At 73.2% G+C, this 53102-nt stretch carries 63 protein-coding genes (1 of these 63 running past the window's edge); 34 read left to right on the top strand and 29 right to left on the bottom strand.

The window, feature by feature from the left end:
- Positions 1 to 46: 46 nt before the first annotated feature.
- Positions 47 to 1255 carry an MFS transporter gene (locus tag Q5425_RS29385; protein WP_308675579.1) on the bottom strand — a complete coding sequence of 403 codons (1209 nt, stop codon included), beginning with the start codon at positions 1253 to 1255 and terminating at the stop codon, positions 47 to 49.
- 81 nt (positions 1256 to 1336) lie between these two features.
- Between Q5425_RS29385 and Q5425_RS29390 the strand changes: the two genes are divergently transcribed.
- A complete protein-coding gene (locus Q5425_RS29390; RefSeq protein ID WP_308675580.1) occupies positions 1337 to 2764 on the top strand; it encodes a PLP-dependent aminotransferase family protein in 1428 nt (475 codons plus the stop codon).
- On the opposite strand, the gene Q5425_RS29395 is transcribed toward Q5425_RS29390, so the two are convergent.
- Positions 2692 to 4125 (bottom strand): MFS transporter, encoded by a 1434-nt coding sequence (locus Q5425_RS29395; RefSeq protein ID WP_308675581.1) that lies wholly within the window; start codon positions 4123 to 4125, stop codon positions 2692 to 2694. The genes Q5425_RS29390 and Q5425_RS29395 overlap by 73 nt on opposite strands.
- A gap of 81 nt (positions 4126 to 4206) precedes the next feature.
- A complete protein-coding gene (locus Q5425_RS29400) occupies positions 4207 to 4680 on the bottom strand; it encodes an SRPBCC family protein (RefSeq protein WP_308675582.1) in 474 nt (157 codons plus the stop codon).
- Between the two features lie 161 nt (positions 4681 to 4841).
- On the opposite strand from Q5425_RS29400, the gene Q5425_RS29405 reads away from it, so the two are divergent.
- Together Q5425_RS29405 and Q5425_RS29410 are read left to right on the top strand one after the other, a co-directional pair.
- Positions 4842 to 5357: a bifunctional nuclease family protein gene (locus Q5425_RS29405; RefSeq protein WP_308675583.1), complete on the top strand. Its 516-nt coding sequence runs from the start codon at positions 4842 to 4844 to the stop codon at positions 5355 to 5357.
- Between the two features lie 92 nt (positions 5358 to 5449).
- Positions 5450 to 6418: a sigma-70 family RNA polymerase sigma factor gene (locus tag Q5425_RS29410; protein ID WP_308675584.1), complete on the top strand. Its 969-nt coding sequence runs from the start codon at positions 5450 to 5452 to the stop codon at positions 6416 to 6418.
- Here Q5425_RS29410 and Q5425_RS29415 read toward each other — a convergent pair.
- Positions 6382 to 6861: a DUF2087 domain-containing protein gene (locus Q5425_RS29415; RefSeq protein ID WP_308675585.1), complete on the bottom strand. Its 480-nt coding sequence runs from the start codon at positions 6859 to 6861 to the stop codon at positions 6382 to 6384. The genes Q5425_RS29410 and Q5425_RS29415 overlap by 37 nt on opposite strands.
- 69 nt (positions 6862 to 6930) lie before the next feature.
- Between Q5425_RS29415 and Q5425_RS29420 the strand changes: the two genes are divergently transcribed.
- From Q5425_RS29420 to Q5425_RS29440, 5 genes are read left to right on the top strand one after another with little or no spacing between them, the layout of a single operon-like run.
- Entirely contained in the window at positions 6931 to 8571 is a 1641-nt protein-coding gene (locus Q5425_RS29420; RefSeq protein WP_308675586.1) for a fatty acyl-AMP ligase, read from the top strand.
- Complete coding sequence (locus Q5425_RS29425; RefSeq protein ID WP_308675587.1) at positions 8564 to 8821, top strand: acyl carrier protein; 258 nt, start codon at positions 8564 to 8566, stop codon at positions 8819 to 8821. The genes Q5425_RS29420 and Q5425_RS29425 overlap by 8 nt, the downstream gene beginning before the upstream one ends.
- Position 8822: 1 nt before the next feature.
- A complete protein-coding gene (locus Q5425_RS29430) occupies positions 8823 to 9140 on the top strand; it encodes a hypothetical protein (RefSeq protein WP_308675588.1) in 318 nt (105 codons plus the stop codon).
- Complete coding sequence (locus Q5425_RS29435) at positions 9140 to 12370, top strand: WXG100 family type VII secretion target (protein WP_308675589.1); 3231 nt, start codon at positions 9140 to 9142, stop codon at positions 12368 to 12370. Before Q5425_RS29430 ends, Q5425_RS29435 begins: the two co-directional genes overlap by 1 nt.
- Positions 12371 to 12378: 8 nt before the next feature.
- Entirely contained in the window at positions 12379 to 12747 is a 369-nt protein-coding gene (locus Q5425_RS29440; RefSeq protein ID WP_308675590.1) for a hypothetical protein, read from the top strand.
- Here Q5425_RS29440 and Q5425_RS29445 read toward each other — a convergent pair.
- Entirely contained in the window at positions 12731 to 13531 is an 801-nt protein-coding gene (locus Q5425_RS29445; protein WP_308675591.1) for a class I SAM-dependent methyltransferase, read from the bottom strand. The genes Q5425_RS29440 and Q5425_RS29445 overlap by 17 nt on opposite strands.
- A 142-nt stretch (positions 13532 to 13673) precedes the next feature.
- Between Q5425_RS29445 and Q5425_RS29450 the strand changes: the two genes are divergently transcribed.
- From Q5425_RS29450 to ligD (Q5425_RS29470), 5 genes are read left to right on the top strand one after another with little or no spacing between them, the layout of a single operon-like run.
- On the top strand, positions 13674 to 13862 hold the full coding sequence (locus Q5425_RS29450; RefSeq protein ID WP_308675592.1) for a hypothetical protein: 189 nt from the start codon (positions 13674 to 13676) through the stop codon (positions 13860 to 13862).
- The gene (locus Q5425_RS29455; RefSeq protein ID WP_308675593.1) at positions 13862 to 14047 is read left to right on the top strand and encodes a hypothetical protein; all 186 of its coding nucleotides are present in this window, start codon (positions 13862 to 13864) and stop codon (positions 14045 to 14047) included. Before Q5425_RS29450 ends, Q5425_RS29455 begins: the two co-directional genes overlap by 1 nt.
- A gap of 59 nt (positions 14048 to 14106) precedes the next feature.
- Positions 14107 to 14661 carry a hemerythrin domain-containing protein gene (locus Q5425_RS29460; protein WP_308675594.1) on the top strand — a complete coding sequence of 185 codons (555 nt, stop codon included), beginning with the start codon at positions 14107 to 14109 and terminating at the stop codon, positions 14659 to 14661.
- A 5-nt stretch (positions 14662 to 14666) separates the two neighbouring features.
- Positions 14667 to 14801: a hypothetical protein gene (locus tag Q5425_RS29465; protein WP_308675595.1), complete on the top strand. Its 135-nt coding sequence runs from the start codon at positions 14667 to 14669 to the stop codon at positions 14799 to 14801.
- A gap of 17 nt (positions 14802 to 14818) precedes the next feature.
- Positions 14819 to 16408: a non-homologous end-joining DNA ligase gene (ligD, locus tag Q5425_RS29470; RefSeq protein ID WP_308675596.1), complete on the top strand. Its 1590-nt coding sequence runs from the start codon at positions 14819 to 14821 to the stop codon at positions 16406 to 16408.
- A 188-nt stretch (positions 16409 to 16596) separates the two neighbouring features.
- On the opposite strand, the gene Q5425_RS29475 is transcribed toward ligD (Q5425_RS29470), so the two are convergent.
- A complete protein-coding gene (locus Q5425_RS29475) occupies positions 16597 to 17535 on the bottom strand; it encodes a PfkB family carbohydrate kinase (RefSeq protein ID WP_308675597.1) in 939 nt (312 codons plus the stop codon).
- A gap of 299 nt (positions 17536 to 17834) precedes the next feature.
- Between Q5425_RS29475 and Q5425_RS29480 the strand changes: the two genes are divergently transcribed.
- Together Q5425_RS29480 and Q5425_RS29485 are read left to right on the top strand one after the other, a co-directional pair.
- Entirely contained in the window at positions 17835 to 18611 is a 777-nt protein-coding gene (locus Q5425_RS29480) for an ANTAR domain-containing protein (protein WP_308675598.1), read from the top strand.
- A 101-nt stretch (positions 18612 to 18712) separates the two neighbouring features.
- Positions 18713 to 19108, top strand: a complete 396-nt coding sequence (locus tag Q5425_RS29485; RefSeq protein WP_308675599.1) for an STAS domain-containing protein — start codon at positions 18713 to 18715, stop codon at positions 19106 to 19108.
- Positions 19109 to 19117: 9 nt separating this feature from the next.
- Here Q5425_RS29485 and Q5425_RS29490 read toward each other — a convergent pair whose 3' ends face one another.
- Entirely contained in the window at positions 19118 to 20533 is a 1416-nt protein-coding gene (locus tag Q5425_RS29490) for a PP2C family protein-serine/threonine phosphatase (protein WP_308675600.1), read from the bottom strand.
- 4 nt (positions 20534 to 20537) lie between these two features.
- Positions 20538 to 21275, bottom strand: a complete 738-nt coding sequence (locus Q5425_RS29495; protein WP_308675601.1) for a GAF and ANTAR domain-containing protein — start codon at positions 21273 to 21275, stop codon at positions 20538 to 20540.
- Positions 21276 to 21380: 105 nt separating this feature from the next.
- On the opposite strand from Q5425_RS29495, the gene Q5425_RS29500 reads away from it, so the two are divergent.
- The 3 genes from Q5425_RS29500 to Q5425_RS29510 all read left to right on the top strand — a co-directional run bounded on the left by Q5425_RS29500 (position 21381) and on the right by Q5425_RS29510 (position 23751).
- A complete protein-coding gene (locus Q5425_RS29500; protein ID WP_308675602.1) occupies positions 21381 to 22127 on the top strand; it encodes a GAF and ANTAR domain-containing protein in 747 nt (248 codons plus the stop codon).
- Between the two features lie 9 nt (positions 22128 to 22136).
- Complete coding sequence (ligD, locus tag Q5425_RS29505) at positions 22137 to 23057, top strand: non-homologous end-joining DNA ligase (RefSeq protein WP_308675603.1); 921 nt, start codon at positions 22137 to 22139, stop codon at positions 23055 to 23057.
- A gap of 274 nt (positions 23058 to 23331) precedes the next feature.
- Entirely contained in the window at positions 23332 to 23751 is a 420-nt protein-coding gene (locus Q5425_RS29510; protein WP_308675604.1) for a DUF6292 family protein, read from the top strand.
- Between the two features lie 85 nt (positions 23752 to 23836).
- On the opposite strand, the gene Q5425_RS29515 is transcribed toward Q5425_RS29510, so the two are convergent.
- Entirely contained in the window at positions 23837 to 24787 is a 951-nt protein-coding gene (locus tag Q5425_RS29515) for an alpha/beta hydrolase (RefSeq protein WP_308675605.1), read from the bottom strand.
- Positions 24788 to 24855: 68 nt separating this feature from the next.
- On the opposite strand from Q5425_RS29515, the gene Q5425_RS29520 reads away from it, so the two are divergent.
- Both Q5425_RS29520 and Q5425_RS29525 read left to right on the top strand, forming a co-directional pair.
- Positions 24856 to 25413: a TetR/AcrR family transcriptional regulator gene (locus tag Q5425_RS29520; protein ID WP_308675606.1), complete on the top strand. Its 558-nt coding sequence runs from the start codon at positions 24856 to 24858 to the stop codon at positions 25411 to 25413.
- Positions 25414 to 25510: 97 nt separating this feature from the next.
- Complete coding sequence (locus Q5425_RS29525; protein WP_308675607.1) at positions 25511 to 25852, top strand: DoxX family protein; 342 nt, start codon at positions 25511 to 25513, stop codon at positions 25850 to 25852.
- Here the strand turns inward: Q5425_RS29525 and Q5425_RS29530 are convergent.
- Entirely contained in the window at positions 25810 to 26676 is an 867-nt protein-coding gene (locus Q5425_RS29530) for an alpha/beta hydrolase (RefSeq protein WP_308675608.1), read from the bottom strand. The two genes, Q5425_RS29525 and Q5425_RS29530, sit on opposite strands and share 43 nt — an antisense overlap.
- A 247-nt stretch (positions 26677 to 26923) precedes the next feature.
- The gene (locus tag Q5425_RS29535) at positions 26924 to 27946 is read right to left on the bottom strand and encodes an alpha/beta hydrolase-fold protein (RefSeq protein WP_308675609.1); all 1023 of its coding nucleotides are present in this window, start codon (positions 27944 to 27946) and stop codon (positions 26924 to 26926) included.
- A 32-nt stretch (positions 27947 to 27978) separates the two neighbouring features.
- Between Q5425_RS29535 and Q5425_RS29540 the strand changes: the two genes are divergently transcribed.
- Entirely contained in the window at positions 27979 to 28440 is a 462-nt protein-coding gene (locus Q5425_RS29540; RefSeq protein WP_308675610.1) for a DUF3291 domain-containing protein, read from the top strand.
- Between the two features lie 42 nt (positions 28441 to 28482).
- The gene (locus Q5425_RS29545) at positions 28483 to 29385 is read left to right on the top strand and encodes a DUF3800 domain-containing protein (protein WP_308675611.1); all 903 of its coding nucleotides are present in this window, start codon (positions 28483 to 28485) and stop codon (positions 29383 to 29385) included.
- Positions 29386 to 29391: 6 nt separating this feature from the next.
- On the opposite strand, the gene Q5425_RS29550 is transcribed toward Q5425_RS29545, so the two are convergent.
- Positions 29392 to 29880 (bottom strand): MarR family transcriptional regulator, encoded by a 489-nt coding sequence (locus tag Q5425_RS29550; protein WP_308675612.1) that lies wholly within the window; start codon positions 29878 to 29880, stop codon positions 29392 to 29394.
- A 109-nt stretch (positions 29881 to 29989) separates the two neighbouring features.
- On the opposite strand from Q5425_RS29550, the gene Q5425_RS29555 reads away from it, so the two are divergent.
- The gene (locus tag Q5425_RS29555; protein ID WP_308675613.1) at positions 29990 to 31177 is read left to right on the top strand and encodes an FAD-dependent monooxygenase; all 1188 of its coding nucleotides are present in this window, start codon (positions 29990 to 29992) and stop codon (positions 31175 to 31177) included.
- Between the two features lie 10 nt (positions 31178 to 31187).
- Here Q5425_RS29555 and Q5425_RS29560 read toward each other — a convergent pair whose 3' ends face one another.
- Entirely contained in the window at positions 31188 to 31658 is a 471-nt protein-coding gene (locus Q5425_RS29560) for a hypothetical protein (RefSeq protein WP_308675614.1), read from the bottom strand.
- A gap of 64 nt (positions 31659 to 31722) precedes the next feature.
- On the opposite strand from Q5425_RS29560, the gene Q5425_RS29565 reads away from it, so the two are divergent.
- Positions 31723 to 32616, top strand: a complete 894-nt coding sequence (locus tag Q5425_RS29565; protein WP_308675615.1) for an NAD-dependent protein deacetylase — start codon at positions 31723 to 31725, stop codon at positions 32614 to 32616.
- Here the strand turns inward: Q5425_RS29565 and Q5425_RS29570 are convergent.
- The 3 genes from Q5425_RS29570 to Q5425_RS29580 all read right to left on the bottom strand — a co-directional run bounded on the left by Q5425_RS29570 (position 32567) and on the right by Q5425_RS29580 (position 34752).
- The gene (locus tag Q5425_RS29570; protein ID WP_308675616.1) at positions 32567 to 33154 is read right to left on the bottom strand and encodes a TIGR03086 family metal-binding protein; all 588 of its coding nucleotides are present in this window, start codon (positions 33152 to 33154) and stop codon (positions 32567 to 32569) included. The genes Q5425_RS29565 and Q5425_RS29570 overlap by 50 nt on opposite strands.
- A gap of 160 nt (positions 33155 to 33314) precedes the next feature.
- The gene (locus Q5425_RS29575; RefSeq protein ID WP_308675617.1) at positions 33315 to 33770 is read right to left on the bottom strand and encodes a group II truncated hemoglobin; all 456 of its coding nucleotides are present in this window, start codon (positions 33768 to 33770) and stop codon (positions 33315 to 33317) included.
- 40 nt (positions 33771 to 33810) lie between these two features.
- Positions 33811 to 34752: an NAD(P)/FAD-dependent oxidoreductase gene (locus Q5425_RS29580; RefSeq protein WP_308675618.1), complete on the bottom strand. Its 942-nt coding sequence runs from the start codon at positions 34750 to 34752 to the stop codon at positions 33811 to 33813.
- 77 nt (positions 34753 to 34829) lie between these two features.
- Between Q5425_RS29580 and Q5425_RS29585 the strand changes: the two genes are divergently transcribed.
- Positions 34830 to 35417, top strand: a complete 588-nt coding sequence (locus tag Q5425_RS29585; protein ID WP_308675619.1) for an XRE family transcriptional regulator — start codon at positions 34830 to 34832, stop codon at positions 35415 to 35417.
- 85 nt (positions 35418 to 35502) lie between these two features.
- Here Q5425_RS29585 and Q5425_RS29590 read toward each other — a convergent pair whose 3' ends face one another.
- Together Q5425_RS29590 and Q5425_RS29595 are read right to left on the bottom strand one after the other, a co-directional pair.
- The gene (locus tag Q5425_RS29590) at positions 35503 to 36909 is read right to left on the bottom strand and encodes an OmpA family protein (protein ID WP_308675620.1); all 1407 of its coding nucleotides are present in this window, start codon (positions 36907 to 36909) and stop codon (positions 35503 to 35505) included.
- A 127-nt stretch (positions 36910 to 37036) separates the two neighbouring features.
- Positions 37037 to 37525, bottom strand: coding sequence for an N-acetyltransferase family protein (locus Q5425_RS29595; RefSeq protein ID WP_308675621.1), 489 nt, complete (start codon positions 37523 to 37525; stop codon positions 37037 to 37039).
- Between the two features lie 18 nt (positions 37526 to 37543).
- On the opposite strand from Q5425_RS29595, the gene Q5425_RS29600 reads away from it, so the two are divergent.
- Both Q5425_RS29600 and Q5425_RS29605 read left to right on the top strand, forming a co-directional pair.
- Positions 37544 to 38119, top strand: a complete 576-nt coding sequence (locus Q5425_RS29600) for a cupin domain-containing protein (protein WP_308675622.1) — start codon at positions 37544 to 37546, stop codon at positions 38117 to 38119.
- Between the two features lie 153 nt (positions 38120 to 38272).
- Positions 38273 to 39763, top strand: a complete 1491-nt coding sequence (locus tag Q5425_RS29605) for a glycoside hydrolase family 28 protein (RefSeq protein ID WP_308675687.1) — start codon at positions 38273 to 38275, stop codon at positions 39761 to 39763.
- Positions 39764 to 39818: 55 nt separating this feature from the next.
- Here Q5425_RS29605 and Q5425_RS29610 read toward each other — a convergent pair whose 3' ends face one another.
- Positions 39819 to 40034 (bottom strand): hypothetical protein, encoded by a 216-nt coding sequence (locus Q5425_RS29610; protein ID WP_308675623.1) that lies wholly within the window; start codon positions 40032 to 40034, stop codon positions 39819 to 39821.
- A 145-nt stretch (positions 40035 to 40179) separates the two neighbouring features.
- On the opposite strand from Q5425_RS29610, the gene Q5425_RS29615 reads away from it, so the two are divergent.
- The 4 genes from Q5425_RS29615 to Q5425_RS29630 are packed head-to-tail and all read left to right on the top strand — an operon-like array spanning position 40180 to position 43877.
- Positions 40180 to 41316: an MFS transporter gene (locus Q5425_RS29615; protein WP_308675624.1), complete on the top strand. Its 1137-nt coding sequence runs from the start codon at positions 40180 to 40182 to the stop codon at positions 41314 to 41316.
- Between the two features lie 50 nt (positions 41317 to 41366).
- The gene (locus Q5425_RS29620; RefSeq protein WP_308675625.1) at positions 41367 to 42266 is read left to right on the top strand and encodes an acetaldehyde dehydrogenase (acetylating); all 900 of its coding nucleotides are present in this window, start codon (positions 41367 to 41369) and stop codon (positions 42264 to 42266) included.
- Positions 42263 to 43288 (top strand): 4-hydroxy-2-oxovalerate aldolase, encoded by a 1026-nt coding sequence (dmpG, locus tag Q5425_RS29625; protein ID WP_308675626.1) that lies wholly within the window; start codon positions 42263 to 42265, stop codon positions 43286 to 43288. The genes Q5425_RS29620 and dmpG overlap by 4 nt, the downstream gene beginning before the upstream one ends.
- A gap of 10 nt (positions 43289 to 43298) precedes the next feature.
- Positions 43299 to 43877, top strand: a complete 579-nt coding sequence (locus Q5425_RS29630; protein WP_308675627.1) for a hypothetical protein — start codon at positions 43299 to 43301, stop codon at positions 43875 to 43877.
- Positions 43878 to 44077: 200 nt separating this feature from the next.
- Here Q5425_RS29630 and Q5425_RS29635 read toward each other — a convergent pair whose 3' ends face one another.
- The gene (locus Q5425_RS29635; RefSeq protein ID WP_308675628.1) at positions 44078 to 45592 is read right to left on the bottom strand and encodes an FAD-dependent monooxygenase; all 1515 of its coding nucleotides are present in this window, start codon (positions 45590 to 45592) and stop codon (positions 44078 to 44080) included.
- Positions 45593 to 45657: 65 nt separating this feature from the next.
- Here Q5425_RS29635 and Q5425_RS29640 point away from each other — a divergent pair, with 65 nt between their 5' ends.
- Positions 45658 to 46296: a TetR family transcriptional regulator gene (locus Q5425_RS29640; protein ID WP_308675629.1), complete on the top strand. Its 639-nt coding sequence runs from the start codon at positions 45658 to 45660 to the stop codon at positions 46294 to 46296.
- 96 nt (positions 46297 to 46392) lie between these two features.
- Here the strand turns inward: Q5425_RS29640 and Q5425_RS29645 are convergent, their stop codons facing one another.
- Positions 46393 to 46941: a hypothetical protein gene (locus tag Q5425_RS29645; protein WP_308675630.1), complete on the bottom strand. Its 549-nt coding sequence runs from the start codon at positions 46939 to 46941 to the stop codon at positions 46393 to 46395.
- A gap of 198 nt (positions 46942 to 47139) precedes the next feature.
- Here Q5425_RS29645 and Q5425_RS29650 point away from each other — a divergent pair, with 198 nt between their 5' ends.
- Complete coding sequence (locus Q5425_RS29650) at positions 47140 to 47742, top strand: LysE family transporter (protein WP_308675631.1); 603 nt, start codon at positions 47140 to 47142, stop codon at positions 47740 to 47742.
- On the opposite strand, the gene Q5425_RS29655 is transcribed toward Q5425_RS29650, so the two are convergent.
- From Q5425_RS29655 to Q5425_RS29685, 7 genes are read right to left on the bottom strand one after another with little or no spacing between them, the layout of a single operon-like run.
- On the bottom strand, positions 47743 to 48231 hold the full coding sequence (locus Q5425_RS29655; protein ID WP_308675632.1) for a methylated-DNA--[protein]-cysteine S-methyltransferase: 489 nt from the start codon (positions 48229 to 48231) through the stop codon (positions 47743 to 47745).
- Positions 48216 to 48608: a hypothetical protein gene (locus Q5425_RS29660; RefSeq protein ID WP_308675633.1), complete on the bottom strand. Its 393-nt coding sequence runs from the start codon at positions 48606 to 48608 to the stop codon at positions 48216 to 48218. The genes Q5425_RS29655 and Q5425_RS29660 overlap by 16 nt, the downstream gene beginning before the upstream one ends.
- Complete coding sequence (locus Q5425_RS29665; RefSeq protein WP_308675634.1) at positions 48605 to 49318, bottom strand: 2OG-Fe(II) oxygenase; 714 nt, start codon at positions 49316 to 49318, stop codon at positions 48605 to 48607. Before Q5425_RS29665 ends, Q5425_RS29660 begins: the two co-directional genes overlap by 4 nt.
- Positions 49315 to 49914: a methylated-DNA--[protein]-cysteine S-methyltransferase gene (locus tag Q5425_RS29670; protein WP_308675635.1), complete on the bottom strand. Its 600-nt coding sequence runs from the start codon at positions 49912 to 49914 to the stop codon at positions 49315 to 49317. Before Q5425_RS29670 ends, Q5425_RS29665 begins: the two co-directional genes overlap by 4 nt.
- Positions 49911 to 50387 carry a sigma-70 family RNA polymerase sigma factor gene (locus Q5425_RS29675; protein ID WP_308675636.1) on the bottom strand — a complete coding sequence of 159 codons (477 nt, stop codon included), beginning with the start codon at positions 50385 to 50387 and terminating at the stop codon, positions 49911 to 49913. The genes Q5425_RS29670 and Q5425_RS29675 overlap by 4 nt, the downstream gene beginning before the upstream one ends.
- A 35-nt stretch (positions 50388 to 50422) precedes the next feature.
- Positions 50423 to 51196 carry a putative protein N(5)-glutamine methyltransferase gene (locus Q5425_RS29680; protein ID WP_308675637.1) on the bottom strand — a complete coding sequence of 258 codons (774 nt, stop codon included), beginning with the start codon at positions 51194 to 51196 and terminating at the stop codon, positions 50423 to 50425.
- A gap of 12 nt (positions 51197 to 51208) precedes the next feature.
- Positions 51209 to 51724 carry a L,D-transpeptidase gene (locus Q5425_RS29685; RefSeq protein ID WP_308675638.1) on the bottom strand — a complete coding sequence of 172 codons (516 nt, stop codon included), beginning with the start codon at positions 51722 to 51724 and terminating at the stop codon, positions 51209 to 51211.
- A gap of 90 nt (positions 51725 to 51814) precedes the next feature.
- Between Q5425_RS29685 and Q5425_RS29690 the strand changes: the two genes are divergently transcribed.
- On the top strand, positions 51815 to 52033 hold the full coding sequence (locus Q5425_RS29690; RefSeq protein ID WP_308675639.1) for a hypothetical protein: 219 nt from the start codon (positions 51815 to 51817) through the stop codon (positions 52031 to 52033).
- Here Q5425_RS29690 and Q5425_RS29695 read toward each other — a convergent pair.
- Positions 52011 to 53102 carry the 3' portion of an APC family permease gene (locus Q5425_RS29695; protein ID WP_308675640.1) on the bottom strand. Its footprint extends 288 nt past the window's final position, so the window shows 1092 of its 1380 coding nt (coding positions 289-1380); its start codon lies beyond the right edge, outside the window — the gene reads right to left on this strand; the stop codon is at positions 52011 to 52013. The genes Q5425_RS29690 and Q5425_RS29695 overlap by 23 nt on opposite strands.

The following is a 53102-nucleotide window of genomic DNA, read 5'->3' on the forward strand; positions in this document are numbered from 1 at the left end:
CGTTCGGTGCGTCCAACGCACCGAACGCCACATTGGGGCGCTCGGGTCAGCGGGTAGCCGCTGCCCAGCGGACTGCCGGGCCCATCGCCCAGCCCGCCGCCAGGAACACCGCGCCCAGCAGGAGCCAGCCCGCGAATCCCCAGCCGATGACCACCGTGCTCAGCAGCACCGGGCCCACCGCCCGGGCCACCGAGGTGCCGCTGCCGAAGAAGCCCTGGTACTCACCCTGCTTGTCGGCCGGGGCCAGGGCGAAGCCGATCTCCCACGAGCCCGCCGACTGCAGCATCTCGCCCAGCACCTGCACCAGCGCGCCCGCGACGAGCACCGCGAACGCCACCGGTGGCGACGTCCCCAGTGCCGACAGCGCGAACGCCACGCAGGACGCCATGAGCAGCACACCCGACCGGCGCACCATCCGCGCCGCCGAGCCGAGTGAGGTCAGCTTTCCCGCGACGCGGACCTGCAACGCCACCACCACGACCGTGTTCAGCACGAACAGCGCCGACACCGTCCAGCCCGGCGCCGCGGTGCGCTCGACGATCCACAGCGGGATCGCGACGCTCAGCAGCGGCATGCGCAGCAGCAGGATCGCATTGAGCAGCGTCACCAGCGCGTAAGGCCGGTCGCGCAGCACCGCGGACTTCGGCGCGCCCGTGCGCGGGGACGTCGTCCGCGGGATCGCCGGAAGCGCGTGCAGCAGCGCCGCCGTCACCGCGAACGTCGCCGCGTCGAGCACGAACACCGTCAGGTACGCCGCAGCGGTGTCGGCCGACAGGGCGAGGCCGCCCAGACCGGCGCCGACCGCGAGCCCGGCGTTGCCCGCGGACTGCAGGTGTGCCCGGATGCGCGTCCGCCGCTCCGGGTCGGCGAGCTCGGCCAGCAGCGCCTGGCGGACGGCGGCCAGCCCCGTCTGGCAGCTGCCGTAGAGGCACGCGGCCAGCACGAACGCCACCGGCGAGCGCACCAGCAGGAACGCGAGGATCGACGTGCCCGTCGCCGGGGCCAGCAGCACCGCCGAGCCGCGGGCGCCGTGACGGTCGGCGAGACGCCCGAGCGGCACGCCCGCGACCGAGCCGGCCGCCCAGCCGAGCGTGAGCCCCAGCCCGACCTGCGCCGGGGTCAGCCCCACGATGCGCGTGAAGAACAGCACCGAACAGGTCAGGAACGCGCCGTCGCCGAGCGAGCCGGCCAGCTGGGCGGCGGCGAGCAGGCGGCCGGCCCGCCGGGTCTGCGGACGTTCGAGGAGCACGGTCATGGGCAGTACGTTAGAGCCGGATTTGGCCCGATCCCAGATCCAATTCCCGACTCCTGGATTGGGCCAATATAGGGTCCCCGGATGGACTTCCACGTCAGCCTGGCCGGGCGCGGCGACCTCAGCGTCCGGATCTACCGGCAGCTGCGCGACGCCGTGCTGGACGGCAGGCTGCGCGCGGGGGAGCGGCTGCCGCCGACGCGCGAACTGGCGCGGCGCCTGGCCGTCTCGCGCAACACCGTCGCGGTCGCCTACGACCGCCTCACCGCCGACGGCTTCCTCGCCGGCCGCGTCGGCGCCGGGACCTACGTCTGCGCGGAACTCCCGGCGCCGAAACCGCGCAACGCCCCTTCGGTGCGGGGGCCACAGCCGACGGCGGTGTGGCGGGCGCTGCCGCCGCCGGCCGCCGAGGTGATGGCCGCCCCGGAGTTCGACTTCCGCGTCGGCATCCCCGACGCCACCCTGTTCCCGCTCGAAACCTGGCGGCGGCTGCTCGCGCGGGAACTGCGCGACACCGCCGGGTTCGCGCACTACGCCGAGCCCGGCGGCCACCCCGGGCTGCGCGCGGCGATCGCCCGGCACGTCGGCGTCTCGCGCTCGGTCCGCGCCGGTGCCGACGACGTGCTCGTCACCCAGGGCGCGCAGCAGGCACTGGACCTGCTGTGCCGCGTCCTGCTCGAACCCGGCGATCGCGTGGCCGTCGAGGAGCCGGGCTACCGGATGGCGAAACTGCTCTTCGCCTCGCACGGTGCCGAGGTCGTCGGAGTGCCGGTGGACGGCGAAGGCCTCGACGTCGCCGCGCTGTCCGCGCGCACGAAACTGGTGTACGTCACGCCGTCGCACCAGTTCCCGCTCGGCACGCCGATGTCCCTCGCGCGGCGCACGGCTCTGCTGGCGTGGGCCGAACGCGCGGGGGCGGTCGTCGTCGAGGACGACTACGACAGCGAATTCCGGTTCTCCGACCGTCCCCTCGAACCGTTGCAGAGCCTGGACCGCGACGGCCGGGTGGCCTACGTCGGATCGTTCTCGAAGACGCTGCTTCCCATGCTGCGCCTGGGTTTTGTGATCGCCCCGGCGTCGTTGCGCGACGCGCTGCACCACGCGCGGCAGCTGTCCGGCTGGCACGGCGACCTGCCCGCGCAGGCCGCGCTGGCCCGGTTCGTCGACGAAGGCCTGTTCGCCCGCCACCTCCGCCGGGCGACGAAGGTGTACGCGGACCGCCACGAACGCATCACAACGACCTTGGAACGGGTTTTCACCGGCCGGCTGAGCCTGGTGCCCTCGGCGGCGGGCCTGCACCTGTGCGCGCTGGCGGAAGACGGCACGGAAGACGGCACGGACCTGGAACCGATCGCGGCCCGGGCGCGCGAAGCCGGGGCCGCGATCCAGACGCTTTCCGACCTGTGCGGCGGATTCCCGCGCCAGGGCGTCGTCCTCGGTTACGGCTCGATCGCCTCGGAGAGCATCGGCGCCGGGCTGGCCGTGCTGGACGCGGCCTGGGGCTCCGCGTAGTGGTCCGTCCGGCGCCGCGCGGCGATCAGCAGGCCGCCGGCGCCCGTCACCACCGCCGTGGCCAGTACCACCAGCCAGCCGCGGCGGAAGTCCGCCAGATCCGGTGTCCCGGCGAAGACCGCGACCAGCACCGCCGTGCCCAGGACCGTGCCGATCTGCCGGGCCGTGTTGACCATCGACGAGCCCGCGCCCCAGCGGGCCGCCGGGAGGACCGTCCCCACCACCCCGGACAGGCTGGGCAGGATCAGCCCGACGCCGAGGCCCGTCAGCAGCTGGCCGGGCAGCATCGACGCCGCGTAGTCGGGCACCGATCCCATGCGCAGCAACCAGATCAGCACGCCGGCCCCGAACGCGACGCCGCCGAGGGCCACCACCGGGCCCGGTCCGAAGCGGTGCACGAACCGGCCGCCGAGGATCGACACCGGAACCACCACCAGCGGTCCCGGGGCCAGCGACAGCCCGGCCACCAGGATCGAGTCGTGCCAGATCGACGTCAGGAACAGCACGTTGCCGAACAGCATCGCCGCGAACCCGGCGGCGAACACGCCGGTGGTCAGGCAGGCCAGCCACAATGTCGGGACGCGCAGGGCCCGCAGGTCCAGCACCGGCACCGCGTGCCGGGCCGAGCGCACCGGGACCCAGACCAGCGCGACCACGGCCACGGCGAACGCGAGCAGCACCGGCAGCGCACCCCAGCCGTGGTCGGAGGCTTCGACCAGCGCATAGGCCAACGCGCCGACGCCCGCCAGCAGGCCGGCCGCGCCGAGCAGATCCGGGACGCCGGTGGAGGTGTCCCGCGATTCGCGCAGCACGCGCGGCCCGGCCAGCAGCGTGACCGCGCAGATCGGCAGGTTCACCAGGAACACCCAGCGCCAGGACGCCTCGACGAGCAGACCGCCGACCGGCGGGCCGAGGGCCGCGGCCGCCGCGCCCACCGACGCCCAGACGCCGACCGCCATCGGCCGCCGGTGCGGCGGGAACGCCGTCAGCAGCAGCGCCAGTGACGTCGGCATGACGAGCGCGGCGCCGATCGCCTGCACCGCGCGGAAGGCGACCAGCGCGGGGATCGACGGCGCGGCCGCGCACGCCGCCGAAGCGAGCGTGAACACCGCGACGCCGATGAGGAACAGCCGCTTGCGGCCGTACCGGTCGGCCAGCCGCCCGGCCGGGGCGAGGCAGGCGGCGAACAGCACCGTGTAGCCGTTGAGCACCCACGACAGCGTGGCGAGGTCGTCGCCGGGGAACGCCGCCCGGATGCCGGGGAAGGCGATCGTCACGATGAACGTGTCCAGGCTCGCCAGGAACGCGGCTGTCGAAACGACCAGCAGCACGAGGCCGGGCTTGGGTGCGGTGGCGGGCATGGTCCTCCTAGGTTCGAAAAGACAACCTAGCTGGAGAACATGAGTCCTAACAAGAGACTTACCTGTTCAAAGCGACTCAGGTCACGCGGCGGCGCGCTCCTCGGCCCGGGCCTTCAGCGCCGCGAGGGTGTGCTCGATCGATCCGACGTTGTAGCCGGGCCGGTCGGCGCGGCCGGTGACGCGCGGGCCCATGAACTTCCGCACCACCCAGCTGCCGATCCGGTACCAGTTCTCGGTGACCACGCAGCCGCCCGGGTCCGGCGCCAGCACGTACTCCCACCGCGAGACCCGCGAGCCGAACGGCGTCCGCACGTCGAAGGCGAACCGGCGGCCCGGCTCGAACGCGACCACCCGGACCCGCGTCCACCACTGCAGCTCGCCGTTGCGGTTGCGGCCGCGGAACCGCGCGCCGAGGGCCGGCCCGGTGCCGTCCAGCCAGCGGCCGCCGACGTTCTCCGGGCTCAGCTCGCCCATCCGCGGCAGGTCGGTGACCCACGACCACACCGTGCCCGCGTCGGCCGGGACGGTGACACTGCGCGAAATCGTCGGTTCCACGCCCCGACGGTGACAGCGGTTCCCGAGCCGGGCAAGGCGTTCCGGCGTAGTCCGCAGCCGAGAAGAGCCGGCCCGCGGAAACCCGCGGGTTCCGGGCGGGTTGTGAACCCGCCGTTGTGGGTACTACGCGCGCGGAGGAGCCCCACGACACGGAGGGTGCGGTGGTCGGCGTGATTCCGATCGAAGTGGTGGGAATGGCCGTTCCGGTGCCCGGTGAGGCGCCCCTGATGCTGCTGCGCGAGCCGGAGGGAGCGCGCCGCTGGCTGGCGATCATGATCGGCTACGGCGAAGCCGAGGCCCTGGTGCGCGCGCGGGAACAGATCGCGCAGCCGCGCCCGGGCACGATCGAACTGCTCGGTGACGTGCTCGCGGCGTTCGGCCAGGGCCTCGCCGCGGTCGAGCTGACCGAGGTGCGGGACGGAATCTTCTACGCCGACCTCGTGCTCGCCTCGGGCACGCGCGTGTCGGCCCGCCCGAGTGACGCGGTTGCGCTCGGCCTGCGCCAGGGCGCGCCGATCCGCGTCGCCGAAGAGGTGCTGGACGTCGCGTCCGTGCAGCTCGAGGTCGAGCAGGAGACCGAAGGGCCGGCCGCCGACGTGCTGGACGCCGAGGCCGAGGTCGCCCGGTTCCGCGCCGAGCTCGACGACCTGCGGCCGGAAGACTTCGACGACCGGTAAGAAGACGACCGGTAAGAAGATGTTCTCCCGCCGGCGATGAATTCCGGCGGCGGCGCCGGTACACCCACCGCGGCCGTCCGGACGGGAGAACGATGCGGGACTTCGCGACGAGCACCGAACCACACCGGCGCGAGCTGCTGGCGCACTGCTACCGCATGCTCGGCTCGGTGCACGAGGCCGAAGACCTGGTGCAGGAGACCCTGATCCGCGCGTGGAAGGCGTGGGCGGGCTACGACCCGGCCCGCGCGTCCGTGCGCACCTGGCTCTACCGGATCGCCACCAACGCCTGCCTCACGGCGCTGGACGGCCGGGCCCGGCGGCCGCTGCCGTCCGGGCTCGGCGGACCGGGCGACGACCCGGGCGCGCCGCTGACGCCGTCGTCCGACATCCCCTGGCTGCACCCGTTCCCGGACGCCCGCCTCGACGACCCGGACCTTCGCCTGGCCCGCCGCGGCACGCTGCGGCTGGCGTTGCTGGCGGCGATGCAGACGCTGCCGCCGAAGCAGCGCGCGGTGCTGATCCTGCGGGACGTCCTGGAGTTCAGCGCGGCGGAGGTGGCCGGCTTCCTCGGCACCACGCCGGCCGCGGTCAACAGCGCCCTGCAACGCGCCCGCGCGGGCCTCGGCGGCCTGTCGGCCGAGGAGGTGCCCGAACCGGACGACACCGCGGTGGAAGCGGTCCTGGACACCTACGTCCGGGCGTTCGAACGGGCCGACGTCGCCGGCCTGGTCGCCCTGCTGACCGACGACGTCGTGCTGGAGATGCCGCCGGTGCCGCTGTGGTTCCGCGGCCGCGACGACTACGGCCGGTTCCTGGAGCGGCTGTTCGGGATGCGCGGCCCGCAGTGGCGCATGACCCGGACGGCCGCCAACGGACGGCCCGCCCTCGTGGCGTACTGCCGCGACGACGCCGGGGTGTACCGGCTGCACACCCTGCAGGTGTTCGAGGTGCGCGGGGGACGGGTGGCGCACAACGTCGTGTTCGCCGACGCGGGTGTCCTGGCGCTGTTCGACCTGCCCGCGGCTCAGCCGGCGGCGCGCGCCTCCGACGGACGGCCGTAGGCGCCGCCGTCGTTGCTGCGCTGCAGGAGGCCTTCGTCGACGAGGTAGCGGCGCAGCGTCGCGTGGTCGTCGTGGACCATCGAGAGCTTCTCGCGGACGTCCTGCTCGGTGTAGAGCCGGCCCGGTTCGAAGCGCTCGGCGAGGTACGCCAGCAGCAGCTGCCGCCGCTTGCCCGAGTGCGGGATCGAGACGAGCCTGCCGTGGCGGAAGAGCGCGTCCAGCGGATCGACCGGCGCCTTGGCGAGTGCGTCGCGGAACACCTCCGGCACGGCCCGGTACCGGCCGTCGTCCACCGCGACGAGTCCCGCGTCGAGCAGCCGCTTCGCGAGCTTGGCCGTGGCCGGCTCGGCGGGCAGCCCGCCGGGAGCGGCGCTGATGCGGGCGAACAACTGCAGCCGGTCCGGGTCCGAGAGGGCGGAGACCAGTGCTTCCGGTGAGGCCATGGTCTGCGACCGTACCCGCGCTCGCCCCGGCGGTGAACCCGGTTTGCCCGGGCCGGTAGGTTGCGCGGCGTGCCCCGTCCGACCGCGCCGGCGACCGTCCCCGAGGCGGTGCTGCGCGTGTCGATCGTGGAGCGGCTGTTCGCCCGCGCCGGCGACGAGCGCCCGCTGTTCACCCACCAGGACCACACCCGCGGCGCCGAGCACACGCTGACGTGGGCGGAGTTCGCCGCCCGGGTCCGCGTGGTGGCGGGCGAGCTGCGCCGGGTCGCCGCGCCGGGCGAGCGCGTCGCCGTGCTCGCGGGCCAGGAACTCGCTTATCCGCTCGCGTTCTTCGGCGCGCTGGCCGCGGGCCTGATCGCCGTCCCGCTGATGGCACCCGCGAACCCCGCGCAGGCCGGCCGGCTCGCCGGGGTCCTCGCCGACTGCGGCGCGCGGGTGTGGCTGACGTCGTCGGCCGCGGCGGCCGGGCTGCCCGCGCACGAGCACGTCGTGGTGGTCGACGAGCTCACCGGGCCGGGCGCCGATCCGGTGCCGGTGACCCCGGAGAGCCCGGCCTACCTGCAGTACACCTCGGGATCGACGCGCGAGCCGGCCGGCGCGGTGATCCCGCACCGCGCGATCGTCGCCGCGTGCTGGCAGGGCAGCCTCGCGTACGCCGTCGACGAGGGCACCACCTGCGCCGGCTGGATCCCGTTCTTCCACGACATGGGCCTGATCCAGCTGCTGTGCCTGCCCGTCTTCGCCGGCGCGCGGTCGGTGTTCATGGCCCCGGCCGAGTTCGTGCACCGGCCGTCGCGGTGGCTGCGGCAGCTGGCGGACCACCCGGCCGTGTTCACCGCCGCGCCGAACTTCGCCTACGACCTCGCCGCGGACGCCGGCGCCGGGGACGACCTCGACCTGTCGGACGTGCGGGTCGCGCTGAACGGCAGCGAACCGGTCCGGCCGCGCACGATCGAGCGCTTCCAGGAGGTGTTCGGGCCACGCGGGTTCCGGCCGGAGGCGCACCGGCCGTCGTACGGGCTCGCCGAAGCCACCGTGTACGTCACGAGCGCGGGCGAGGACGGGCCGCGCGGGGCGGTGTTCGACCGCGAAGCCCTGGCGCAGGGCCAGGCCGTCGAAACCGAGGGCGGGCAGGAACTCGTGTCGGTCGGCCGTCCCGTCGGGCAGCTCGTCCGGATCGTCCGGGACGGCCGGGAGCAGCCCGAAGGCGAGGCCGGCGAAATCTGGGTGCACGGCCCGAACGTCGCGGACGGCTACTGGGGCCGCGGCGACGCGACCGCGTTCGGTGCCACGCTCGACGGCCTCGGCGGCTGGCTGCGCACCGGCGACCTCGGTGTCGTGCACCGCGGCGACCTGTACGTCACCGGGCGGCTCAAGGACCTCATCGTCATCGACGGCCGCAACTTCCACCCCCAGGACATCGAGGCGGCGGCCGGGGAGGCCCACCCCGCGGTCCGCCGCGACCGCGTCGCCGCCTTCGGCGTCTCCGGCTCCGGCGGCGAGGGTGCGGTGGTGGTGGCCGAGTGGGCCCGCGGTGCCGACGCCGACGTCCGGGAGGTGACCCGGGCGGTGCTGCGCGCGGTGTCGCGCGAACACGGTCTGACGCTGCGCGCGGTACGTCTGGTCCCTTCCGGCGGCCTTCCGCGCACATCGAGCGGCAAGGTCGCCCGGTCGGCCGCCAAGGCACGTTATGGTGACGACCGTGGGTGATCACCGCGCCGAGGTCACGAAGGTCGTCTGCGACACCTTCCGGCTCGACCCGGCTCTCGTCGAGCCCGACGCGCCCCTGGAGGAGCTGGGCATCGACTCGAAGGGGCGGATCAAGCTGCTGGCGGCACTGGAGATCTACTACGGCGTGACGATCGACCTGGACCGGCTCGACCGGTTCACGGACGTGGGATCCGTGGCCGACGTGCTCGCGGAAGCCCGGGGAACCGGCGGAGCCGAGGAGAGGCGCTGAAATGAGCGGCGGGGGGTACACCGCGACGACCGAGGCGTTGTCGGCGGCGTCCAAGACCATCGGTGACCTGGCGGAGCACCTGCTCGAGGACAACCCGGACCTGCAGACACCGCAGGTGACGGCGGAGAAGTTCGGCCGGGCGCACGGCGCCCACGCGACCAAGTACACCGCGGGCGCGCAGGCGTTGTGGGCCGCGGTGTCCGGCTACAGCAGCACCCTCGGTTCCTTCGGCACGAACCTCGGCACCGCCGGGTCGAGCTACGGCGCCAACGAGGACAACCAGTCGGGCGCGATCACCAACGCCGGGGGCTCGCTCTGATGGCCGAGAACAAGAAGTGGTCCGACGTCAAGGCGCTGCTGGACGACCCGAGCGTGCCGCCGGCGCAGAAGAGCGCGCTGATCAGCAGCTGGCTGCGGGAAAATCCGCCGCCGCCGCCGTTCCTGGCCGACCAGGAACCGGACGAGATCAAGCAGAAGCGGGAAGAGGCCGGCAAGTACGCCCACGCGTACAACGCGAACCCGCTGTTCGCCGGCCAGTCCGTCGACGAGGCCTTCGACAAGGCCAAGGCGAGCGGCGACCGGAACAGCTACAACGAGGACCAGGAAAAGAAGGCCGTCGACGACGGCAAGAAGAAGCTCGAGGAAACCCAGCCGCCCGCCGCCACCGGCGACGGGGCCGGCGCCACCGGGACGAAGACGTCCGACGAGATCTTCGACGCCGCGGCGCCCGCGCTGAAGCTGTTCGAGACGTTCGGTTCGCTGCTGGCCAAGATCCCGGCCGACTGCCGCGGCAACACCCGCGCGCTCGACCTCGACAAGGACATCCGGGCGCCGTTCGACGAGCAGCGCGGGATCAGCTTCGCCGACTTCGTCGCCGATGCCGCGCACTTCAAGCGCGGCTCGGAGACGGTGGACCGGACGGTGCAGGACACCGGCTCGCAGCTGGGCACCCTCTACCGGACCTGGAGCGGCGCGGGCGCGGACGCGGCGTCCGACACCTACAACGACAAGATCCAGCCGAAGGCGGCCAAGCTGTCCCAGACGCTCGGCACCGCGAGCGAGGCGACGCTGACCACCGCCACGACGGTGTTCCAGCTGTGCAAGGGCAAGGCCGACGCGGTCATCGGCATGTACACCGACCTGGTCGGCAAGGCCGACTACACGATGGCGCAGAAGGTGGTGGCGGTCGCCAACGGCGAGCACGGCAATGAGCAGGACCTCGCCCAGATCGCCGGCTGGATGGACCTGAACTTCGGCACCAACCTGGTCAAGACGCTCAACGACCAGGGCTGCTGCGACGGCGACGAGATCAAGAAGCACGGCCAGGACCTGGCCAAGCAGTGGGTGCAGAACCAGTTCAACCCCGACATGTGGGACCGCCTGTACCAGGGGTTCGCCAAGACCTGCAAGGACACGAAGGACCTGGTCGACCAGGCGTACGACGCGCTCGACAAGGTCATGGGCGGGATCCGCAACGAGTTCGAGGGCGTTTCGCTGCCGGGTGGCCCGGGAACGGGCGGGACCGGCGGCCCCGGCGCGCCGGGTGGTTCCGGCGGCGGGTCCGGTGCGGGCGGGTCCGGCTCGGGACCGGCGGGCTCGGGTACCGGCGGGAGTGGTGGTCCGGTGCCGTCGATCCCCGACACCGGTTCTGGCTCCGGTGCGCCGGGCGATGGTCCGGGGTCCGGGGGCTCGGGTGCCGGTGGGAGTGGTGGTCCGGTGCCGTCGATTCCCGACACGGGTTCGGGGTCCGGCTCGGGGTCCGGGGGTGCGGGCTCCGGTGGGAGCGGTGGTCCGGTGCCGTCGATCCCGGACACGGGTCCGGGGACCGACCTGCCGAGCGGCGCGGGTTCCGGCGGTGGTTCGGGAGCGGGCGGCGGCGGTCCGGTGCCGTCGATCCCGGACGGGTCCACGCCGTCCGGCGGCAGCTCCGCGGGTGGTGGCTCCGGCTCGCCGTCCGGCCAGGACGACGGGGCGGCCTCGGCCGAGGCGGCCAGGCAGCAAGCGGCCGAGGCGGCGAAGCAGCAGGCAGCGGAGGCGGCCGAAGCCGCGAAGCAGAAGGCCGCGGACGCGCTGAAGGAGTTCAGCGGTCCCGGCATCGAGACGGAATCCGGCGCCGGCCTCGGCTCGGGGTCGGGTGGTGGCTCCGGTTCGGGTTCGGGTGGTGGTCCGGGTTCCGACGGCACGGCACCGTCTTCGGTGCCGCCACCGTCCGCCGACGGGCAGGACGCCGCGGCCGCGGCCGCGGAAGCGGCCAAGAAGAAGGCCGCCGACGCGCTGAAGGAGTTCAGCGGCCCGGGCATCGAGACGGAGTCCGGCGCCGGTGCCGGCGGCCTGGGCGGCGGTTCCGGCGCAGGGGCCGGGGACGACGGCAAGGCGGCGGCCGAGCAGGCCGCGGAGGCCGCGAAGCAGAAGGCCGCGGACGCGCTGAAGGAGTTCGGCGGCCCGGGCATCGAGACGGATCCCGGAGGCACCGGGGGCAAGCCCGGCGAGGACGCCGACCACGACGGCAAGCCCGACAGCCTGCTCGGCGAGGACGGCCGGGGCCGTGGCGACGACGATCCGGACGTCCTCAAGGTCAAGCAGGGCGACAAGACCTTCGAGATGACCGAGCCGGACCACGACGGCAAGATGGACATCAAGGTCGGCGACGGACCCGGTGACCCGAAGGACTACAAGCTCGACTGGGCCGACGGCGGCAAGCCCGGCGACAGTCCACAAGGGATGGACGACGGCACCTACCGCCCCGGCCCGGACGGCAAGATCCACATCCGCGACGGCGGCCTCGAGATCACCGCCGAGCGGCCCGACGGCCCGGACGGCCCGACGGTCGTCACCGTCGACGACGGCAAGGGCACCCCGACGACCTACACCCTCGGCGAAGACGACAAGCCCTCGGCCGCCCTCGGGGACACGCCGGAGAAGAAGGTCGACGACCTGCCCACGCACCGAGGCACCCTCGAGGACCTCAAGCCGCACGACGGCGGCTCCGACCCGGGCGCCCCCGGCGGCGATGGCTCGCACCACAGCGGGGGCCCGGGCTCACCCGGCGGTGACGGCTCGCACCACGGCGGCGGCCCCGGCGACCCGGCCTCATCCGGTGGCGACGGCACGCACCACGGCGGCGGGGCCGGCTCGCACCACGGTGGCGGCGGCCCGTCGGCGGCCGGGATCGGCGGGGGAGTGCCCGGCGGGTCCGGCCTGTCGGGCGCGGGCTTCGACCCGGCCGCCGCCGGCACCCCGGCCGGCCTCGGGGACACCCCCGTCTCCGGCGGGGCCCACACCGGCGCCGCCCAGCCGCAGCCCGCGTTCGCGTCGGCGAGCGGAGCGTCCGCAGGACCCGGGGCAGCCGGGGCACCCGGCTCGTCGATGTCCGGGATGCCGGGCATGGGAGCCATGGGCGGCGCCCAGGGCGGCGGGGGCGACACCGAACGCCGCTCCCCGGCGTACCGGATCGAAGGCGCCGTCTTCGACAACCTCGGCGAGCCCGGACGGCGGATCATCGGTTCCCTCAACGACGACGAAGACCCGCCGTCCGCCCGGACCTGGTAGGAGGACCCGTGACCGACATCGCCGGGATGAAGGCCGAGCTGGACGGGCTCGTCCGCGAACAGGCCGATCGCCGGGCCCTGCGCGAACAGCAGGGCGAGGAGATCAAGGCCCGGTCGCACGAGTACATGACCAAGCAGGTCCAGGCGGCCGAGCGGTACGTCCAGCACGTCCGCGAAATGGCCCAGCGCAAGACGAAGTCGGGCTGGAGCACCGACCGCTCGCACGCCGAGCCGGCTTCCGCCTTCGACACCGAGGAGTACCGCGGCCCGGGCGGGTACGCGCCCGCCCCGGCGCCGCGGCCGGTGCGGGACGAGGCGCGTCCCGCACGCCGTCCCCGCGCCGCCGAAGAGGACGAGGACTTCAACAACCCCTGGTGAACGGCCACCAGAGGTCGACGGCGATCTCGCGCAGCCGCACCGTGAACGTCGTGGCCGGCTCCAGCAGCCGCCGCAACCGCGCCTCGAACTCCCCGAGGCGGTCGCCGAACAGGTGCGGCGCCGAGCTCGACAGCGAGAAGACGCCGGCGACAACGTCGTCGACGGTGCGGGTGACCACCCGGCCCGGCACCGTGAACCGCCGCGGGCCGTGGAAGCCCGCGGCGCGGTAGACCGCCGCCTCGCCGCCCGCCGTGCCGCCCGGCAGCGAACCCCGGCCGGCGCGGCGCACCGGGCCCAGGTACTCGTGCACCAGCTCCGTGATCGCGGGGTCCACGCCCTCGTGCGTCGACGCGTGCACGTGGGCGCAGGCCCCGCCCGGAGCCAGCATGCCGCGCACCGCGGCGGCGACCCGGGGCCGGTCGAACCAGTGGAACGACTGGGCGAAGGTCACCAGCCGGAACCGGCCCAGCCCGGCGGGCAGGTCCTCCGCGCGCCGGTGCACCCACCGGCAGTTCCCGATGCCCGCGTCCGCGGCGAGCCTGCCCGCTTCGGCGAGCATGTCCCCGTCCGCGTCGAGCCCGACCGCTTCCTCGACCGACCGGGCCAGCAGCAGCGTCAGCGACCCCGGCCCGCAGCCGACGTCGAGCAGCCGTCCCGACCCGTCCAGCCCGAGCTCGGCGGCGAAGGCCGCGGCGAGCTCCGGGGGATACGCGACGCGGCCCCGCGCGTAGTACCCGGCACTGCCCGAATAGAGGGACGGATCCCATTCCCAGGCGTCGGTCACGTCCTTCAGCGTAGAGACCGGGACGGCTCGTGAGGAGTTGAACGGGCACCACCCGGAAGGGTTCGGTGGAGCGTGTGAAACCCGGCGCGGCGGGGTACCCGGTCGCGTTCGTTTCGCCGCCGAATGAGCCGGAGGTCTTCCGATGCCCGCGCGCACCGCCACCCCACCCACCGCCGACGTGGTCGGGGTGGCCCTGGAAGTCCTTGCGGCGCAAGGCCTGAGCCGCCCGGCCGCGCACGCGGCCCTGGTGTCGATGGCCAGGGAACGAGGCCTGACGGTCGCGCGGTGCGCCGCGCTGATCGTGGCCGCCGTCGACGGGAGGATGGGCTGATGGCGATCACCGGGGGGTTTTCCGGGGCGGGGAACGAGGACACCGCCTCGGTCGGCGGGGGCGTGCTGCTCGCCGTCGGGCTCGTCGTCGCCTTCTTCGGCTGGTGGTCGTGGTGGACCGTCGCGGGGCTCGCCTTGGCCGCCGCGGGCGCGCTGTGGCTCACAGTGGCGAACCGGGACGAGTAACCGGCCGGGGACGGGGAACGCCTCTTCCGACCGAGCACCGAGCGAGGAGGAGGTTCTCCATGGCGGAGAACAACGAGGACGTCATCGAGTTGCTGGAGCGCCAGCACGGGGAGATCCGCGAGCTGTTCGCCGCGCTGGAAACCGCCGGCGGCGACCGGCGCCGCGACCTGTTCCACGATCTCGTGCGGCTGCTGGCGGTGCACGAGACGGCGGAGGAACTGGTCGTGCACCCCGAGATCCGTGACCTGGAGCCCGCGGCGGAGCCCGTCGTCGAGGCCCGGCTGGGCGAGGAGCACCGGGCCAAGGAACTGCTGACCACGCTGCAGAAGATGGGCCCGGAGGCCGAGGGCTTCGACACGCTGCTCGTGCAGCTGCGGGAGGACGTGCTCGCGCACGCCGAGCACGAAGAGCGCGAGGAGTTCCCGCTGCTGCGGGCGCACCGCCCGCCGGAGCGGCTGCGGGCGATGGCCGCGACCGCCAAGCTGGCCGAAGCGGTGGGACCGACCCGGCCGCACCCCGGCGTGGAGAGCGCGAAGGCGAACCTGCTGCTGGGCGCGCCCGCCGCGATCATGGACCGGGCGCGCGACCTCATCCGCGGCGCACTGAGGGGCTGAACCCGATGACCGAGCCCGACGACGACGTCATCGATCCGGAGGAATTCGCGGAGGAAGCGGGCACCGACCCGACGCCGCAGGAGGTCGCCGAATACGAGGAGCTGGCGAAGAAGAACCCGCCCTGGTCGGCGCCGGGCTGAGTGGGTACCCCCGGGGCATGGCAGAAGCCCCGGCCCGCAAACTGCGGCGTTACCAGGAAATGCGCGACTTCGACCGGACCGCGGAGCCGGCCGGTGGGGCCGCGGCCGGTCCGGAAGGCCACCGGTTCGTCGTGCAACGCCACCGCGCGCGCCGGCTGCACTACGACTTCCGCCTCGAGCTCGGCGGGGTGCTGGTCAGCTGGGCGGTGCCCAAGGGGCCGACGCTGGACCCGAAGGCCCGCCGGCTGGCCGTGCACGTCGAAGATCACCCGATCGAGTACGCCGACTTCGAAGGCGTCATCCCGCGCGGCGAGTACGGCGGCGGGGACGTCATCGTCTGGGACCGCGGCGTGTGGCGGCCGGTCGAGGCCGATCCGGCGCGCGCGATCGAGTCCGGGACCCTGCACTTCGACCTCGAGGGCGAGAAGCTGGCCGGGCGGTTCGTCCTCGTCCGCACCCGCCGCGGCGACGGCGGGGACAAGGACCAGTGGTTCCTCCTGCACAAGCAGGACGAGCACGCCGAGGCGGGCTGGAACGCCGAGGACCACCCGCGCTCGGTCAAGAGCGGCCGCACCAACGACGAGGTCGCGGCCGCTCCCGACGCCCTCTGGCACGGCGACCGCCCCGCCGCCGAGGCGGAGGAACCGGTCGGCGGCTTCCAGGCGCCCACCGAAGAGGAACTGGCGGCTCTCGACGCCTTGGGCGCCAAGGGCCGGTGGTCGGTCGCGGGCCGTGAGCTGACCCTGACCAACCTGGACAAGGTGCTCTTCCCGGCGGCGGGTGGCGGGAAGCCCGTCACGAAGCGGGACCTCATCCGGTACTACGTCACCGCCGGGCCGGTCATGCTGCCGTACCTGGCCGGGCGCCCGCTCAACACCAACCGGTTCCCGCAGGGCGTCACCGAGCCGGGCTTCTGGCAGAAGGCGGTCCCGCAGCACGCGCCGGATTGGCTGACCACTTGGCGCAACGAACGCGCCGAGGCGGGGGAGAGCCAGCGGTACGTCGTGGCCGACAGCGTCGCGACCCTGGCGTGGCTGGCGAACTACGGCGCGCTGGAGCTGCACGCCTGGACGTCCCGCGCCGCCGACGTCGACCACCCGACGTGGGTGCTGTTCGACATCGACCCGGGCCCGGAAACCACGTTCGACCAGGTGCTGGAGCTGGCGCGGCTGCACCGCACCGCGCTCGAGCACCTCGGCCTGACCGGCCGGCCCAAGGTGACCGGGCAGCGCGGGATCCAGGTGTGGGTGCCGATCGCGCCGCACTGCACCTTCGAGCAGACCCGCACGTGGGCGGAGACGGTGTCCAAGACCATCGGGCGGGTCCTGCCCGACCTGGTCAGCTGGGCCTGGACGAAGGACAAGCGCCGCGGCCTGGCCCGGCTCGACTACACGCAGAACGTGCTCAACAAGACCCTCGTCGCGCCCTACAGCGTCCGGCCCCGGCCCGGTGCGCCGGTTTCGGTGCCGCTGGAGTGGGACGAGCTGGACGACCCGGACCTCGCGCCCGACCGGTGGACGGTCCGGGAGGTTCCGGAGCGCTTGGCTGTTCGCGGTGACCCGTTTGCGGTGCTGCTGGGGCTTGAGCAGAAGCTGCCCGGCCTTTGAGCCTCAGGCGTGGACGGTTTCCAGCCGTCGTGGTTGTAGCCGGTCGAGTTCGGCGCGGGAGAGGTGGGGGCGTCCGCCCGCGTGCCCGGACCTCGCGCCCGGCCGGTGGACGGTCCGGGAGGTTCCGGAGCGCTTGGCTGTTCGCGGTGTTGCTGGGGCTTGAGCAGAAGCTGCCCGGCCTTTGAGCCTCAGGCGTGGACGGTTTCCAGCCGCCGTGGCTGCAGCCGGTCGAGTTCGGCGCGGGACAGGTGGGGGCGCCCGCCCGCGTGCCCGGTCGTCGCCGCGGCGGCTGCGACCGCCAGGCTTGCCGCCGTCTCCAGCGGCCGGCGGCGGGTCAGCGCCGCGGTCAAGGTGGCGACGAGCGCGTCGCCGGCGCCGGTGGGGTCGACGACCTCGGTCTCGACGTGCGGTACGAACCAGGTGCCTTCCGGCCCGGCGAAGAGGTTCCCCTGCCCGGCGACCTCGAGCACGACGAGCGACGGCCCGCGCCGCCGGAGGTCCGCGGCGGCCCGGGCGGCCGCGGGCACGTCGTCCACCGGCTGCCCGGTGAGCAGCTCGGCTTCGTGGCCGTCGGCGCGCACGACGTCGGCGAGGGCGAGCAGGTCCGCCGTCAGCGCGTCGTCCTGCGGGGCCCCGTCCAGCACGACCCGGGTGCCCGCGGTGTGCGCCAGCCGCGCCGCCAGCAGCGCCACCGGGGCCGGCTGCTGCAGTTGCACGATGAGCGAGGCGGCGGCCGAAATCGGGGCGGACGCGGCGAAGACGTCGGTCTCGGTGAGCAGCGTCCCGTCCGGCACGTGTTCGAGGTACCGGCGGCGGCCGTGGTCCTCGACGACGTCGACGAGCAACGCCGTCTCGGTACCGGGCCGGCGGATCACGTGCGACGTGCCGATCCGGTCGGCGCGGGCCTGGGCGAGCAGCGCGTCCCCGGTCCGGTCCCGGCCGACGACGCCGACGAGCGACACCGACATCCCGAGCTGGCTCAGCGCCACGGCCTGGTTCGCGCCCTTCCCGCCGAGCAGCTCCTGCCGGTGCCGCACCGGCGCCGAAGAGCCCGCCCCGGGGGCATCCGGGACCTCGATCACCAGGTCGCGGGCGATTTGCCCGACGACGACGACTTCGCTGAACATCACCGGTTCCACCGGACGGTCATGGCGCCTCCTCGGATCACCGTCCGGCTACCCGGCCCGCGCCGCCGGGTAAACCGCTCGTTCGGGTCGGGTGGTTCCCGGATGACCCGGCCGCCGTGGCCACCGAAGGGCCTCATCGGGCCCCGGCTGTGGCCCTGCGCAGCCGGGTGATCCGGTTGGGCCGGACGGCCGCGCGGGTTCGCCCGTCGGCGTGGCCGGGCCCACAAACCGGCGCGCTGACGGAGGCGAGGCGCCGCGGGGTGCGGTAAATGAAGGGGACCAATACCGCTGGAGGTTCGGTGACCGAGACACTGATGAACGCGGCGGACCGCTGGAGACCCCTGGCCGAACTGCTGCAGGAGCTGCTCGAGCGGATCGGCGGCGAGCTGCCCGGGTGGCTCGGTGCGGGCCTGACCGTCAGCCACGGCGAGCGGCCGCTGCGGGTGCTGGCCACCGCCGGGGTGGCCGAGCACCTGCTGCCCGTCCAGCTGGCGCACGGCGGCCCGGTCGTCGTCGCGGACGCCACCGGTGAGCCGGTCACCACGGACTGCCTCTTCGGCGACTCCCGCTGGCCCGCGCTGACCCGCGAAACCCTCTTCGACGCCGGTCCGGCGGCCGCGGCCATCCGCGGCGCCGTCGCGTTGCCCGGCTTCTGGGATGAGGACGGGGTTTTTGTCCTGTCGGTGACGCTCGACCGGGCGCCCGGGCCCGAAACCCTCGCCGTCCTGCGGCGCTACGCGAAACTCACCGAAACGACCCTGGTGGTCGCCGAGACCGCCACCGCGGGCGACCCCGACCAGATGCTCGACCTGCTCGCCTCGCGCGCCGCCATCGAGCAGGCGAAAGGCGCGATCATGGCCCTCCGGCGGTGCTCGCCGGAGGAGGCCTGGCAGACCCTGCGCCGCGCCAGCCAGGAGTTCAACGTCAAGGTCCGCGAGCTGGCCGTCGCCCTCGTCGAGCACCTCGGGGGCCACCCGGCCGACCGGCCGGAGGGCTCCCGGGAGATCCGCCCCGGCGCCCCGGCCCGCCACGCCGCGGAACGGCTCTGGTCGGCCTTCACCGGCGTCTCGCCCTGAAGAAGAGCGTTTCCGAACGGGGTGTTTGGGTATCAAGACCCCGTCCTTGATCACGTCACTGCGTCGCCGGCCCCGCCCGGCGCGGAAGGCCAACCGAACCCGTGTCCCCCACCTTTCCGGTCCCTGCCCGGTCGGCGCCGCTCACGGCGCGCCGGACGGCGTACCGCCCCGGTTTCCTGGTGCTGACCCTCACCGGCGAAATCGATGCGCTGACCCTGCCGATCCTCGAGCGCGAGCTGCGCGCGGCGCCACCGGGGACGACCGTGGTGGACCTCACGCAGGTGGCCTTCGTCGGCCTGGCCGGCGCCCGCGCCCTCGCGGCCGCCGCCGAGCGGGCCGGTGCCGAGGGACGGCGGTTCGGGGTCGTGGCGACCAGCCGGACGCTGGCGCGGCTGTTCCGGATCACCGGGCTGGCCGCGGTCGTCCCGATGTTCGCGTCGCTGTCCGACGCCCTGCGGGAGCTGCTGGCCGCCGAAGTGCACGACACCGCCTGCTGAGGAAAACCGTCAGCGGGGGATCCAGCGGGCGATCAGCACGCCCGCGTCCTGCCGGAACTCGCCGCCGCCGTGGTCGGAAACCGCCCGGGTGAGCCGGCGGGCGATCTCCGGCGGCAGTTCCCCGGCGTCCTCGCCGAGGTGCCCGGCGATCCGGGCCCGGCCGAACGGCTCCCCGGTTCCGTCCGTGGTTTCGGCGACACCGCGGGAGTACAGGACGAGCAGGTCGCCGGCTTCGAGCCGGATCTCGGTGGCCGGCGCCGGTTCGCCGGCCGAGGCGAACCGCGCGGCGGCGGGCCCGGGCACGGGCACGGGGAGAGCCTCGCCGCCACGGACGACCAGCGGCGTGGGGTGCCCGGCGTCGAGCAGCCGCAGGACGCCGGTGCGCAGGTCCAGTTCGGCGAGCACCCCGCAGACGTCCGGGGCGTCCGGCCGGCTTTCGAGCTCGGCGCCGACCGCGGCGAACTGCTCGCCCAGGGACGCGCCGACGTGCCGGGCGGCGCGGTAGGCGGCCAGGGCGTGCACGACGGCGGTGTCCGCGCCGGGGGAGCGCGCACCGGTGTCGAACACCGCCAGCTGCGCCCGCTCCTCCGACAGGGCGTAGTCGAACACGGTGCCGCTGAGGTCGTAGGCCGGCTGGACGCTGACGCCCACGACGACGCTTTCGGTGGCCCCGGTGAGCGGCGGCAGGCTCTGCCACAGCAGCTCGGCGGGGGCGCCACGGCGCCGGTGCCGCCGTCGGCGGTCCAGGCCGTCGCCGTACTGGGTGGTGACGGTGACGAGGTGCCCGAGCAGCGCGGCCAGCCAGCGGCACTGCTCCCGCAGCACCGGGTCGGCCGGGTCGGCGTCGCCGGCCGGGACGATCTCCAGCACCCCGAGCCGTTCGACGCCGTCGACGAGGATCGTCCACAGCGTGCCGTCCGGCGTGACGGTGGTTTCGGCGCGGCGGAACACGTCGCCGCCGACGGTGCTTTCGATGTCGAGCGCCGCGGCGCCCGGCCGCAGCGGCACCAGCGTGCGCTGGTCGTAGTCGGCCAGGTAGACGCCGATGTTCAAGTCGAGCGCGCGGCCCGCCTCGGCGACGACGGCCGGCAGCCGCTCGGGCGGGGCGCGGTGGGCGCCTTCGAGCAGGTCGACCAGGGCCTTGAGGGGGCCGTGCAGCGGTTTTGCGTCGCTGACCGTGTGGCTGTAGGGCGCGCGGGCCGGCCCGGCCACCTCGTCGAGCCGCTCGTTGACGGCGTGGGCGAGCATGTCGCGGTCGACGCGCGGCAGCGTGACCAGCCCGTTGAGGTAGGCGTCCAGCTCCAGCAGGCTCAGGCTGCCGCCGAGCGCGAAGTACCGCATCCACAGCTGTTCCAGCGTCAGGTCGCTCCGGGCGAAGCAGGCGGCGATCTGCTGTCGCTGTTCCTCCTCGGGCAGGAAACGCATGCGCTCACCGTTCCCGCGGCGCGGGGCCGACGAGGTGGGCGGCGGCTTCGGCCGGGCTGGTGCCGTTCGCCCGGGCCACCGAGAGCAGGCGGTCGAACGCGGCGTCCTCGCCGAGGCCGTCCCGGCCCATGAGGAACCCCTTCGCCAGGGTGATCAGGTCGCGGTCGCGGAGGGTGTCCTTGAACTGCGCGCTGAACCGGCTGGCCCGCTCGTAGGCGCGGGCGTTGGCGACCAGGACCGCGGCCCGGTCGGCGAACGTCTCCAGCGCCCGCTCGGCCACGGGCCCGAAGGCACCGGGAGCCGTCCCGTAGATCTTGATGGCGCCGTGGCAGCCGTCTTCGGTGACCATCGGCGCGGTGAGGACCGACCGCAGCCCCGAGCCGGCCACCGCGGCGCACCACCGCGTCCACCGCCGTTCGGTGACGACATCGTCGATCCGCTGCGGCGAACGATCGGCCAGCGCGGCGATGCAGGGGCCTTCGTCGAGCTCGTACTGCAGGGCGTCGGCTTCGCGCACCAAGGGGCCCGAGGCGCTCGTCGTGACGAGCCCGCCGTCGGCGTCGACGAGGGTGACGCCGACTCCCGCCGCGGCGGCGATCGTCGTCCCCGCCAGCGAAACGATCAGCTCCAGCACCGAATCGACGGTTTCCCGCGACAGCAGCAGCCCCGACATCCGGGCGGCGACGGTGGCTAGCTCACCGTCCAGCGGCAGTTCGCCCGGCGAGGCCGGTTCCGACGACATGCCCGCTGATTACCAACTCGCTTCGACCGATAAACGTCGGCGGACATGGATTCGCGGCGAACGGGGTACCCGGGGGCACTTCGCGCCCGAGCGGGAGGAGCAGACATGGAACGGCTCGACCCCACCGCGACGGCCTCGCCGCTGTTCGACGAGGTCACCGGGGCACTGGAAGCCCTCACGGCGGTCCTGCGGGAAGAGGACGACTTCCGGATCCTGCTGCAGCACGTGTGCCGGCAGGTGCGGCACGCCGTCCCCGGGGTCGACGAGGCGTCGGTGACGCTGGTCACCGGCGAGGTGCCGCACACGGCGACCGCGACGAGCGGCGTCGTGAGCGAACTCGACGGCGAGCAGTACCGGATCGGCGACGGCCCCTGCCTCGAAGCCATCCGCAGCGGCAAGATCGTCCGCACCACGGTGTCCGACGCGGTCGAGCGCTGGCCGGACTTCGCCCGCGGGGCCCGGGAGGCGGGCTTCGGGAGCTTCCTCGCCGCGCCGCTGGTGGCCGACGAGCAGTTCTCCGGCGCGGTCAACTGTTTCGGACGGCGGGACGACGGCTTCGAGGAGGTCGAGGCCCAGCTCCTGGAGCTCTACACGGCCGCGGTGGAGGCGATCCTCCGCGTGTACTCCCGGTACCTGCGGGCCCGGGAGAGGGCCGAGCACCTCCGGACGGCGCTGACTTCGCGCGCCGTCATCGACCAGGCCAAGGGCATGCTGATGGCGATCCGCCAGGTCGGCGCCGACGACGCCTTCGCCCTCCTGGTGGACCAGTCGCAGCGGGAAAACACGAAGCTGCGCGATGTCGCGGAGCGGTTCGTCGAGCGGGTGGTCTCCGGGCGGTTCCTGCCGCGGTAACGTGGGGCCGTGGCGGGCAGCCGGATCACGGTGCGGGTCGGCGAGCGGCAGCTGACGCTGTCGAACCTCGGGAAGGTGCTCTACCCGCGGGCCGGTTTCACCAAGGGCGAGGTGCTCGACTACTACACGCGGGTCGCGCCGGTGCTGCTGCCGCACATCCGCGACCGGGCGATGACGTTCGTGCGGTTCCCCGACGGCGTCGACGGCGGCTCGTTCTTCGAAAAGGACGTCTCCCGCCACGCCCCGGGCTGGGTCCGCACGGCGCGCCTGGCCGTCGGCGGCCGGGGCACGGACCCCGAGCTCGTCTCCTACCCGCTGATCAACGACCTGCCCGAGCTCGTCTGGGCGGCCAACCTCGCCGCGCTCGAACTGCACGTCCACCAGTGGACGGTCGGCCCCGGCGACGAGCGCCGCACCCCGGACCGGCTGGTCTTCGACCTCGACCCGGGCCCCGGCGCGACGGTGGTCGACTGCTGCCGCGTCGCCGAACGGCTCCACGACGTCCTCACCGGAGCCGGGCTGTCCCCGGTGGCGAAGACCAGCGGCTCGAAGGGCATGCAGCTGTACGCGGGCGTGACGACCACCGACGGCGGTGCGCCGTCGCGGTACGCGAAAGCGCTCGCCGAGCGGCTCGCCGCGGAGACACCGGATCTCGTGGTGGCGCGGATGACGAAGACCCTGCGCCCGGGCAAGGTCTTCATCGACTGGAGCCAGAACAACCCGTTCAAGACCACCGTGGCGCCGTACTCGCTGCGCGGGCGCGACGAGCCGACCGTGTCGACGCCGGTCACCTGGGACGAGGTCCGCGCCTGCCGGCACGTCACGCACCTGAGGTTCACCGCCGGAGAGGTGCTGCGGCGCGTCGAGGACCACGGAGATCTCTTCGCGGATCTGGACCGTACCCGGGTGCCGATTCCTGCGTTCGGCTGAACTTCGGCAGCCGCCATTTCGGCGAAGATCCCGCGCGAGGTTTTCCGGAATTGCGAAAAACTGCGTCACCTGCGGATTTGATCGTCCACAATGGATCATTGCACGTGCAGACGGCCGTGTCGCTGCACGACCCGCGCGGGAGGATGTCCGGTGGTGGGCCGAATTCGGCGAAGCCGGTACGGTCTACGCACGAAGCGCGGCAGCCGTCGCGGTGGCGAAAGACAATGATGTGGCGGCCCCTGCCGGTCTTGTCGAACGTGGCGAAAGGAAACGGGTGTCCGGCCTGATCGACGCCGATCTCGAATTCTGGTTCCAGCGCGGGTTGCGCGCGTATCTGGGCGAGGTGGCGCGAGCACTCGGCTTCGGCTTCGAATCGTGCGCCGTGGACCTCGACGTCCCGGTGTCGGCCTACGTGGCGGTGGACTGGCGGCTGCGCCGGTTCCCCGAGCGCGACGTGGCGCTGCTCTGGGACGAGGTGCACGGCTGGGCGGCCGCGGTCGAGGCGGCGTGCGGGGAGGACATGATCGTGCTGTCCTACCTCGGCGGCGAGGACATCCTGCCGCCGCCGCGCGAGGTCGTGCGCTTCTTGACCGCGCTGCGGGCCGGGGCCCGGGAGCCGGCCGGGCCCGGCTCGCCCGTGCTGCGCCGGGCCGGCCGCCACCAGGAGCTCCTGCCGCTGCTGCGAGCCCGGTAGCCACCCTCCACTGTGGACATCGCGGTGCCGTGCCGGGACTTCCGGCCCCGGCACGGCACCGCGGTCGAGGTCTCCCGGGCGCGGCTCAGGTGCGGTTCGCGGCCAGCCGGTCCCGGAGGAACGCGAGGATCTCCGCCCGCGCCGTCCCGGCCTGCGGCACCAGTCCCGGCGTGCTGAGGAAGGCGTGCCCCGCACCGGGGTGCTCGGTGAGCCGCACCGGGGTGCCGGCCGCCTCGAGCCGTTCGGCGTAGCGGCGGCCGTGATCGGCCAGCGGGTCGTGGGTGGGCACCACGACGAGCGCCGGCGCCAGCCCGCCCAGGTCGTCGGCGTGCAGCGGGGAGAGCGCGCGGGCGTCGGTGCCCGGGGGAGCGGCGAGCCGCCGGAACAGGCGCAGCACCGGCACGCCGAGGGTGGGCGTCCGGGCGTGCTCGGTGACCGACGGGTGGTCGAGCATCGCGTCGGTCGTGTCGACCGCGGGGTTGACCAGCACCTGCGCCCGCAGGGGCAGGCCGGCCTCACGGGCCCGGATCGCCGCCAGCGCGCTGATCAACCCGCCGCAGCTTTCGCCGAAGACGGCGATCCGCGCCGGGTCGATGCCCCAGGCCCCGGCGTCCCGCGCGAGGTGCCGGAGCACGTCCCAGCCGTCGTCGACGGCGTGCGGCAGGGGGTGCTCCGGGTCGACGAGCCGGTGTTCGACCGAGACGACGACCGCGGGCAGCTGCGCGGCGAGGTGGCTGGTGACCCAGTCGCTCTGCACCGCCGTGCCCACGAACCCGCCGCCGTGCACGTGGACCACGAGCGGCAGTGCGGCGCCGGTCCGCGCCGGCCGGTGGACGCGGACCGGCAGCGAACGGCCGGGCAGGGCCAGCTCCCGCCACTCGATCACGGCGCCCGGGTCCGGCTCCCCGGTGACCGCCCGCGCGGCGGCGGAGGCCCGGAAGCGGTTCTCCGCCTCGCGGTAGGCGATCAGCTCCCCGGTCGTCATCGTGAGCCAGTCCGGCTCCGGGGGACGCTGCACGGTCGTTTCCTCGGACATGATCTCTCCCTGATTTCGAAACTTGAGGTATCGAAACCCAAGGTAGCGAAAACCGGTACGGTGGCGCCATGGCTTCGCCCGCCCGGCCCCCGGGCCGTCCCCGCGCCGGCGTTCACGACGTCGTGTTCGCCGCGACACTGCGCACGGTTCACGACCTCGGGTACGCGCGCGCCACCGTCGAACGCATCGCCGCGGAGGCCGGCATCGCCAAGACGACGATCTACCGGCGCTGGCCGTCCAAGGGCGAGCTGATCGTGGACTGCCTGCTGGACGCGTTCGGCCCCCTGCCGCCGTCGGACGGGAGCCCGGCCGGGATCTTGTCCGCGGCCATCCGCTGGATCGCCGCGAAGATCGGCGAACCCGGCGTGGGCGACAGCTTCGCCGGCGTGTTCAGCGACGCGGTCAGCGATCCGGCCCTGCGCGACGTCCTGTCCTCGCGGCTGCAGGACCCGTACCGGCTCGCGCTCCAGGACGCGCTCGGCGAGCCGGAGCAGCGGGTCCTGTTCTTCATCGACGTCGTGGTCGGCACGCTGCTGCACCGGATGGGCATGACCGGCCGGCCGATGGCCGGCGCCGACGTCACCGCGCTGGTCGAAATGGTCCTGGCGCACTTCGCGCGGCAGTGACCGCCGTCACAGCCCGAGCTGTCACATCGGCCCCGGCCGCGGAGTCGTGGGGGTGACGGACCCCGACCGGGGACCGCGAATCCCGCGAGGAGCTCCGATGTCCACCGCTCACCTGATCGTCACCGTCGCCGCCGCCGCTTGGGTCGGTTTCTCGGCCGTCTCGATGTTCGCCCACGCGAAGTGGGTCGTGGAGCCGATCACCGAGTACGGCGTGCCCCGGTCGTGGTGGCCGTGGCTCGGCACGGCCAAGGCGGCCGGCGCGCTCGGGCTCATCGCCGGGCTCTTCTGGCCGCCGATCGGCATCGCGGCGGCGATCGGCCTGGTGCTGTACTTCACCGGCGCGCTCGTCACCGTGGCGCGGGCGCGGTCGTACGCGCACCTGGCGTTCCCGGTGCTCTACCTGGCGCCGGTCGTCGCTTCGCTGGCCTTGGTGCCCTGATCGGCGAGCCAGGTGAGGGCGTCGCCGGCGTGGCGCAGCACGGACAGGTGCCCGTCGCCGGGCGTGGGCCGGTGGTCCGCGGCCGGGCACCGCGCGGCGAGCCACGCGCTGTGCGTGGCGGGCACCATCCGGTCCTGCTCGCCGTGCACGAGCAGGACGGGCGCGCCGATCGAAGCGGGGTCGCACCCCCACGGGGCGACGTAGGCGAGATCGTCGTCGATCAGCCCGCCGGGCCCGCCGGCGAGGGCCGCGCGCACGACGTCGTCCAGCCACGACCAGGACCCGGTGAGCGCGGCCATGTCGGCGGCGGTGAAGACGTCGGGATCGAACCGGGCGGCGGCCTCGTGCTTTTCCTTGGCCGCCCGCCCTTCGGCGGCGGCGCGCAGCGAGGCGGCGCTCGCGGCGGCCATGCCCCCGAACCAGTCGAGCCCCCCGGCGTCATAGGGCGCCACGGCGGCCAGGCTCGCCACGGCGAGCACCCGCTCCGGCAGCAGAGCGGCACAGGCCAGGGCGTGCGAGCTGCCCCCGGAGTGCCCCATCAGGGCAAACTCACCGACCCCGAGCGCATCGGCGACGGCGGTCACGCAGCCGGCGGCGTTCCCGACGGTCCGCCCGGGCACCGGAGTGGAGGCGAGGTAACCGGGCCGGTCGTAGGACACGAACCGCACCCCGAGCTCCGCGGCGAGGGGGAGCAGGGGTTCGGGCGGCGCCCCGGTGTTGGGGGTGCCGTGGTGCCAGAAGACGGTGAGCCGCGCGGGGCCGCCGGTGTCGTAGACGTGCAGGGAGCGCCCGCCGGGCAGAGCCAGTTCGGTCTCGGTGACCATCGGGCGAGCTTAACGAAGGCGGTGGCGAAAACCGGGCTGCGGTCCTCGGAAGATCACGACACACCGGCAGCGACCCCCGGCCGACCGGCGACAAGCCGGAATTCCGCGCGCGGTTCAACACCAGCCCCGGCCGGCCGGCCGGCTACCGCCCGGTGCACTTCACCGCCTCGGGCGTTTCCGCCGCAGCAGGGCAAACCGCCCCGGACGAGGTGGTGTGTCGCCGAGGTGGGGCCGCCGGTCGGTGACGTCAGCGGGCCAGCCGCTCCGCCAGCCAGGCCAGCGAAAGCGGGTACCGGTAATCGATCCCGCCGTGCCCCGCGTCGAACAGCTCGAAGTGGATGCGGTCCTCCGGCAGGCCCGCCCGGACCACCTCCGCCCGGAACGCCTCCGCGCCCAGGTCGAGGAACCACTCGTCGCTCGTGCCCGCGTCGATCCACACCGCTCGCAGCGAGCGGACCGCCTCCGCGTGGCCCGGCACCATGCGGACCGGGTCCCAGTCCAGCCAGCGCTGCCACTGTTCCGGCCGCAGCGCGCCGGTCCGGGGGTCGAACGGCAGCTCCGGCGTTCCGTCCTCCCGGGCCGAGAAGCACGCCGAAACGCCGAGCATCATCAGCAGGGTCGAATCCTCGGGCTTGGTGAACGCCGGGCGGCTGCGGAAGTCCGCCCACCACGCCTGGATGTCCTGGTCGTAGTCGCGCAGCTCGCGGACCGCCTTGCCGAAGTCCGGGACGTAGCACAGCTCGTACAGCGCATCACCCGCGTGCGTCGCCAGCGCACCGAACAGGTCCGGCCGCAGCATCGGGGTGATCATCGCGCCGAAGCCGCCCGACGACTTGCCGGTGATCGCGCGGGAGTCGCGGCCGGGGAGGGTCCGGTAGTGCTCGTCGACCCACGGCACGATCTCGTCGCACAGGTAGGAGTGGTAGCGGCCGGTGCCCGGCGAATCGACGAACTGCGAGCCGCCGTACGCGGTCCACGCGTCGACGTACACCACGATGCAGCCCGGGGCGCCGCCGGCGAAGACGGCGTCGGCCGTCTCCACGAACGGCTGCCGGAACGGTGTCCGGTTGGCCCACATCGTCAGGTGCCCGGTGTAGCCCTGGATGACGTACACCGCCGGGTACCGCTCGTCGCCGTCGTCGTAGCCGGGCGGGACGTACACCCACAGCGGCCGTTCGTGCGGGTCGTCGAGCGGGTTGCCGCGCAACAGCGCGGAGGTCACGGTGTGCCGGTCGAGCCGGCCGGCGAGTTCCCCGTCCCAGGGCAGCATGCCGCCAGTCAACCACGGTCTACGCTGGCGCGGTGGCCGAGCTGGCTCAGGTGAACGTCGCGGTGCCGCGGGCGCCGCTGGACGATCCGGTCATGGCCGGGTTCGCGAACGCCTTCGACGCCGTCGCGCGGCTGGCGGAAGCCGCACCCGGGTTCGTCTGGCGGCTGGGCGCGGGATCCGGGCACGCGATCGTTGCGGCGCACGGCGGCGTCGGCCTGGTCGTCAACGTGTCGGTGTGGCGCGACTACCGGAGCCTGCACGAATTCGTCTACCGCAGCGCGCACGGGCAGTTCTTGCTGCGCCGCCGCCGCTGGTTCGCGCGGACGCCGCAGCCGTCGACGGCCCTGTGGTGGGTGCCGGACGGCGGCCGCCCCGGCGTGGAGCCGGCACTGGCGCGGTTGCGGTACCTCCGCGACCACGGGCCGTCCCCGCAAGCGTTTTCGCTGCTGCGCCGGTTCGGGGCGGACGGGCGACCGCTGCGCCGCGGCGGGTAATCCGGTCGCCGCGGCCCGGTCGCCTCTGGCACGATCGCCCGGGTGCGCCCGGTCGAGATCGCCTGCGACGAGTCGGGCTCGGAGGGCGAGAACCTGCTCGGCGGCGAGACGGACGTCTTCGCCCACGCCGGCATCCGGATGCCCGTGCCCGAGGCGGTCGCCTGCGTGCGCGAGATCCGCGCCCGCATCGGCTCGCCCGCCGAGGAGTACAAGGCCAACCACCTGCTGCGCGCCAAGCACCGCGCGGTGCTCGAATGGCTGCTCGCTCCGGACGGCCCGCTCGACGGCCGCGGCCACGTGCACCTGACCGGCAAGACGTTCTTCGCCGTGCGCGCCGCGGTCACGCTGCTCGCCGAGCAGGGGACCGGCACGATGGCCCGCACCCTCCACCGCACGGGCCCGGCCGCCTTCGGCGCCGCCCGCTGGGAGTTCTTCCTGACCGCGTTCACCAGCGTGCTGCGGCGGAAGCCCCGTCGCGGCGTGACGACGTCGCCGGAGGAGTTCTTCGCGCTGGTCGACGAACTCGCCGCGGTCCCGGGCGAAGCCGGCGAGATCGTCGCCTCGTTCCGCGGCGGCGCCGAGCGCGTCGCCGCTTACCGGGCCCGGCCGGCGAGCGATCCGGGCCTGGACCCGCTGGTGCCCGCGGTGATCCACACCGTCCGGTACTGGAGCGGCGAGGGCACCCCGGTCGAGCTGGTCCACGACGAGCAGCTGGCCCTCACCCCCGAGCGCGTGCTGCAGCTCAAGGCCACCCTCGGCCCGCGCCTGGCGGGCGTGCGGTTCGTCGACTCCCGGTCGGACGCCCGGGTCCAGATCGCCGACTTCCTGGCCGGCGTGGCCCGCCGCATCGCCTCCGACGAGCTGAACGGCCGCGGGGACCCCGGGTTGACGACCCTGCTGGAGTCCTTTATGGACGTCTCGGTCCGGGAGGGGCTCAGCGGGTGAGCCGCCTCACCCGTCTTCGCCGGTCGCCGAAAGGAACGCCGCGAAGTCGTCGGTGAACCGCAGGAGCAGGTCGTAGAAGGTCCGGCGGTCCTCCGGCGACCACCCGGACAACGCCTCGCCGAACCAGCCGAGCAGCGTCGTGACGTACCGGTCGGCTATCCCGGCGCCGTCCGGGGTCAGCTCGACCAGCCGGGCGCGCCGGTCGTCGGGATCGGCCAGTCCGCGCACCAGCCGCCGTCGTTCGAGCACGTGCAGGTGCCGCGTGACGTGCGGTCCGGCGACCTGCATCCGGTCCGCGATCTCCCCGACGCGCAGCGCCTTCCCGGTCATGTGCAGCGAAAGGATGATCGACAGGCCGGGCCGGTCGAGGTCGGCCCCGATCGCCTTCATCGCCCGTTCGCCGAGGCCACTGCGGTTCATCAGGTTGCCCAGCTGCATGATCCGGGGCAGCACGGAGCGCAGCTCGGCCACGTCGCCGGCTTCTGTGTCGGCCATCACACCTCTTAGATAGCTAACTTAGGTATATATTCGGGTCAGGTCGGGATGTCGCTCAGGCATTGTCGCACCTCCAATCTAGATACCTAACTTAGCTATAGGAGATGTCATGACCAGTCGATCAGTCCTGATTTCGGGCGCGAGCATCGCCGGTCCCGCCCTGGCCTTCTGGCTGCGGCAGGCGGGGTTCGAGGTCACCGTTGTGGAGAAGACGCCCGAACTGCGGGTCGGCGGTTACCCCATCGACGTCCGCGGCACGGCCCTGGACGCCGTCCGGCGGATGGGGATCCTGCCCCGGCTGCGCGACCTGCACATCTCCACCCGGCGGCTGACCTTCCTCGACGCCGACGGCGGGGAAGTGGCGTCGCTGGACCCGAACGCGGTCATCGGCGGCGTCGACGGCGACGACCTCGAAATCCGCCGGGGCGACCTGATCCGCACGCTGTACGACCTGGTGCGCGACGACGCCGATTTCCGCTTCGGCGACTCCGTCGAAACCCTCACGCAGGACGCCGACGGCGTCGACGTCACCTTCCGGAGCGGCCGCCGGGGCACCTACGACCTGGTGATCGGAGCCGACGGCCTGCATTCCCGCACTCGCGGGCTGGTCTTCGGCGACGAGGCGCGGTTCCACCGCTACCTCGGCTACAGCTTCGCCGGGTTCACCATGCCCAACAACTTCGGGCTCTTCCGCGAGGGGCTCGCGTGGAGCACCCCCGGCAAGGGCGCGGCGCTGTACGCGGTCCTCGACAGCGAAGAGGTCCACGGCTTCCTGGTCTTCGCCCGGGCGGAAGCGCCGATCGAGGCGTTCCGCGACCCCGAGGCCCAGCGCGACCTGATCGCCCGCACCTTCGAGGGTGACGGCTGGGAGATTCCGCGCATGGTCGCGGCGATGCGAGAAGCCGACGACCTGTTCTTCGACGTGATCAGCCAGATCCACCTGCCGCGCTGGTCGGCCGGCCGCGTCGCGCTCGTCGGCGACGCCGCCCACGCCCCGTCCTTCCTGACCGGCCAGGGCACCAGCCTCGCGCTCGCCGGCGCGTACGTGCTCGGCCACGCCCTGGCCACCATCCCGGACCACGCCGAGGCCTTCGCGGCCTACGAGAGCCGGTTGCGGGACTTCGTCGGACGCAACCAGGCCATGGTCGGCGAAGGCCAGGCGACGCTCTTCCCCGCGACGGCGGAAGCGCTCGAGCGACGCAACGCCGCGCTCCGGCAGCTCACCACGGTGCCGCGCACGCCGCGCCCCGAGCACTCGGCGCTCACGCTGCCGGACTTCCCCGTCCGGGCGAGGTGAGGGACCCCGGTCAGATCCGGACCGCCAGCCAGATCGCCGCCGCCAGTGGCAGGACCGCCACGGCGAACGCGATCAGGAAGTGGCCCACGGCGACGGTGGTCACGGCGAGGGACCGGCCGAGGGGGAGCCGGTCCAGGGCGTCGTCGTCCTCCTCCGGGAAGAACCGCCCGCCTCGCCGCATCGCGGCGACCGCGACCACCCAGAACGCGAGGACCCCGATCGCGATGACCACCACGCGGGCCGACCCCCGGCCGCCCCCGCCGAGCAGGCCGTCCAGCGCCAGGAACTCGGCCGAAACGCCCAAGGCGATCGACACCAGCATCGCCGTGCTGAACACGACGCTCAAGGACTTGGGCGGCGGCGAACCGGGCGACGGCTCGGCCCGCTTCGGCCGGTCGGTCCGCTCCGCCAGCACGACGGCGAGCAACAGCGCGGGGATGACCTGCGCCGTGGTGGCCCAGAACTCGTTCGTGATCAGCACCGGGAAAGGATGCCCGATCCGCGCCTGCCGCGTGGTCCGCACCCGGCGCACGTACCCTGGCCTGGTGCGGACCCGCCCCACCCTGTCCTGGACGTCGGCGGACGCGCCGCTGCCGCGGACGTCCAGCCTCGACGAGCTGACGGACGTCGTCGCTCGCGGGCGTGTTGCCGTGCTCAGCGGGGCCGGGCTGTCCACCGAATCCGGGATCCCGGACTACCGCGGCGAAAGCGGCAGCCTGCGCCGGCACACGCCGATGACCTACGACGAGTTCGTCACCAGCGCCGAAGGGCGGCAGCGGTACTGGGCGCGCAGCCACCTCGGCTGGCGCACCATCGCCCGCGCCGACCCCAACGACGGTCACCGGGCCGTGACCGCCCTGCGCGAGGGCGGTTACGTCTCCGGTGTCATCACGCAGAACGTCGACGGCCTGCACCAGGCGGCGGGCACCGCGGACGCCGTCGAGCTGCACGGGAGCCTGGACCGCGTCGTCTGCCTGGGCTGTCGCCGCACCGGCCCGCGTGCGGACCTCGACCGGCGGCTGCGGGCGGCCAACCCCGGCTTCACGGGGGAAGCCACCCGGATCAACCCGGACGGCGACGCCGAACTGCCCGGCGACGTCGTGCGCCGGTTCCGGCCGGTGCCGTGCGAGGCCTGCGGGGGCATCCTCAAGCCGGACGTCGTGTTCTTCGGCGAGAACGTGCCGCGGCCGCGGGTCGAGGAGTGCTACCGGCTGGTCGACGCCGCCGCGGCGCTGCTGGTGCTCGGCTCCTCCCTGACGGTGATGTCCGGGCTGCGGTTCGTCCGCCACGCGGCGAACGCGGGCAAGCCGGTGGTGATCGTCAACCGCGGCGAAACCCGGGGCGACCGCTACGCCTCGGTGCGGGTCGACCGGCCGCTGGGGCCCGCGCTCACCGAGCTGGTGGGCCGGCTGGGCGAGGCTCGCGGCCGAACCGGGTGAGCAGCCGATCCTGGCGGGACGCGCCGGGCGCCGCGGGCGGCGGCTCGGCGAAGACCCGCGGACCGAGGGCCAGCCCGGCGAAGATCGTGTCGTGGTCGTCGTCGATCCACGCGACCAGGCCCGGGTCGAGGGTCTCGTCGGCGCCGAGCGCGCGGGCGAGGTCCCAGGTGTGCACGGTGCTGTCCGCCGTGCGCACGGCCAGCGCCCGCCGCCCGGTGAGCTCGCCGAGCGGGTAGTCGACCACGCGGTCCAGCGCGCCTTCCCCGGCGAAGGCGTCCGCGCAGGCCCGGACCGAGGCGGTGTACGCGGCGACGGGATCGTCGCCGAGGGCGTCTTCGTCCCGCCGGGCCAGGAACTCATCCCGGGTCGCGCCGCGCAGCAGGCCGATGTAGTTGAGGTTGCCGCGGGTCATGTGGTTGACCAGCGCCCGCACGTCCCACTCGCTGCACGGCGTCGGGGCGGCCCAGCCGCCGGGCGGTACCGCGCGGAGGTGGTGCTCGAAACCCCGGGAGGCGAGGAGGAAGCGGTCGAGGAGCATGGCGGCCAGTCTGGCCCGGCCCGGGGCGGCGACGCTCGCGGGTATCGGACGTCGCCCGCGAACCGGTCCGGGCGAGTGGGGGTTACCCGTCCGGACCGGCTCTGGCGACGGACCTCCACAGCCTGTCGTCGCCCGGAAGACGCGGCGGCCGCCCCGGTCGTTACACCGGCTGCAGCCCCGCCCACGACCAGCGCGGCACGGCCAGCCCGGCGGGGACCTCGCCGGGCGGGCCGGGGTAGGCGAGCACTTCGGCCACCGCCCACTCCATGTAGGACCGCAGCGCGGCGCGGAACTCCGGATCGGCGGGCAGGCCGGCGTCGTCCGCGGCCTGCACGAAGCAGGCGACGAACCGGCGGCCGAGGTCGCTGATGTCGCCGTTGCCGGCGTGCATCCGGAGCATCGCCGAATGGTCGCTGCACTCGCGGCTGAACCGCGGCGGCCCGCCCATGACCTCGGCCCAGTACCAGGCGAGCCGGTCGACGTGCTGCGGGTGCTGGTCGGGTTTCGAGAACGGGTGGTTCAGCTCCGGGTCGGCCAGGCAGCGTGCGTGGTGGGCGGCGGCCAGCGCGCGGAACGCGGGCTCGCCGCTGGCGAATTCGTACAGCGTCGGACGCATCCGCCGAGAGTGGCACGCGGGACCGCCGGACGCCAGGACTTCAGCGCGCCCCGGCGGCCGCGCGTTCCGCGGCGGGGGAGAAGCCGCCGAGCGCGTCGACCGCCCGCCGGACGTCTTCGGTGACGAGGTCGTGGTTCAGCGCCCCGGCCGCCGCCGCGCCCTGGGCCGCGGCGATGATCACGGTCGCCCGCGCGTCGACGACGTTCCCCGCGGCCCACACGCCCGGCACGCCGGTCTTGCCGGACGGGTCGACGTCGCCCTCTTCGTAGCCGAGGCCGCGCAGGAGCTCGTCGTGCGGGACGGTCCGGGTGCGGATGAACAGCGCCGTCCGCGGCACGAACCGGGCCCCGAGCTCGACGCCGGTGAGGTGGCCGTCTTCGCGCCGCACGGCGGTCACCAGGCCGTCGACCACGCGGATCCCGCGCGCGTCGAGCCGTTCACGGTCCTCTTCGGACACCGGCTCGGTGTGCGAGAAGTAGACGACGTCCGGCGACCACTGGCGGACCAGCAGCGCGTGCTCGACGCTCTCGGGCTGGGTCCCGAGCACGCCGAGGGGCTGGTCGCGCACCTCGTAGCCGTGGCAGTAGGGGCACGTCACCGCGTCGGTGCCCCAGCTTTCCCGCAGGCCGGGGACGTCCGGCAGGTCGTCGTGGACGCCGGTCGCGATCAGCACGCGCCGGGCGGTCAGCTCCCGGCCGCCCGCCAAGCGGGCGGTGAAGCCGTGGTCGAGCCGGGTCACGTGGTCTTCGAGGACCTCCACGCCGTAACCGCGGAGTTCGTCGCGGCCGATTTCCAGGAGCTGCGACGGCGGCAGGCCGTCGCGGGAGAGGAAGCCGTGCATGTGCGACGCCGGCGCGTTGCGCGGGGCGCCCCCGTCGACGACCGCGACGCGCCGCCGCGCCCGGCCCAGCATCAGGGCGGCGCTGAGTCCCGCGGCGCCACCACCCACCACCAGTACGTCGAAGCTGTTGTTTTCGCTCATGCCGCCACCTTGAACCCGGCCTGACCGATTCGACAACTAATGTTGCCGTTTCCGGGACAAGGGGGTTTCCTGGAGGCATGACGGACGCGATCACCCAGGCCCTGGCCGAGGTCGGCCCCCGGCTCAAACGGGTCCGCACGCAGCGGCGGGTCACCCTGGCCGACCTGTCCGAGGCGACCGGGATTTCGAAGAGCACGCTGTCCCGGCTCGAGTCGGGCCAGCGGAAGCCGAGCCTGGAGCTGCTGCTGCCGATCGCCCAGGCGCACCAGGTGCCCCTGGACGAGCTGGTGGGCGCGCCCGAGGTCGGCGACCCCCGGGTCCGCCTGACCGCGCGCCGCATCCCGCGGCACAACGGCGCGACGATGACGGTGCTGCCGCTGACCCGCCAGCCGGGCGCGCCGCAGGCGTTCAAGATGGTCCTGGAACCGGAGACGGGTGAACCCGAGCCCCAGGTCCACGAGGGCTACGAGTGGCTGTACGTCCTCTCGGGACGGCTGCGCCTGATCCTGGCCGACCGGGACATGACGCTCGGCCCCGGCGAGGCCGCGGAGTTCGACACCCGGCTCCCGCACTGGTTCGGCGCGGTCGGCGGACGGCCGGCGGAGATCCTCAGCCTGTTCGGGAAGCAGGGCGAGCGGCTGCACCTGCGGGCGAAGTCCCGTTAGCCCGGATCGAGCAGCCCGGTCTTCTTGTCAGTGACCGCTCCACGAACTCGTGGGTGCCGCCGGCGGCGTCGGTGCGGATGAGCACCTAGGCGAGTTCCGGGCGGCAGAAGCCGTTCAGGCGCCGGGCCATGAAGCGACAGGTCCGTCCCGACATCGCCTGCTCGATGTCGAGGTCGCCGGGCGCGCCGTCCTGTGGCGCCTGTGCCGTGGCGGCGGTCCGTGCGGGGTTCAGCGTTCCGGTCGCGTCGACCGCGTGGTCGTCCGCGAGGGACCAGACCACCGACTTCACCGGGAGGAACTTGCCGCCCACGTGCGCCCCGATGACGGCGACGAACTCCATCTCCCAGTGCGACGAGACCAGCGTCCCCTGCCGGGGATCGGTCACCTTGACCGGCATCACAAAACCCGGCGCGTCGGCCATGCGCACCGTGCCCGCACCGGGACCGGTCACCTGACCGGGGCCGCTGAAGCGTCCCCGCGACTCGGCGACGTCCTTGCACGGCAGGTCGGGCTGCATGCAGCGGCCGAAGTCGAGCAGGAACGGCCCCGCCCCCGACCGGTAGCTGCCGATCCGGCTGTCACCGCGCAGGAACTGGAGGATGCCGACCGCCATGTCCGCCGGGCCGGCCGCCACCACGTCCGCGGTGAAGACGAACGGGCGCCAGCGGAGCACGAGCAGGTTGGGGTTCGAGGTGTCGCGGCTGAAGCCGACGGGCACCGCCGCCGACAGGTTCGACGCCGACACGGTCACCCCCGCCTGCGCCGCGACCCGCTTGGCCGGGCGGAAGAGGAAGACCTCCACGCGCCGGTTCCGGGCCATGTTCTCCGAGCTGGTCTCGTCGGCGAACGGGTGCCGGCTCCCGGCCCCGCTCGTCACCACCCGGCCGGCCGCGATGCCACCCGACACCAGCGACGCCTTGACCCGGTCCGCCCGTGCGACGGACAGGGGTGTCGCGACCGCGGCACCGCCACTGGAACTGGCGCCGCCGACGACCGCGACCTGCAGCGCCTTGTCGGCCCGCAGCATGTCCGGCCACCGGCCCGCGCCCAGGACCTTGTCCTTGAGGTACGTCGTGTGCTGCGCCTGCGGTTCCGGCCGGCCGACCTGGTAGTTCCACAGCAGGAACTCGTTCGACTCGGTCGAGCCCTCACCGAAGCCGCCGCCGGTGGTGTCCCCGACCTCTTCGATCCGGCCGCCGGTCGCCGCGAACGCCTTCTCGTCGACCTTCCGCTGCACCGGGGCGCCCGTCTGGCTCAGTTGGACGTTCTCCGGCTCGGCCGTCTCCGCACAGGGACACCCGTCGTGCCGCTCGGACCCACACCGCTGCACCGCGACCGGGACCGAGACCGGCGCCGGGGCCAGAACGGCGGCCACCGCACGGTTGCCCGCCGCGCGTTGCAGCGCGAGCAGCCCGGGCAGGCCCTCCCGCCGCACCGGCGGAACGGGACGCCTGCCCTGCTCCACCTGCGGTGTCGTGAGCGACGACCTCATGGCAGGAGTATTCGCGCCCCAGGGGCTCGACGACAAGACTCACGGCGAACTGTGCCCACACGGGCAGCAGCCCTCGATCGACATCCGCCGGTGGACTTGCTCCGCCGATTCCCGCGAAAGCGGCGGGTCAGCCCAATTCCCGCTGCAGCAGCAGGGTGTCGAGCCAGCGGTCGTGCTTGAACCCGACCCGGCGCAGCACACCGGCGTCGGTGAACCCGGCCGCGCGGTGCAGGTTCCGCGACGCCGGGTTGCCGGAGTCGACGACGACCGCGATCGCCTGCCGGGCTCCGGCGGCCGCGCACCGCTTCAGCAGTTCGTCGAGCAGCCGCCGCCCGTGGCCGCGGCCGGCGGCCTCGGGGGCGAGGTAGATCGTGGTCTCCACCGAGTACCGGTACGCCGGCTTCGGCCGCCACGGTGTGGCCAGCGCGTACCCGCGGATCTCGCCATCTTCGACGAGGACGAGGAAGGGCCACGCGCTCTCGCGGATCTTCGTGCGCCACTGGGCCGCGGTGGGCGGTGTGGTTTCGAACGTGACGACCGAATCGGTGGCGTACGGCGCGAAGACGGCCGCGATGCCTTCGGCGTCGGCCTCCGTCGCTTCCGCTATAGTGGACATGACCGCTATTATAGAGGAATGATCGATCCGGTGATCCTCGGCCGCCACCTGCACGACCTCCGCGCCGGCCGCGGGCTGGCGCTGAGTGCCCTGGCGAAGGCCGCCGGGGTCAGCGTCAGCATGCTGTCGGCCATCGAGCGCGGCGAGAAGACGCCGACGGTCGTGGTGCTGTCCCGGATCGCCGACGGCCTGGGGCTGCCGGTCTCCCGGCTGCTGGCCGACCTCGAGACCGATCGGGTGATCCTCCGCCGCGCCGCCGACCAGGAACACGTCACCGAACCCGGCGGCTGGCACCGCACGGTGCTGACGCCGGTCGTCCCCGGCGTCAACTTCGAGTGGATCCGCACCACCCTGCCGCCGGGCTGCGACGCGGGCACGTTCCCCGCCTACGCCCCGGGTTCCCACGAATTCGTCGCCGTGGAGTCGGGCACGCTGAGCCTCGGTGCCGGCGAGGCCCAGTACGTCCTGGCGGCGGGCGATTCGCTCTACTTTCCCGCCGACGTCGAGCATTCCTACGCGAACCGCGGCGAGAACCCTTGTGTGTACTCCGTCGCGGCGCTGATCATGCGCCCGCGTCGGCCGCGACCCGCTTGACTCATCGGATCTTTTGCCTTTAGCGTGAGATCCGTTCCCGATCCGCCGTCGGAAGCAGGGCTTCCGCCATGGCGAGATGAGGGAGATCTTGTGGGAAGAGCGTTGAGCCGCCGTCGTGTCGTCGCCTGGGGAGCCGCGGGCGCCGCGCTGCCCTTGGCCGGATCCCAGGCGGCCGGAGCCGACGAACCGGCGGGCCCGCTGGGGCGCTTCTTCGACGTCACGAAATACGGCGCGAAGGGCGACGGGCGCACCATCGACACCGCCGCGATCAACCGCGCGATCGACGGGGCCGCGACCCGCGGCGGAACCGTGTACTTCCCCGCCGGGACCTACGCGAGCTATTCGATCCACCTCAAGAGCAACATCGCGCTGTACCTCGCCGCGAACGCGACGATCCTGGCCGCCGCCCCGGCCGGCGGCCAGGGCTACGATCCGGCCGAACCCGGCGCGGGCAACCCATACCAGGACTTCGGGCACAGCCACTGGCACAACAGCCTGATCTGGGGCGAGAACCTCGAGAACGTCACCATCGAGGGGCCCGGCAAGATCGACGGCAAGGGCCTCGTCGCCGGCGGCAGCGCGGAATCCGCGCCGCTGAACGGGAACAAGGCGATCGCGCTGAAGCTGTGCCGCAACGTCGCGATCCGCGACATCACGATCGTCAACGGCGGGCACTTCGGCATCCTCCCCACCGGCGTGGACAACTTCCGCATCGAGGGACTGGTGATCGACACCAACCGCGACGGCATCAACATCGACTGCTGCAAGAACGTGCGGATCGCCGGCACGACGGTGAATTCGCCGAACGACGACGCCATCGTGCTCAAGAGTTCGTATGCGCTGAACCAGGTGCGCGACACCGAGAACGTCACCATCGACAACTGCTTCGTCAGCGGCTACGACCTCGGCACCCTCGTCGGCGGCACGTTCAAGACCGCGGGTTACGGCCGCACCGGCCGGGTCAAGTTCGGCACCGAGTCCAACGGCGGGTTCCGCAACATCGCGATCTCCAACGTGGTCTTCGAACACTGCCGCGGCCTGGCCCTGGAAACGGTCGACGGCGGGTGGCTCGAAGACGTGACGATCAGCAACCTGACGATGCGCAACGTCCAGATGCCGCTGTTCCTCCGGCTGGGCGCGCGGATGCGCGGGCCGGCGGGGATCCCGGTCGGGTTCCTGCGCCGGGTGAGCATCAGCGACGTCACGACGTACGACGCGGACCCGCGCTACCCGTCGTGCTTCTCGGGCATTCCGGGCCACCCCGTCGAGGACGTCAAGCTGAGCAACATCCGGCACCACCTGGCGGGTGGGCTCACTCCGGGCGACGCGGTGCAGAACCCGCCGGAGCTGGAAACCGCCTACCCGGAGCCGTCGATGTTCGGCACGCTCCCGGCGTACGGCTTCTTCGTCCGCCACGCCCGGGAAATCAGCTGGGACAACGTGGACGTGCGCTTCGGCAGGCCGGACACGCGCCCGGCGTTCGTCCTGCGGGACGTAGCCGACGCCGACGTGCACCACTGCCGCGCGGACAAGGTGGCGGGCACACCGACGTTCGTGCTCGACGGCGTGGACGACTTCCGGGTGAGCGACGGCCGTCCGGTGCCCGAAGCCCGGGTGGACCACGCGGATCACCAGGAGCTGTAGGGAGTTTCCGGCCGGGCCTCGGCGCCGCCGCGGGGCCCGGCCGGTCGGTTTCGGCTCAGCGGCCGCGGAGTTTCGGGCGGGCCAAGCCGACCACGGAGAGGGCGATCAAGGCCACCGCCGCCACCGCGGCGACCACCGTCAGGGCGGGCATCCGGCCCTCAGTGCCGGTCAGGGTGACGATGCTGGTGACGAGCAGGACCGCCCCTATGCCCAGGTACAGCCAGCACAGCGTAGCCGTGGCCGGGATCAGGTGCCAACGCCGTTCGGCCATCACAACCTCCTCGATCGGGTGCATCCCGGAACTGCCCCGATCCGGAGTCGATCAAACCGGCGGGAATCCGCCATGACCCCGCCGGCCGGGCAAGCTGTCGCAAACCGGCCAGACCGCGGGGGCCGCCGCCGCTTCACTGGGGATCATGAACGCACCAGCGCCGCGGTGGCCCGCGGTTTTTGCCGTCACCGTCGGGATCTTCGCCATCGTCACCACCGAAATCCTGCCGATCGGGCTGCTGACGCCGATCGCGGCCGCGTTCGGCGTTTCGGCCGGGACCGCCGGCTGGACGATGACCGTGCCCGGTTTTGTCGCCGCGGTCGCCGCGCCGGCGGTCACCGTCGCGGCCGGCCGGCTCGACCGCCGGCTGATGCTGGGCGGTCTCCTGGTCCTGCTCGCGGCCGCCGGCTTCCTCGCCGCCGCCGCGCCCGCGTTCTGGGTGCTGCTGGTCGCCCGCTTCCTCGTCGGCGTCGTCATCGGCGGGTTCTGGTCGATCGGCGCCGGCCTGGCGCCCCGGCTCGTCGGGACGGCGGCCGCCGCGCGAGCGACCTCGGTGATCTTCGCCGCCGTGCCGCTCGGTTCGGTGCTGGGGGTGCCGCTCGGCACCCTCGTCGGGCAGCTCGCCGGCTGGCGGACGGCGTTCCTCCTGCTGGGTGTGCTGAGTCTCGGGACCGCCGCTGCCCTCGTGCTCCTCACGCCGCCGCTGCCGCCGGCGGAGGTCACCCGGCTGAGTGTCCTGAGTGGACTGCTGCGGCGTCGCGGTGTCCGAAGTGGATTGCTGGTGACCTTCCTCGTCGTGCTGGCGCACTTCGGCACCTACACCTACGTCACGCCGCTGCTGCGGGAAGTCGTCCGGCCGGAGGTGCTCAGCGGGTATCTGCTCGCCTACGGCGTCGCCGGGATCGCGGGCTCCTTCCTGGCCGGGCGGCACCGGGCCGGGTTCGCGATCGCCGCGGCGGTGCTCGCGGTGGCGGTCTTGGCGCTGCCGCACACCGGGCCGATCGGCGCGCTCTTGACCCTGGTGGCCTGGGGCGTGGCCTACGGCGGGGTGCCGGTGTGCTCCCAGGCCTGGTTCGCCCGCGAAGCGCCGGACGCGCCCGAGGCGGCCACCGTCCTGTTCACGGCGTCCTTCCAGGCCACCCTCTCCGCGGGGGCGCTGGCCGGCGGCTTCGTGGTGGACGCCGTGTCGGTTCCCGCCGTCATGACCTGCGGGGGAGTGATCGCCCTCGGGGCCGCGGCGGTGATCCAGCGCGCCCGCCGTCCGGTCCCCGCGTTCCACTGAACGGAACACCGGGCTGTTCCGACCGGCCCGCCCGGTGCGACGGTCGGGGCATGGCTCCCGTGATGGCGGCGATCGTCGGCCCCGGCAACATCGGCACCGATTTGCTGGCGAAGCTGCGGCGCAGTGAAGTGATCGAAGTCGGCTACGTGGTCGGCGTGGTCGAGTCGGACGGCCTCGAGCGCGCCCGCGCCGAGGGGATCGCGGCGTCCGCCGAAGGCGTCGACTGGCTGCTGCGCCAGGACCCGCTGCCGGACCTGGTGTTCGAGGCGACCTCGGCGAAGGCGCACGCCGCGAACGCGCCGCGCTACGAGGAAGCGGGCATCCAGGCGATCGACCTGACCCCGGCGCACCTCGGCCCGATGGTGTGCCCGCCGGTGAACCTCGGTGCGCACCTCGACGCCCCGAACGTCTCGATGATCACCTGCGGCGGCCAGGCCACGATCCCCGTGGTGCACGCCGTTTCCCGGGTGACGACGGTGCCGTACGCGGAGATCGTCGCGTCGGTCGCTTCGCGCGGGGCGGGCCCGGGGACACGGGCGAACATCGACGAGTTCACGCGCACGACGTCGCAGGCGGTGGCCGAGATCGGTGGCGCCGGGCGCGGCAAGGCGATCATCATCCTCAACCCGGTGGAACCGCCGATGATCATGCGGGACACGGTGTTCTGCGCGATTCCGCTCGACGCCGACCGCGACGCGATCACCGCGTCGATCCACGAGATGGTGGCCGAGGTGCGGAAGTACGTGCCGGGCTACACCCTCCGCGCGGATCCGCAGTTCGACGACGCGCGCGAGGAGTGGGACGGCCACGCGCGGGTGGGGATCTTCCTCGAAGTCCGCGGCAACGGCGACTACCTGCCGGAGTACGCCGGGAACCTGGACATCATGACCGCCGCGGCCGCGCGCGTGGGCGAGCTGCTGGCGCGCGCGAAGCAGGAGGTGCCCGCATGACCCGGCCGGAACTGCGCCACGACGTCCGGATCGTCGACACGACGCTGCGCGACGGCAGCCACGCGATGGCGCACCGCTTCACCGAGCAGCAGGTGCGGGACACGGTGCGCGCGCTCGACCGCGCGGGCGTCGAGGTGATCGAGGTGACCCACGGCGACGGCCTCGGCGGCTCGTCGTTCACCTACGGCTTTTCCGCCGTCGACGAACTTCGCCTCATCGCGGCGGCGCGCGAAGAGGCGAAACAGGCGAAGATCGCGGTGCTGCTGGTGCCGGGGATCGGGACGGCCGAGGACCTGCAGCGCGCCTTCGACGCGGGCGCGGAGATGGTGCGGGTGGCGACGCACTGCACCGAAGCCGACGTCTCGCCGCAGCACTTCGGGCTGGCGCGGGACCTCGGGATGGAGACGGCCGGGTTCCTGATGATGGCGCACCGGACGCCACCGGAAGACCTGGCGAAGCAGGCCCGGATCATGGTGGACGCGGGCTGCCAGGCGGCGTACGTGACGGACTCGGCGGGCGCGCTGCTGATGCACGAGGCCCGCGCCCGGTTCGAAGCGCTGGTCGCCGAGGTCGGCGACACGGCGTGGGTCGGCTACCACGGGCACCAGAACCTTTCGCTCGGCGTCGCGAACTCGGTTCTGGCGTACGAAGCGGGCGTCCGTTACATCGACGGGTCGCTGTGCGCGCTCGGCGCGGGCGCCGGCAACTCCCCGACGGAGGTGCTGGCGGCGGTGTTCGACCGCCTGGAGGTCGACACGGGCCTCGACGTCGGCGGCCTGCTCGACGCGGCCGAGGAGGTCGTCCGCCCGTACCTGCACCGGTGGCCGAAGATGGACCGCAACGCGATCGTCCAGGGCTGGGCCGGGGTGTATTCGAGCTTCCTGCTGCACGCGGAGCGCGCGGCGGAGCGCTACGGCGTCCCGGCCCAGTCGATCTTGCGCCGCTGCGGCGAGCTCGCTCTGGTGGGCGGCCAGGAGGACATGATCATCGACGTGGCGGTGCAGCTGGCCGCGGAAGGCTAGATTGGCGGGTATGGGGAGAGCCGGGCGGGCACTGACGGTGGTTTTGACGACGGCGTGCCTCGCCGCGTGCTCACCATCGCCCACGGCGCCGTTCACCACCCGGCTGGCCACGGCGTTCACCGCACCACCACCACCACCGGCGACGACCGCCTCGCCGGCGATACTGTCCGCGGCCTGTCCGTTCCTCGGCACCGCGGAGCTGCAACAGCTGTTGGGGACCAGCGAAGACATCATCGCGACCGAGCAGCCACCCGACCCGGCGTTCGCGACCGGAACCACGTTCCAGTGCCGCTACGAGGGCAAGTACGTGCACCCCTGGCTGGCCGACCTGTGGATCATCAGCGACGCCGCCACCCAGCCCGCCGAGGCGCTGGAGAAGTCCAAACAGGACTGCAGCGAACCGGCGACCGCCATCCCCGGCGCCGGCGAAGCCGCGTACTTCTGCGACCGGACGGGGCCGGGGGAGGCGGAGATGGTCGTGACGGCCAAGCGGAACCACGGCCGGACGCGCCTCGCGGTCGCCTACGTGGTCAAGCACCGCAGCGAGGTCTACGCCGGCTTGGCGAAGCTGCTCGGCGAGCGGCTCTAGCGGCTCACCGAGCAGTGTCCCGGCGGTCGCTTGCCGAGGCGGCTCGGGGCGCGCGGGAGTCCGGCGCGCCCCGAGCCGCCTGTCCGGCCGAGCCGCCGGTGTGCCCACCGCGCCGGCCGGACCGCCGGCGTCCTCGCAGCGTCGGACGCAGGAGGGCTCCCCGCGCCGTACACGACCGCCGGCGCGCCCGGTCCACCTCGTCAGGCGGGTTCGCCGAACCACCGCCGCAACGCTGCTTCGAGGCCGGCTGTCGAGCCGTCCTCGCGGGCCCAGGCGATGTGGCCGTCCGGCCGGATCAGCACGCCCGTCAGCGCCGGGGCGCTGTCGCACTTCGCGGACAGTGTCCCGACCCGTCCGGCCCAGCCGCTTGCCGTGTTGCGCAGCTCGGCGTTGTCGGCGAGGTCGAGCAGGAGCGCCTTGCCGTCGTGGAGGCGTTCGCCGAGGCGGGTGCCGTCGGCGAACGCGAAGTCGGGTGCGGCGCGACCGGTGAGGTCGTGCTCGCCTTCGATCGGGTAGCGGTGCAGGACGCCGGACAGCTTCTTCGCGAGGTACGTCGCCCCGTCGCCGGTGAGGAGCAGGTCGGTGACGACCTGGCGCAGTGCCTTGGTCCGCACGTCGCTGCGCATCAGCGCAACCTGCGCCCGCGTCCACTCGAGGACCCATTCGCCGATCGGGTGCCGCTCGTCCGTGTAGGTGTCGAGCAGGCCGGCGGGCGCCCAGCCGTGGATGGTCGCGGCGAGCTTCCAGCCCAGGTTGACGGCGTCACCGATGCCGAGGTTGAGGCCCTGGCCCCCGAAGGGGGAGTGGACGTGCGCCGCGTCCCCGGCCAGCAGCACGCGGCCCATGCGGTAGGTGGTCGCCTGGCGCGCGTTGTCGGTGAAGCGCGTCGCGCTGTGGACCTTCGTCACCCGGATGTCCGCACCGGACACCCGCCGGAAGCTGTCTTCGAGCTCCTGCGCGGTGACCGGGGCGTCGCGGTCCGCGGGCGGCCCGTCGAACTCGACGGTGAGCATCCGCCCGGGCGTCGGGCCGTGGACGTAGAGCCCGCCGGTGCCGTGCTGCCAGCCGGCGGGCAGCGTGTCGGCGCCGGTGAGTTCGACGACGGCCTGCCGCCCGGTGATGGCCGGATCGGTCCCGGGGAACTCGAATCCCGCCAGTTTCCGGACTTGGCTGCGGCCGCCGTCGCACCCGACGAGCCACCCGGCGCGCACGGTTTCCCGATCGTCGAGCTGCACGTCCACGCCGTCGTCGTGCGCGTCGAACCCGGTGACCGCCACGCCGCGTCGCACCTCGACGCCCAGCTCGGCGGCGCGCCCGGCGAGGATGGCCTCGACGGCCTGCTGCTGGATCACCACCACCCGCGCGGCGGGCCCGACGTCCCGGAAGGCGGGATCGGCGAAGTCGACGCCGCCGGAGGTGACCATGATCCCGGCGAAGTGCCCCACGGGAACGGCCTTCGGCCCGCTCCCGCCGCGTGACTCGAGGAACTTCCGGATCTGTTCGAAGTTCTGCCGCACGACCTCGTCCATGGCGGGCAGCAGCCCCCGCCGGTAGAAGGCTTCGGCGGTGGTCAAGTTGACCGACCCGGCCTTGATCGTCTGGTCCGGCTCGGGCAGCCGTTCGACGACGAGCACGTCCACGCCCGCCAGCCGCAGTTCACAGGCCAGCATCAAGCCGACCGGTCCGCCCCCGGAGATCACCACATCCCTGTTCATGGCTCCGATGATGCCCAGAAACTTGTACCGAGTCAAACTTTGAGCTCGGTCTATACTCTCGGCTCATGGCTGACCCAGGACTGCGCGAACGGAAGAAGCAGGCCACGCGCCTGCTGATCTCGAACGTGGCCACCGGCCTCTTCATCGAGCGAGGCTTCGAGGAGGTGACGGTGGCGGAGATCGCCGAAGCGGCGGGCGTCTCGAAGATGACGGTGTTCAACTACTTCCCGCGCAAGGAGGACCTGTTCCTCGACCGCCACGCGGATCGTCTGGCGGAGCTGACGGATGTGGTGCGCTCCCGGCCGTCGGGGGTGTCACCGTGTGAGGCGTTGCGCCGTCACCAGCATTCCCTCCTGGCGTCGGGCCACCCGCTGTCCGGGGCGATCGCGGGCGGCCCGGGGTTCTGGTGGGTGCTGACGTCGAGCCCGGCGTTGATGGCGCGCTGGTACGAGCAGGAGCGCGAGATCGCGGACGCGCTCGCCGAGGTGCTCGGGTCGGAAACGGGCGACGTGTTCCGGTCCCGGGTGGTGGCGGCCCTGCTGACCACGGCGATCGCGACGGTGTTCGCCCACGCAATGGGCCGGATCGTGGCGGGCGACGACGCCGAAGTGGTGCGGCGGGAGCAGGTGGAGGTCGTCGACCAAGCGTTTGACCTGGTGGAACGCGGGGTGGGCGACTTCCCGGGTGGCGGACCGACCGGCTGATCGCGGGTACCTGTCTCGCCCCGCCAAGGCAGGCCCGAACATCTGCTGTTCGGGCCTGCCTTGGCGGTTTTGTCAGCTAGAGCGCGAGGATTGCGGTCAAGCGACCCAGATCGCGATGCCGCTCATGTACCGCGCCTGTCCGACGGTGCCGACGACCTCGTTCTGGCACCGCACGTCCTGGTATTCGTAGCCTTGGCCCATCGCGGTGTAGCAGAGGCGCGTGCCGGCGCCGCGGATCTTGAGTGCCTCCAGCCGCTTGGCCAGGCCGGTGGTCCCGGCCTCCTGGAGGTTGCACGATTCGCTGGTGAACCAGCCGATGTCCTGGACGTGCGGCGTGTAGCAGACGCCGGCGCCACCGCCGTTCACGCCGATCCTGATGGCCTCGATTCGCTTGCCCAGCGCGGGAACGCCGGCCTCCTCCCCATCGCAGACGGTGTCCAGCCAGTCATAGTCGGCCACGTGCACCGCGTAGCAGACGTGCACGGCGGCCGGCGAAATCGCCGCGCGCTTCGCCAGTTCCCGGTCCAGACTTGCTTGTACTGAGGCTTCCGTGGTTCCGGCGCTTGCCGCGGCCGGGGTCGCGATCAGCGGCAGGGCCGCGAAGAGCGCGGTGAGGACAGCGGACAGCACTCGTTTGCGAAGCATGACATTCCCCCATGGTCTGTCGGTGCACCGATCTGTGGTTGAGGCTACAACAACCGCTGGGGGCGAACGACCCAGTTTTGCGGCGTCGGACAGACGGCTGGGAGGCCCCGCCGGGAGACGAGCGGTCATCAGGATCGCTAACGCTGCGTAAGAAAATTTAGCTGGAGTAATGCCGCCTGCGGCTCGTACGGTGACCCGGTGCTGCCACTCCTGCTGGCCGGATTCGGAACCGGCCTCTCCCTCATCGTCGCCATTGGCTCGCAGAACGCCTTTCTGCTGCAACAAGGCCTGCGTGGCGGGGTGGTGGCACCGCTGGTCGTCATCTGTGCCGTGTCCGATCTTGTGCTGATCGGGCTCGGGGTCAGCGGGATCGGGGCCGTGCTTGAGCAGTGGCCGACCGCGATCGGGGTTATTGCCGTCGGTGGGGGGCTTTTCCTGCTGGGCTACGGGGCGCTTGCTGCGCGGCGGGCGTTCCGGCCGTCCGTCCTGACCTTCGGGGAGGAACGTACGCCGCTGCGGAAGGCCGTTCTTGCCTGTTTTGCCTTCACCTGGCTCAATCCGCACGTCTACCTCGACACCGTCCTGCTGCTCGGCTCGGTCGCCGTGGCCCATGGGGAGGGGCGGTGGCTGTTCGGGATCGGCGCCGGGATGGGCAGCGTCGTCTGGTTCAGTGCGCTCGGCTTCGGGGCGCGGCGGCTGGCCGGGGTGTTCGCGAAGCCGATGGCTTGGCGCGTGCTGGACGTCGTGATCGCCGTGACGATGACCGGGCTCGGGGTGACCTTGCTGCTCGGCCGCGTCTGATCACCAGAGCTCGCCCCGCTCCGCTGCCGGTGGCCGCTCCAGTTCCAGCAGGAACTCCTTCCGCTTCAGGCCGCCCGCGTATCCCGTCAGCTTGCCGTTCTTGCCGACCACGCGGTGGCACGCCACCAGGATGCTCAGCGGGTTGCGGCCCACCGCCGCTCCCACCTCGTGCGGCAGGCCGGCGACCGACTGCGCCAGCTTGCCGTACGTCGCCGTTGTGCCGTACGGGATCTTCGCGATTTCGGTCCACACTGAGCGGTCGAAGCCGGGGCCGTTCGCCTGCATCGGGACGTCGAACGAGGTGCGCTGGCCGGCGAAGTACTCCTTCAGCTGCCGAACTGCTTCCGGGAACGCCGTGTCGTCACGCTCGCCGAACGCGGTGCGGTCCGGACGGGTCCAGTGGTTCGGGAAGTACAGACCCGTCACGACGCCGTCGGTGCCGACGAGGGTCAGGGGGCCGATCGGGGAATCGGTCACGAGGTGCTCCATGAGTTCTCCCAAGTAGTTCCGTCCGCATGGGCGCCACGTAAGCCGGGAAGCGAAAAGCCGGCCAAGGCCGCCGTCAACACCGTCCTGCGTGGACTCCACGACGTCGACAGCAGCAGCCGCCGCGTCATGCCCGCCCAGCCCGCCGGGGTGGCGCTGACCACCCACGCGTCCGGGTTCGGGGCCGCGAAACGGCGGGCCTGGCGCAGCCAGGACGCCGCCGTCTCGGGCCACGTCACCGTCGCCAGCACCAAGCCGCCCCACGCCTCGGCGATCCGCTCGCCGGCCGCCCGGGATGCCGGGTCCGCCGCGGTGCCGATCACGATGTGGCGGGCCGGTCCGAGGAGCCGGAGCACCGCCTCGAGCTCGGCGGCCGTCATGCCGCGTCGTGGAACACGAGGCCCAGGGTGTGCCGGTGGCCCGTGCGGACCACCGATACGCCGTGGCGGACCGGCGCCGCCGACCAGCCCCGGGCCGAGCGGACCGGGCGGTCGCGGGTGGTGAACACCAGGCCGTGGCCCTGCGGGATCAGCGTGGCCGTGCCGCGGGACTGGGCGCGTGGACGCTGCTCCACCAGGAGGAACTCGCCGCCGGTGTGGTCGGTGCCCGGGTTGTTGAGGTTGATCACCACCTGCAGCGGGAACACCTTGTCGCCGTACAGGTCGCGGTGCAGTGCGTTCCAGCCGCCCGGCTCGTAGCGCAGGAGGATCGGCGTGGGCCGCCGCTGGCCTGCCGCGTGGCAGACTTCCAGCCATTCGTCCAAAGTGGATGGCCACTCCGGCTCGCGGCCCAGCCGGGCGGCCCAGTCGCGCGCGATCGGCAGCAGCCGCGGGTAGAGCGCCTGCCGCAGCCGCTGCACCGGTTCCGGGAACGGGGCAGCGAAGTAGTGGTAGTCGCCGTTGTCCCCGAAGCGGTGCCGTCGCAGGTTCACCGTTGCCCGGAAGTGTGCCGGCTCGTCCCACAGCGCGACCAGCCGCGCGCACTCGGCGGGCGTCAGCAGCTGCGGGAGAAGTGCGCAGCCGTAGTCGTCGACCTCCGCGGCCACCGCGGCCCAGTCGGCCGCGGCGACGCGCTCTTCGAACGCGGTCATGCCGCCTCCATCGTCAGCAGGACCCGCTTGGCTTCCTCGCCGCCGGCGTACTGGCCGTACGACCCGTCGGACCGGACGACCCGGTGGCACGGCACCACCACCGGCAGCGGGTTGAGTGCACACGCCGTGCCGACCGCCCGGACCGCCTTCGGGCTGCCCGCGGCCGCCGCGACCTGCGCGTAGCTTTCGGTGTGGCCGTAGGCGATCTCGGGCAGGTGGTCCAGCACCGCCCGGCGGAACCCGCGTGCCAGCCGGAAGTCCAGCGGAACGTCGAAGGCGTGCCGCTCGCCGGTGAAGTATTCGTCGAGCTGGCGGATCACCGGGTCGAGCCGGGCCGGGGCGCGCAGGATCCGCGGGCTGATCGCCGCGGCCAGCTCGGCCAGCACCGCGTCGTGGTCCTGGCGGTCGAAGGCCACCTTCACCAGGCCCTGTTCGGTCGCCGCCAGCAGCAGCGACCCGACCGGGGTGTCGGCGGTGTGGTAGGCGACGTCCAGCAGCCCCTGGCGGGCGGCGTCGGTGACGAGCCGCTCGTGCATGGGCCCCGGGTCGAGTTCGTAGATCTCCGGAAGCGACGCGAAAAACCGGAAGTCCGTCATGAGTGCGCTCCTTCCAAGGGATAGCCGGCCCGGAGCGCCTTGACGCCGTCGGCGGCCGCCCGGCGCGCGGCGTCGGCGGTGCCTCCGGTGATCTCCGCGATCTCGCGGTAGGGCAGCCCGGCCAGGTAGTGGTAGGCGACGGCGAGGCGTTGCTTGTCCGGCAGTCTCGCCAGCGCGTCCCAGAGGTCGCCGTTCCAGGCTTCCGTGCGGCCGGGCCGGTCCGGGACCTCGCCGACCGGCACCGGGCAGCGGGCCTGGGCGCGCGTGACGTCGATGGCTTTGCGGTGCGCGATCGTGACGAGCCACGCCTGGACGTTCGCGTCCGACGGCAGCTCCGGGTACGCCTTCAACGCCGCCAGGAAGGTTTCCGACCAGGCGTCTTCGGCGTCGGCGGGGCCGAGCACGGCCCGGCAGACCCGCAGGACCATCGGCCCGTGCTCGGCCACGATCTGCTCGAACGGTTTCACGATCACACCTGGTAGACGTCCGGGAGGGCCGGAACGTGAGGTCACGTTTCCGCGGTACCGGTCACGACGGTCGCGCCCAGCTCGTCGCACTCGTGCACCCGCGGCGCCAACCCGGCCGCGGCCAGGATTTCCGCCAGCACGGGCGCCTGCCGTTCGCTCGCTTCGACCAGCACGGTTCCGCCCGGGGCGAGCCACCGTGGCGCGTCCGCGGCGACGCGGCGGGCGAGGTCGAGGCCGTCCGCGCCGCCGTCGAGCGCCACCAGCGGCTCGTGCAGGCGCGCCTCCGGCGGCATCGTCGCGACGGCGTCCGAAGGGACGTAGGGCACGTTCGCGAGGAGGACGTCGACGCGGCCGCGCAGGGACACCGGCAGCGCTTCGTAGAGATCGCCCTGGTGGACGTGGGCGTCCGGCAGGTTCAGCCGGGCGCACCCGACCGCGGCCGGCTCGACGTCGGCCGCGTGCAGCTCACGCGGCGAACGCGGCGAAAGCGCCGCGGCGAACGCAGCTCCCAGCGCACCGGAGCCGCAGCACAGGTCGAGCACCACCGGATCCGGCGGGGCGAGCGAAACGGCCACGTCGACCAGGAAGCCGGTGCGGTGCCGCGGTACGAACACCCCGGGCCGCACGGTGATCCGCAGGCCGTGGAACTCCGCCCAGCCGAGCAGGTGCTCCAGCGGCAGCCCGGCGACGCGGCGTTCGACGAGCGCGTCGAGTTCCGCGGGGGACGTGGCCGCCGCGAGGAGAAGATCGGCCTCGTCCTCGGCGAACACGCAGCCCGCGGCGCGCAGCCGGGAGACGACCGTGGAAGTGTCCAACGAGGAGTGAGCCTACAAGACCTGCACCGCGTCGCCGACGTTCAGCCCGTCGAAGAACGCCGCCGCATCGGCGCCGGTCAGGTGGACGCAGCCGTGCGACGGCGCGTCGAGCGGGCCGGCGTGGAAGGCGATCCCGCCGGCGGCGAAGAACACCGAGTTCGGCATGTCGGTGCCGTACACGCTGCTGGTGTGCTCGCGGTCCTTCCACACGACGTGGAACGAGCCCGCGGGCGTCGCCTGATCGGGCGGCCCGAACCCGGCCGGGACCGGGCCGCGCACGACCCGGCCGTCCCGCAGCAGCCAGGCCAGCTTCTGCGCCAGGCTCACGCAGGCCCCGGTCGTGACGGCGCACGGCGGCGCGGGCGGTGGCGTGGTGGTGGTGACGGGAGTGACGGGAGTGGCCGACGTGGCCGACACGGTCAGCGGCGCCGGCTCGGAGATCGGGCTCGGCGCCGTGGCGCGCGGCGCCGAGCAAGCCGCCGCGACCAACACCGAGCCCAGCAGGGTCACCACCCCGGTCCTGCGCATTCGTCGTCCCCTCGCCGAAGGTCCTCACCGGGGGGCAATACGGGTGAACGGCCCCGGAGGTTGCGCCGGCCGATGGGGCAAGATGTCCGGATGATCCTCCGTCGCGCTTTCGGGGTAGTGCTGGCCGGGCTCGTCGTGTGCGCTGGGCCGGCGTCGGCGCAGACCACCGCGCCCAGTTCGCCGTCGGCTCCGGTCACCCTCGATTCGGTCGGCATCCCCAGCTGGATCTGGGTGCTGGTCTCGATCGCCGGCCTGCTCGCGGTGATTGTCGTCGGCGTGCGGCAGCTCAGGGGCCGTCGGAAGGACTAGGCACCGTCACGACCCACCGCGCGGGCCGTCGGCGCAGGTACCCCCACCAGTACAGCGCCGCCACGACCAGGACCCCGGCGGTGATGCCGAGGTCGAGCGCGCTCTGCTCGACCAGGACGTAGGCCAGTGCCGCGACCGCGAGGGCCGGCACGAGCGGCCACGCCGGCATCCGCCACACGTGCGGCTTCCGGTGCGCTGCCCGGCGCGCGCCGAGAGCGGCGGCCGAGACGCTCAGGTAGAGCGCGACGACGGCGACTCCGGTGACCCCGCTGAGCGTGTCCACCGGCACGAAGCAGAGGACGGCTTCGGACAGCCCGGTCACGAGGGTGGCGACCCACGGCGAGCCGAACCGGGCGCCGACCACGCTCATCGCGCGGTTCACCGGCGCCGGCCACGCCTGATCGCGCGCGGAGGCGTAGAGCACCCGCGAGTTCTGGACGACCATGACGATCACCGCGTTGACGATCGCCGCGGCGATGCAGAGGCTGATCGCCACCCCGACGGCACTCGTGCTCCAGCTCGTGACGAGCGCGGTCAGGTCGACCCCGGCGAGCGCGGCGGTGTCCGGCATGGCCAGCGTGATCGCGACGACCGGCACGAGGATGACCACGGCGCTGATCCCGAGCGTCCAGAACACCGTCCGCGCGACGGTCCGGCGCGGCTCGCGCATTTCCTCGGCGAGGTAAACGGCGGTGCTGAAGCCCTGCACCACGAACAGCGCGACGGCGAGCCCGGCGACGACGGCGATCAGCCCGATCCCGCTCGGGCCGAGGGCCGGCTTCAGCAGCACGGCCGGGCTCTGCGTGGTGTGCGTGAAGCCGAGCAGCGACACGACGAAGACGGCGACGATCTCGATGACCAGGAAGATGCCGGTGATCCAGGCGTTGGACCGCAGGTTCAGCAGCCCCATCACGGTGCCCGCGAGCATGACGAGCGCACCGGCGGCCGACGGGCTGACGTCGGCCACGGCGGCGAGGTAGTCGGCGACGCCGATGGCGATGATCGGCGGCACGACGAGGATGACGACGAAGGACAGCATGAACGTCAGCCAGCCGGCGAACCGGTTCGC

Source organism: Amycolatopsis sp. A133 (assembly GCF_031082405.1).
In the GTDB taxonomy this organism is placed as follows: Bacteria; Actinomycetota; Actinomycetes; order Mycobacteriales; family Pseudonocardiaceae; genus Amycolatopsis.

Excerpts from the sequence above, each read along its gene's own strand:
- Q5425_RS29385 (WP_308675579.1), bottom strand. The coding sequence starts at position 1,255 with ATGACCGTGCTCCTCGAACGTCCGCAGACCCGGCGGGCCGGCCGCCTG.
- Q5425_RS29390 (WP_308675580.1), top strand. The coding sequence starts at position 1,337 with ATGGACTTCCACGTCAGCCTGGCCGGGCGCGGCGACCTCAGCGTCCGG.
- Q5425_RS29395 (WP_308675581.1), bottom strand. The coding sequence starts at position 4,125 with ATGCCCGCCACCGCACCCAAGCCCGGCCTCGTGCTGCTGGTCGTTTCG.
- Q5425_RS29410 (WP_308675584.1), top strand. The coding sequence starts at position 5,450 with ATGCGGGACTTCGCGACGAGCACCGAACCACACCGGCGCGAGCTGCTG.
- Q5425_RS29415 (WP_308675585.1), bottom strand. The coding sequence starts at position 6,861 with ATGGCCTCACCGGAAGCACTGGTCTCCGCCCTCTCGGACCCGGACCGG.
- Q5425_RS29430 (WP_308675588.1), top strand. The coding sequence starts at position 8,823 with ATGAGCGGCGGGGGGTACACCGCGACGACCGAGGCGTTGTCGGCGGCG.
- Q5425_RS29435 (WP_308675589.1), top strand. The coding sequence starts at position 9,140 with ATGGCCGAGAACAAGAAGTGGTCCGACGTCAAGGCGCTGCTGGACGAC.
- Q5425_RS29450 (WP_308675592.1), top strand. The coding sequence starts at position 13,674 with ATGCCCGCGCGCACCGCCACCCCACCCACCGCCGACGTGGTCGGGGTG.
- Q5425_RS29455 (WP_308675593.1), top strand. The coding sequence starts at position 13,862 with ATGGCGATCACCGGGGGGTTTTCCGGGGCGGGGAACGAGGACACCGCC.
- Q5425_RS29460 (WP_308675594.1), top strand. The coding sequence starts at position 14,107 with ATGGCGGAGAACAACGAGGACGTCATCGAGTTGCTGGAGCGCCAGCAC.
- Q5425_RS29465 (WP_308675595.1), top strand. The coding sequence starts at position 14,667 with ATGACCGAGCCCGACGACGACGTCATCGATCCGGAGGAATTCGCGGAG.
- ligD (WP_308675596.1), top strand. The coding sequence starts at position 14,819 with ATGGCAGAAGCCCCGGCCCGCAAACTGCGGCGTTACCAGGAAATGCGC.
- Q5425_RS29475 (WP_308675597.1), bottom strand. The coding sequence starts at position 17,535 with ATGTTCAGCGAAGTCGTCGTCGTCGGGCAAATCGCCCGCGACCTGGTG.
- Q5425_RS29490 (WP_308675600.1), bottom strand. The coding sequence starts at position 20,533 with ATGCGTTTCCTGCCCGAGGAGGAACAGCGACAGCAGATCGCCGCCTGC.
- Q5425_RS29495 (WP_308675601.1), bottom strand. The coding sequence starts at position 21,275 with ATGTCGTCGGAACCGGCCTCGCCGGGCGAACTGCCGCTGGACGGTGAG.
- Q5425_RS29500 (WP_308675602.1), top strand. The coding sequence starts at position 21,381 with ATGGAACGGCTCGACCCCACCGCGACGGCCTCGCCGCTGTTCGACGAG.
- Q5425_RS29515 (WP_308675605.1), bottom strand. The coding sequence starts at position 24,787 with ATGTCCGAGGAAACGACCGTGCAGCGTCCCCCGGAGCCGGACTGGCTC.
- Q5425_RS29520 (WP_308675606.1), top strand. The coding sequence starts at position 24,856 with ATGGCTTCGCCCGCCCGGCCCCCGGGCCGTCCCCGCGCCGGCGTTCAC.
- Q5425_RS29525 (WP_308675607.1), top strand. The coding sequence starts at position 25,511 with ATGTCCACCGCTCACCTGATCGTCACCGTCGCCGCCGCCGCTTGGGTC.
- Q5425_RS29530 (WP_308675608.1), bottom strand. The coding sequence starts at position 26,676 with ATGGTCACCGAGACCGAACTGGCTCTGCCCGGCGGGCGCTCCCTGCAC.
- Q5425_RS29535 (WP_308675609.1), bottom strand. The coding sequence starts at position 27,946 with ATGCTGCCCTGGGACGGGGAACTCGCCGGCCGGCTCGACCGGCACACC.
- Q5425_RS29550 (WP_308675612.1), bottom strand. The coding sequence starts at position 29,880 with ATGGCCGACACAGAAGCCGGCGACGTGGCCGAGCTGCGCTCCGTGCTG.
- Q5425_RS29555 (WP_308675613.1), top strand. The coding sequence starts at position 29,990 with ATGACCAGTCGATCAGTCCTGATTTCGGGCGCGAGCATCGCCGGTCCC.
- Q5425_RS29570 (WP_308675616.1), bottom strand. The coding sequence starts at position 33,154 with ATGCTCCTCGACCGCTTCCTCCTCGCCTCCCGGGGTTTCGAGCACCAC.
- Q5425_RS29575 (WP_308675617.1), bottom strand. The coding sequence starts at position 33,770 with ATGCGTCCGACGCTGTACGAATTCGCCAGCGGCGAGCCCGCGTTCCGC.
- Q5425_RS29580 (WP_308675618.1), bottom strand. The coding sequence starts at position 34,752 with ATGAGCGAAAACAACAGCTTCGACGTACTGGTGGTGGGTGGTGGCGCC.
- Q5425_RS29585 (WP_308675619.1), top strand. The coding sequence starts at position 34,830 with ATGACGGACGCGATCACCCAGGCCCTGGCCGAGGTCGGCCCCCGGCTC.
- Q5425_RS29590 (WP_308675620.1), bottom strand. The coding sequence starts at position 36,909 with ATGAGGTCGTCGCTCACGACACCGCAGGTGGAGCAGGGCAGGCGTCCC.
- Q5425_RS29595 (WP_308675621.1), bottom strand. The coding sequence starts at position 37,525 with ATGTCCACTATAGCGGAAGCGACGGAGGCCGACGCCGAAGGCATCGCG.
- Q5425_RS29600 (WP_308675622.1), top strand. The coding sequence starts at position 37,544 with ATGATCGATCCGGTGATCCTCGGCCGCCACCTGCACGACCTCCGCGCC.
- Q5425_RS29610 (WP_308675623.1), bottom strand. The coding sequence starts at position 40,034 with ATGGCCGAACGGCGTTGGCACCTGATCCCGGCCACGGCTACGCTGTGC.
- Q5425_RS29615 (WP_308675624.1), top strand. The coding sequence starts at position 40,180 with ATGAACGCACCAGCGCCGCGGTGGCCCGCGGTTTTTGCCGTCACCGTC.
- Q5425_RS29620 (WP_308675625.1), top strand. The coding sequence starts at position 41,367 with ATGGCTCCCGTGATGGCGGCGATCGTCGGCCCCGGCAACATCGGCACC.
- dmpG (WP_308675626.1), top strand. The coding sequence starts at position 42,263 with ATGACCCGGCCGGAACTGCGCCACGACGTCCGGATCGTCGACACGACG.
- Q5425_RS29630 (WP_308675627.1), top strand. The coding sequence starts at position 43,299 with ATGGGGAGAGCCGGGCGGGCACTGACGGTGGTTTTGACGACGGCGTGC.
- Q5425_RS29635 (WP_308675628.1), bottom strand. The coding sequence starts at position 45,592 with ATGAACAGGGATGTGGTGATCTCCGGGGGCGGACCGGTCGGCTTGATG.
- Q5425_RS29640 (WP_308675629.1), top strand. The coding sequence starts at position 45,658 with ATGGCTGACCCAGGACTGCGCGAACGGAAGAAGCAGGCCACGCGCCTG.
- Q5425_RS29645 (WP_308675630.1), bottom strand. The coding sequence starts at position 46,941 with ATGCTTCGCAAACGAGTGCTGTCCGCTGTCCTCACCGCGCTCTTCGCG.
- Q5425_RS29655 (WP_308675632.1), bottom strand. The coding sequence starts at position 48,231 with ATGGAGCACCTCGTGACCGATTCCCCGATCGGCCCCCTGACCCTCGTC.
- Q5425_RS29660 (WP_308675633.1), bottom strand. The coding sequence starts at position 48,608 with ATGACGGCCGCCGAGCTCGAGGCGGTGCTCCGGCTCCTCGGACCGGCC.
- Q5425_RS29665 (WP_308675634.1), bottom strand. The coding sequence starts at position 49,318 with ATGACCGCGTTCGAAGAGCGCGTCGCCGCGGCCGACTGGGCCGCGGTG.
- Q5425_RS29670 (WP_308675635.1), bottom strand. The coding sequence starts at position 49,914 with ATGACGGACTTCCGGTTTTTCGCGTCGCTTCCGGAGATCTACGAACTC.
- Q5425_RS29685 (WP_308675638.1), bottom strand. The coding sequence starts at position 51,724 with ATGCGCAGGACCGGGGTGGTGACCCTGCTGGGCTCGGTGTTGGTCGCG.
- Q5425_RS29690 (WP_308675639.1), top strand. The coding sequence starts at position 51,815 with ATGATCCTCCGTCGCGCTTTCGGGGTAGTGCTGGCCGGGCTCGTCGTG.